Here is a 57,671-nt window from a genome sequence, read left to right as displayed (position 1 = left end):
AACTGCCTGCAATGTGCCAATAAATAGCTGCATGGTCCCAGTTCCGCAACCGTTTCTTCCAGGGATTATGGTATTTCAGCGCATGGTAGAGGGTGGAGGCGACGTAAGAGCCGAGCATGCCGAAGAGATAGAGCCAGATGCCGAGTACAGCCCAGAAGTTTCCGCTCTGATAGCCTTTTACGAGAAATATCGTGCCGACAATAATCCCCATCAGGATGCCTGCGGCGTGCGAGAGGGTATTTATTCTCTCTTCGGCTTTCGTATAGAAAAGTCCGTTTTGTTTCTTTTTCCGGGTGATGCTCATTTATAAAAGTGCGATGTTTATACCTCCTCTGCTTTTACCATTTCCCATCCGCTGAATTGCATCACGATACAGTGCAACTGCGTGCCCTGTGCCAGTTGTTGTACCCTTGGCCCTTGGGCATAACCGTGTATCTGATCTACGGCATCCAGCCACTGTTGTCCACCTTTACTTTCATAGTCTTTTGCCGGCAGATACTTCAGTTCCAGGATATAGCTGTGAGCCACTTCGGGGTAACGTTGCAGGTCGGGCATGAGGAACATGTCGCAGAAGCCGTGGTTCAGTTCCACTTCAGGGGCGGTGAGGTAGTAAGCGCTGATACTGAGGTAGGCGGTGAAGAAACCTTGGATGTTTCGTTCACCTTCGATGAGACTGCGCACGGAGGAGTGATTCTTGTAGGCGCAGGCAATAAATTCGAGTGACTGCCGCCAGTTACCATGGTATGCCATATCTTTATAGATGGTACGCAGGTTGCTCAGGTCGATGTACTTTTCGCTTTGATAACCTTCGAGCAGGTATTCGTAATATTGCTTGCGCACATTATTGTTGGGGATGCTCAGCACCAGCTGGTCTCCGTCTGTTCCGGTGATGGTGAGCATGCCGTAGTAGAAGAGCAGGCTGGGGAATATCTCCGCCTTGGCGATTTGCTCGGCGGGAAAGGAGGTGGCGAGGTTGGTGATAATCTGCCCTTCCTCGGTGATACGGCGCAGTACCCCCTTGCGGTCGCCGTCCAACTTGTCCAGTTGAATGAGTTTCTTCATCTTGTTGTAGTCGGTGCGGGTGTTGGGGTCAATCATCTGTTCGGGTGAAGTGCCATAATTCATGTAGTTGCGGAGGTAATAGAACACCATGTCGCAATTGAACATCTTCGGGTCGCGTTCCAGACTCGCTTTGGCGAAGCAGTAGTTGTCGTACCAGGGCTTCATTTCCGTAATCATGGTATCCACGTCACCGTTGTGCTCTCCGGCATCTTTATAATATTGCAGAATCGCACGTACATCTGTTTCGCTGAATCCCAGCATCATGTTGAATATGGGTTCGGTACTGATGTTCCATCCGATGTTGAATCCACTGCTCAAGTCATCCAGCGTAACGGGGCTGACACCTATCATGAAGATGCGCTCGAACATACCTTTGAACTTCTTGAAGACTTCGCGATAGAACCCGCTGGCGTGGGTGATGGCATGATAAACGCCTTCGCCTTCTTCGTTGAGCACTACGTTGGTGAAATTGTCGTATTCGTCGATGATGAGGTAGAGGCGGGCACCCGTCTCTTTGGCTTTCATGTCCAGATAGTTCAGTTTATTCCTGAAGCCGGATTGTTCCTTCATTTCCCGGACAAACCCGGGATAGTAGTATGATTCATAAATGGAAGCGAAGTTATCCACACACATGCTGCAATAATCGTTGAAGTTCTGCGCCAGTCCTTCTCCTTGTCCGCCTATGCGCGAGAAATCCATGTACAGCACCTGAAAGGCTCCTTGCAGCGGCGTAGGTCGGCTGCCTATCCACAGGTTTCCGAAGCGGGCGGCGAACTTTTCCTTTTGGGCAAGGTCGTAGTAAGCCCGCAACATGCCCAGAAAGATGCTTTTGCCGAAGCGGCGGGGGCGGATGAGGAACAGATAATTGGGCTGCCGCTCCAGCAGGGGCAGGTACATGGTTTTGTCCACATAATATTGGTTTTGTTCCACCACTTCCACGAAGCTGGATACACCGTAGGGTATTCTCTTTATCTCTTCCATATCATTCTCTGTGTGTTATCGTTTCAATATGAGGCGTTATTTTTATCACTCGACACTGCCTATACCGCGCGACATCGCAAAAGTACTTTATTCTTCCCGAAAGAACAAAGGAAGCGGGCGGAAAGTTGTTGCCCTATAACTTGCCATGGCCTGTAAAATGAAAAAAAATATAGCGGAGGTGTCTCCGCTATAAAAAGGCTGTATGCCCTAACCATACAGCCCTGTATCGATTGTTTATACAGCTCTGTATCGACTGTTTATACAGCCCTGTATTGACTGTTTATACAGCTCTGTATCGATTGCCTATACAAATTTCCGGTCATCCCAGTGGATTTTCGTCCAGTCCTCCTCCTCCGGTGTTTCCGCTGTCGCCTCCTCCTGAGGGAGCTTCGCCCAGGTAGATGGTTTGCGAAACGCTTCGTGGCGTCTTGAGCAAGGTCTTGCCGTTGGTGCTGTATTGAGTGGTGACGGTGAGCGTGTACTCTCCGTTCTCCAGTTCGGCGGGGATGATGAAGACGAGCTTTGAGGGATCGTTCACCGCCCAGAGGTCTTCGGTGACTTTGGTGACTACGCCCGAGGCGGATGTCAGCGTGATGCCCACGGCTGGGTCGGTGCCCGCTATTTTCAGTTTCGAGCCGGTCAGGGTGAAGTTGCGTCCCGCGGTGGCGGTGGCGTTGGTGGCGCGGGTGGCGGTGTCCTGCGTGCCTGCCACGAACATGGTGCTTCCCTTTTCGCCGATGATGTTGACACCGGTGGCTCGGATGGCTTCACGCATGTCAGCGCCTTGGGTGAAGGCGACGTAGACCGAGTTGCGTTCCGGGTTCCACGCCTTGTTCAGCACCACGCCGGTGAATTGGGCTACGGCGTGATACAGACCCATATTGACGTTGTAGCCGCTGAGGGCCATTTTCTTTACCACCCGTTGCTCCAGATTGATGACTGCTTCCACAACCTCTCGTTCCAGACCCGGGTTTATTGCCATGATTTCGGAGATGACGCGCTGTTTGTCAGCGGTGCCGGCGGAAACGAGGGCTAGGATGCGGTCGTTCTTGTCGTCAACGGTGACGGAGTTGTCTGCCAGCTGGGCATTCAAGGTATACTTGATGTCGTTTGTTGCCATAATTTAAATGTTTTTTTAAAGTTGATGAATAATTATTTAGTGAAAACCTCCGCGACCCAGCGGTTAAGGACTGTCTTGCGGAGGTTTTCGGGGGCTATGCTTAGTTAGAATTTGGGAGTGCCCCAAGTTGAATAATCCTTGATATCTTCGGAATTTGACATTATGCAGCCTTTGAAGCAATTTGCCGTAGTCCAATTGCCCGAACCTTTCGCATAGCTCCACAGTGCGGGGGCGGTACCTGAATTGTTATGCAGATTGACTTGGTAGAAGCAATTCCTAAAGTCCATGTCTTTATCTATGAAGCGGTTTAATTTATCCTGTTCGGCCGCGGTGGAATCGACGAATATATTTGGATTGAACATCATATAGGTACACCCATAGAAGCAACAGTTGAAGTTTGTAGCTTCTGTGTTCTTCGCGAAAAACCCTTCCGGAATTGCCTTTAATCCGGTACACCCATAGAAGCAATAGCTGAAGTTTGTAGCCGCTGTGTTATTTGCGAAAAGCCCTCCCGGAATTGCCTGTAATGCGCTACACGACTGGAAGCAATTTCTGAAGTCTGTGGCCGCTTTGTTCTTTTCGAAAAGATTTCCCGGGATTGCGGTTAATCCATTACAATTAGCGAAGCAATAGTTGAAGCTTGTAGCCTCTGCGTTGTTCGCGAAAAGCCCTTCCGGGATTGTCTGTAATGCGGTACAGTCATAGAAGCAATAGTTGAAGCTTTTAATAGCTGTGTTGTTCGCAAAAAGATCTGTCGAAATTGTGGTTAATGCGGTACAGCCATAGAAGCATCGAATAATGTTTATATTTGCGTTGTTCGCGAAAAGTCTTGCCTCGATTGTGGTTAAAGCGATACAATCGGCGAAGCATTGATCAAAATTTGTAGCCGCTGTGTTGTTCGCGAAAAGTGATTCCGGTATTGTGGTTAATGCGTTACAGCTACTGAAGCAATTGCTAAAGTTTGTGGCTGCTGTGTTGCTTGCGAAAAGCTCTTTAGGAATGCTTCCTAATAGAATGCAATTATAGAAGCAATTGCTGAAGTCTGTAGCCGCTGTGTTCTTTTCGAAAAGAGTTCCCGGGATTGCGGTTAATCCTTTACAATTAGCGAAGCAATAGGTGAAGTTTGTAGCCTCTGTGTTTTTTGCGAAAAGCTCGCTAGGAATCTCTTTTAATAGATCGCAATTAGCGAAGCAACTGTTGAAGTTTTTAGCCGCTGTGTTGCTTGCGAAAAGCCCTCCTGGAATTGTCTGTAATGCTTTACAATAAGCGAAGCAACCGCTGAAGTCTGTAGCCGCTGTGTTCTTTTCGAAAAGATTTCCCGGGATTGTGGTTAATTTTTGGCAACTGTAAAACGCTTTGCTCAAAGATGAGCAATTCATATTGAGCAATGGCGTTTCAAGGCTCACCAGTTTATTCGGGTTGTAAGAGCCGGCTCTTTGGTAAAAATTCAGCTCCGGTATTTGCTGTTTGTCCGCCGTCGCATCCGAGCCGATGGTGATGGTGTATGTGCCCGCTACGGCGTACGTGTACTCGAATTTGTCACCCGCTGCAAGCGTCGTGCCTTTGGGCACTGTGACAACGGGTGTACCGTCACCCCAACTTACCATGATAGCCGCGGGAGTATTGCCGAAGTCGGGGAAGGGAATGCTGAATCCCAAATCGCCATTTTCTACTTTCACGGTGAACTGCATTGTATCAACTGGAACCGTGGGGATGAGTGTGTACGATGCGGGATTCGTTTTCTCTTCAGTGGTAGTGGCGCTGCCGTAGCCCGCGAAGTTGTAGTGGGTGGGCTTTTCTTCCAGGATTGTCTTATACGCGGTGGCCATTGCGAGCTCGGTGATGGCAGGCAGGAATATTTTGATGTCCGGGTGCGTTCCGGTTATGATGCCGGTCCCTAAGCTTATACCGCCGGTTCCGTTGGCCGCTTTTGTGCCTTCGAATATGAGGGCTGTCATTGCCGTGCACCCTTCAAAGGCGCTGTTTCCTACGCTCTGTATATCGGCGTGCAGGAACATTTCGGTTATCGAGGTGCAATTTTTAAAGGAGCTGTTTCCTATTCTTTTTATGCTTTTGGAGATACTGGCGCGGGTGGCGGGTGCTACATCGGCGGGCATCGGGTTGTTCTGGATGACTGTGGTCAGTGCCGTGCAGCCTTCAAAGGCATTGTCGCCAATGGCTTCCGCAGCGTCGGGCAGTATGACTTTTTCTAGCTTTGCGCAGCCTGAAAAGCCTGTCACGTCGGTTATGCCGCTGATGCCGGACAGGTCGATGGCGGTGATTTTCTCAGCCTTGGTGGCTTTCAAGAAAGTGGCCAGGGCGGTGATGTCGTCGGCGTTTACCGCACCCGTCACGGCCAGTTCGGTTTGTTCTGGGGTCGGGGTTATATTGTTCAAGGCGTTTCCCAAACTTCCCGCCGTAGCGGGTGGCAGGCTGATGGTTTTGCCGAGCGTTAGCGTGGGTTCTAAGGTATAGCACAGACCGGCTTCCAACGTGACGCCGGTTCCGGTTGTCAAATCGCCGGTGTAGGTATTGCCGCTTTCCGTGTTTACGGTGACGGTGAGTTGGTCGTTGCTCAGATCGCATGGAGGTATCATCATGTAGGCTTTCAGCGGCTCTGCGGAGGCGGAGGGGGTATGGTTAGTGATGTCGAGGCTGAGGCTTGACACCGGGGCGGATTCCGTATCCGCTCCGACGGTTAACCCGTCTATTGACGAGCCGGCGAGCAATGCGTACATCCGGGAGCTCAGTTCGCTTTTGGCGGCAGCGAGGCTCACGCGGGTGATTTTCTCTGTAGAAGGCATGTTTTTGAGGCTGAAGCGTATCATTGCGGCCTCGTGGCTGAATGTGAGTTTATCATACGAGCCCGCTGTCGCTGCTCGTCCCACCATAAGGTCGAAGCCTTTGAGATGCGCCATGGGCTTGGTGCAGTCTTGTGTCTGGCCTGAGAAGGAGGTGTAGACGATTGGATCCGCAGCGTCGTTGTTGTAGTTGCAGTTATCGGCGGGATACATGGCAAAGTAGAGGCTCTTTGCATCAATGGTTCCTTCGAAGCTGATACTCGTTCCGTCCTGGCTGAGACTGCTTGGCAGGCTATTGAAATCTACCGAGTAACCCAGCTCATTTGCATTGACGCCGAATACTTTAATCCTCTCCACCGGTGCACCGTCTGTACTTCCCCCTTCCCACTTCACAGCTATGTTGTCTATACCGGCTATTCCCAGCTTGTCTTCATAGTCGGTGCGCGTCTGTGAGGCCGCGCCTTGTGTTGCCCGGATGGTCATGGTTATCTTCTCACCCGGTTTGGGTTCGTTGTACTCTTCCTTCAGTTCATTTTGGCAGGCTACTGTTGCCAGTGCCGCGGCCATCAGAACGATGCTTTGATGAAATCTTCTTGTTTTCATGCTGCTCGTTTTTTAGTTATTTTTCGATGGTGAGGATGTCGTTAATCAGGTCTTCCAGCTCGCTTGAAGATGCGTTGCGGCTGCCGCGCGAACGTCCGTAGCTGCGGGAAGACGTGCCTATAGAGCCTCCGTTGCCGAATCCTCCTAAGTTGCCGCTTCCTGCAATTACACATGATGTTCCTTCTGTCTCCATCTGTATCACCTCTATTTGGGGAGCCAGATACTTTTCCTTTACTTGGTTTTTCATACTTATACTTTTTTTTAAGTTGATAATATATTCTCTACTATATCAGCGGTTACTATTGCTTCACATTCATATCCGACGGTGTTTGTTCCTCATCCGGGGCGAGCAGGTTGCGTACTTCGGTATCCAGGTCTACGCCTACCGGCAATTGCAGTTTACACCGCAGCCGGTACCGGTTTTTCAATACGGTGGAGCGGCTGACTCCCAGCAGATGGGCTATCTCTTCGTTATTCTGCTTCAAGAGGATGAGCATACAGAGCAACTCATCGACGCGGGTAATCCGCGGGGATATGGTGCGAAGGCGGTGTATAGCATTGGGATACAGTGATGTAAAGTGGTTGCGGAAATTGACTTCCACTTCAGCAGTGGTGAGTCGCGACTGAAAGCAGGCTGTCTGTGAAGAATGTGGACTTTCCGGATCGGAGAGTGACTGCTGTTCAGCTTGCTGTTCTATCTGCTGTTTCAGCGGACAGGTCAACGGATGTTTTTGGACTTCCTCTTCTATTTTGGAAAGCCGCATTTGGGTATGTCGTATGACGTTACGTTCAATGAAAGCGTAACGAATGAGGAATGTTACACCGAATAATAAAATGAGGAGGAGTCCTCCGATAATTTCGTTTGTTAGATTCATTGGTTTGTTTTGTCTATAGTCCGGCGTAAACGATGTATTTCGTTAAAGCCACTCAAATGTAAGAAATCAGAGTCGAATAAACCTAAAAAACGGTATGGACAAAACTAAGGACAAATATAAAAACCCTTGTATATGAGAGGTATACAAGGGGATGCGTTTTCGCATAAAAAAGGAAAGGGGAGGAAAAAGCTTTATTCCGGCAGCAGTAAGGCACGTACTTCAGAGTCAAGATCACACCCTTCGGGCAGGCCTAACTTGGTGCGCAGGCGGTATCGGTTTTTCAATACACTGCTACGGGTGATGCCCAATGTGCGGGATATTTCTTCGTTGTTTTGCTTCAATACGATAAGCATACAGAACAATTCTTCGGTACGGGTGATGCGCGGACAGATGGAACGCAAGCTATGCAGTACGGTGGGATAGAGCGAAGCGAAGGCGGTGCGGAACTGTTCTTCTTCTCTGTTGGTGAGCAGGTAAGGTTGCAGGCTCTCCATTACGTGCTCTAAGTCGCAGGTTTTGTCGTGCGTGGCTTGTATGTCGACCAATTGACGGAGGAGTTCTTCGTTGCGGTTGTTCAGCTCTTGCCTGGAAGCTATGAGTTGTTGCAGGCGTTGGCTCTGTTCGTGCAATTGCTGCTGTGAGAAAAGTTTCTCCCGTTCTTTCAGGCGAAGACGCATCCATAACCAGCCGCCTATGCCGACTCCTATAGCGAGCAGGAAGAGTCCGGTGAAGATAAATGTTTGCAAGCGACTGCTCTTCAGCTCTACTTCGGCGGAGAGCAAACGGTTCTCTTTCTCTTTCTGTTCTGTCTGATAACGGATATCGGCTTCTACTACCGCTTCGCGGGTCTTCTGTTCCAGGTAGACTTGTAAAAGCGGTTCGCGCAAGCGGGTGAGGTGGGCGATGACGGCATTGTCTTCCCGATGTATGTAATGGCTCATCAGTGTGTCAAGGAAGTGGTAGCTGTCCGTAGAGTTATACTTTTTGATGGCAAGTATTGTTTTTCGGGCTTCGGCATCGCGTCCCAAGCGGAATAAAGCGATGGCACGCAGTGCTTCAACATTGTAATCGGATGCGGTGGGGGTGTTGGATCCGTAATACCTTTCTATATCTTCCAATCCTTTTGCCGATTCGTATGGCAAGATCATTATCCGGTCGATTGCTTTGTAAAAATGCGTCTGGGCCGTTTGCTTGATTTCGGAAAGAAGAAAACAAGAATCCGCCGTCGCCAGCAGTTTCAATCGCTCTTCCCGCCGGTAGCCCGGAAGTTTTTGTACAATGCTCCATTTGGTCAGATGATATGCTCCTTTGTCTTTCAGGTTGGTATTGGTGTTTTCCTGCCAGGCGAAAACTTTGTCAATGTAATATTGAGCCTGTGGATACATCCCCCATTTGTAATATAGATTGCTCAGTTCATGATAGCAACGTGCGCAAAATACACTGTCCTGCAACCTCAGACCGATTTCCAGTCCCTGATATTGTAATTGCACGGCTTCTTGAAACCGGTTTTGCCGGGAGTATATATTTCCGAGCAGACTCATGGCCCAATTGATACCCGGTATGTAGCGGTCTTTGCGTCCTTCAGAGATGGCATGTTTCAACAGGCGTTCCATATCATCTTTGCGGTGGGGAAGCGCATAATATACGCTGGCGGCAAAGGAGCAATCGCGGAAGGTGTTTTCTGCTGTCTTCCGATAGACGGGTAAAGCGTGGGCACTGTCCATTACAGCTTCTGCCCGCTCTTTTTGTCCGGCAAGTCCTCGCAGATAGCCCTCGAATATCATCATGTCGCGGCGACAGCATTCGTCGAGTAATGCAGGCGGGTTGGTGCGGAGTCGGTGGAACCATTCGGCGCCTTGGTCGGTACGGTTCGTGAAGTAGAAGATGTTGTTCACGTTGTTCATGGCACCTACGGCACGGGTACGGATGCCTTCATGCGCAAGGGTATCACCGGGCGTGGGCACCAAATCCATTATTTGCCGTGAAATGGCAATCGCTTTATCATATTGCTGCATGAATTGGTAGCAGCGGGAGCGTGTATAGAGATAATTGGCTTGGGTGGCGGGCAAGTCTTTGTAGCCGGGCATCCGCTCTGTTTCGTCTAGCATCTCCAGCACACGCGGGAAGTTTTTCTCGTTGAAATAAGAGTTGATGTAGTACTGGCGGGCAAGGAAATATTCAGGAGTTCCCGGTTGGGTGTGAGCCATGAAATTTTCAGCTTCGATGCGCAGTGAGTCGGTTTGCATGATCCGATCGTTACAGCGTACTTTCAGCGAATCGCTGAGGGCTTTTATTTCGGTGTCCTTTGGAGAAAGGCGAGAAGTACAACTGCTGAAGCAACTGGCATATAGCAATAGGAAGAAGATTAATTTCATGAGCGAGATATTTGTTGGTCTGTATTGACTGTTGTGCGAATATAAAGAATATATTAGAATTAGGTAAACATGAGGAAATATATTCTTTATTAAGAATCAAACGCCCGTTTTCGAAATCCGGAAACGGGCGTTTGCAGGAATTGGTATTATTTTTTTGTCTTTTATTCAAAACATCCGTAGCACGTCGGCAACAACTTACGGTCGCCCAGCGTGTTATCCACACGTGCCACGTTTATCCAGAACTTGTTTTCGCGTACACTTTCTATCGGATAAGCCGCCTTTTCCCTTGTATAGCTATGTTCCCAGTTACTGGCAACTACCTCATATTCGGGATGCGGGGCATTTATCAGAACGTTATCTTCCTTATCCGCTTTTCCTTCTTTCACTTCCTGTATTTCTTCCCATATGGTCAGCATCACATTTACGAAGTTATCCAGTTCGGCAAGGCTTTCGCTTTCTGTCGGCTCTATCATGAGTGTGCCGTGAACAGGGAAGGAGAGAGTAGGAGCATGATAACCATAATCCATCAGTCGTTTGGCGATATCATTTTCGCTGATACCCGTCTCTTCGTGTACCTTGCGGCATTCCAATATCATTTCATGACCAACAAAGCCAGTGGCACCACGATATACGATACCATACGTATCTTTCAGACAGGCTGCCAGATAGTTGGCGCTGAGGATAGCTATTTTTGTAGCACGTGTCAATCCTTCCGTACCCATCATGCGGATATATCCGTAAGTGATAGGCAGAATACCGGCGCTACCGAACGGAGCGGCAGACACTGTGTTGACGGGAGTACCGAACAGCGGATGTCCCGGCAGGAACGGAACCAGATGTTCCGTAACGCAAATAGGACCTACGCCCGGACCACCGCCGCCATGAGGCGAAGCGAACGTCTTATGCAGGTTCAAGTGGCAAACGTCCGCACCGATAAAGCCGGGATTCGTCAGGCCAACCTGGGCATTCATATTGGCACCGTCCATATATACCTGTGCACCGCAATCATGGATGATGCGGCAGATTTCTACGATTTCCGTCTCAAAAATACCGTGTGTAGAAGGATAGGTAATCATCAGTGCGGCAAGGTCGTCTTTGTTTTCTTCCGCCTTGGCACGAAGGTCGTTCATATCCACATTGCCCTGTGCGTCGCAAGCGCAAGTCACGGTAGTGAAACCTGCCTGGATGGCAGATGCCGGATTTGTGCCGTGGGCGGAAGCAGGAATCAACACTTTGTTGCGGTGTCCCTGACCGATGTTTTCCAGATAAGCGCGGATAACACGTAGTCCTGTATATTCACCTGCCGCACCGGAGTTCGGTTGCAGACTGACTCCTGCAAAGCCTGTGATGACTTTCAGTTCTTCGCTGAGATTGTTTATCAATTCACGATAACCCTCTGCCTGGTCCTCGGGAACAAGCGGATGCATGCACATAAATTCCGGACGGCTGAGAGGCAGCATTTCCGCCGCAGCGTTCAGTTTCATGGTGCAGGAACCGAGGGAAATCATGGAGTGGGCGAGGGAGATATCCTTACGGTCAAGGCGCTTGATATAACGCATCATCTCCGTTTCCGTATGATATTTATTGAACACTTCATGTGTCAGATAAGCACTCTGGCGTTTCAGAGTCTTATTAATAGTATTGCTTACGGGAATATCATCCACTTTGGTGTAGTCTTTTCCTGCGGCAATGGCAAAGATGGAAAGCAATACATTGGCAGCGGATACGTCAGTTGTTTCGTCAATACTCATACCTACGTCTCCATTATCAAAGTAGCGCAGATTGACTTCCTTGCTCAATGCGATGGTACGTACCTGTTGGGCAGATACACTGTCGGGCAACACAAAGCGCAGGGTGTCGAAGTATTGGTCATTCACTTGTTTGTATCCCAGTTTCTTGATACACTTTTCCAGATATGCGGCGATGCTGTGGATACGTTCTGCAATGGCGTGAATACCTTCCGGACCGTGGTACACGGCATAAAAGCCCGCCATGGTTGCCAGCAAAGCCTGTGCGGTACAGATATTTGAAGTAGCCTTTTCCCGTTTGATATGTTGCTCGCGGGTTTGCAGTGCCATACGGTAACAGAGTTTTCCGTATTTATCTTTTGACCAACCGATGATACGTCCCGGAATATTACGTTTGTATTCGTCGCGCGTAGCGAAGTACCCGGCTGACGGTCCGCCATAGAACATCGGTGTACCGAGGCGTTGGGTGGTACCGAATACAATATCAGCTCCCCATTCTCCGGGAGGGGTGAGCAGGGCAAGGCTCAGGATATCGGCGGCAACGGCTACTTTGCAGTTGGCAGCATGGGCTTTTTCTACAAAGGCACGGTAATCTTCTGCGTTTCCGCTCGCATTCGGATATTGCAGTATACAGGCAAAAATATCCGGTGTCAGCTCCAGTTCGGAATATTTACCTGTGCGTATCTGAATACCTTGCGGGATAGCACGTGTAGTCATTACGGCCAGTGTCTGTGGGAAAATGCTCTCGTCCACAAACACTACGTTTGCACCGGACTTCTGCATATCGCGCGGACGCAGGGCGTACATCATACTTACGGCTTCGGCAGCAGCCGTAGCTTCATCCAACAGAGAACAGTTGGCAAGTGGCATACCCGTCAGGTCGCATACTGCGGTCTGGAAGTTCATCAACGCTTCGAGGCGTCCTTGCGAAACTTCTGTCTGATAGGGCGTATAAGAGGTATACCATACCGGATTCTCGAATACATTCCGTTGAATAACGGCGGGGGTAATGGTGTTATACCAGCCGAGGCCGATATACGTTGTGTAAAGTTTGTTTTTGCACGCCAACCGGGTGATGTGTTGTCCGAACTCATATTCAGTCATAGGCGCGGGCAATGCCAACGGTTCTTTCAGACGAATGTTTGCAGGGATGGTTTTGTCTATCAACTCATCCAGACTGCCGACTCCTATTTTCCGGAGCATTTTCTCTTCGTCTTTTTCGCTGATGCCGATGTGGCGGCAAGCTAATAGGTCGCTTTTCATGATAGTATCTGTTTTTAAAGTTTATCTGAAGAATGGATTTTCCGCCTTTTCAATACCGATAGTGGTCGGGGCGCCATGTCCGGGATAGACAATCGTTTCATTGGGCAGTATGAACAGGCGGCTACAAATGTGCTCTTTCAGTTCGTCGAAATTACCACCGGTAAGGTCGGCACGTCCGATGCTGCCCTGGAAAAGTACGTCACCGGAGAACATGCAATGATCTGCGGCACAGTAGTAAACAAGGCTACCCGGTGAATGTCCCGGTACGTGGATAGCTTCCAACGTAGTGTTACCGAAGTTGATGATATCTCCGTCATGAAGATAGTGTCCTATCGGTGCGGGCAGTTCGTTCCAATGAAAACCGAACATGCGGCTTTGTTTCGGAGCTTCGTCAATCCAGAATTCATCGGCTTTGTTGGCTTCCACCGGCAGACCGAATTCTTTGACCATGAAAGCATTTCCAAAGATATGGTCCAGATGCAGGTGCGTATTAAGGAGGTGCTTTACGTTCAGGCCATTTTTGTGAATGAAGTTCTTCAACGCTTGTTTTTCCTCCTCATAGTAGCAACCGGGATCTATCACGGCAGCTTCAAGAGTGTCGTCCCACAAAACATAACAGTTTACAGGGAACATATTAAACTCAAACCTTTTTATTTTCATGATAGGTATATGTTAGTCATTATTTCTGTGATTAAGGCGTCACGTAAACCACTTTCTTCGTTTCAAAGAATTCTTCTTCGAAATAGTCTTTCAGATCATACATCATGGTCTTATTCTTAAAAGGCATGGCTTCATTTGCCAGCTCACCACCTTTCAGGCAGATCAGTCCGTTGGGCATAGCATTGTGTTGCTCGGAAGCGATGTTTTTGCGGATGATTTTCAGCAAGTCGGTCAACGGCATCACGGCACGGCTTACAACGAAATCGAAGAGTTGCTTTTCCTCCTCAGCACGTGCATGGCGGAAAGTCACGTTTTTCAGTCCGATGCTGTTGGCTACTTCCGTTGCTACACGTACTTTCTTCCCGATGCTGTCAACAAGATGGAACTTCACCTCGGGGAATAAGATGGCAAGGGGAATACCCGGAAAACCACCGCCCGTTCCAAGATCCATGATGCGGGTGCCGGGAGTAAAGCGAATCACTTTAGCTATACCCAATGAATGGAGTACGTGGTGTTCGTACAGGTTTTCGATGTCTTTACGTGATATGACGTTTATTTTTGCATTCCAGTCCGTATAGAGATCATAGAGGGACGCAAATTGCTGCTTCTGCGCCTCTGTGAGGTCTGGGAAGTACTTTAGAATGATTTCCATGTGAATAATTTATGAATTATTAGTTCTCGTTTCTTATTTCGTTCAATGCCATAGTATCATCACTCAGCAGATGTGACATGATCTCATAAGGCAAGGTAATTTCTACCGGGCCCATCACATAAGGAGCAATTTCATAAATGTTATAATAGAAGGTGATACCTTTGGGGCTTAGGTAGAAGTTCTCAGTCGGTTCCAGGTCTCCTGTACTTGTATAGCCCATATCCTCCACTTCCTGGCGTGTAGTAACTTTATTGTCTGCCATGAGCTGGTTCCATAATAAATCGGTGAGAGCTTCCTGATATTCTCCTACAAAAATATCATCCAGACGTATCGGGCTCAAGGTGCGCAGGTCCATATTCAGGAAAGTAGACATATAAATACCATGTGCGCCTCCGGTATATTCATTGTAGTCGATGCGATAAACCAGCAGATGTTTTTTATAATACTGCACGTGGCTTTCAATACCTTTATAATAAGAATACCAAGCTAATATTGAAGCAGAGTCCTCCTTTTCAGCTTCATCTTTGGCATACATCGGTTCCAAATCTTTCAGGTAATCCTTGATATAGGTTTCCTTGTAAAGCTTTACCGCCTCTTCAGGTTTCAGAGTCATGTATTTATCTCCGAAACAGGCTGAAAGGAAATAGGTGTTCAGACTGTCTTTCAGCTTTTCGTCGGACGACTGATTAGCGTATGCAAAGTTGATGATGATGTTGCAGCCGGGCTTCGCAGTGTCTCCGAAGAGGTGGGCTACTTCATTTACCTGTATACTGTCGAACTCCAGCGCACCCGCGCTTTTGTTCACGGTGTTACCGCAAGAAAATAAAAAGCCACTTGCCGCAAGTAGAATGACAAGTAGGCTGACATATTGCTTTTTCATTTGGACTTTCTTCGTTAAATTCAACATTTCGATATCAGTTCGTTATCGACAAATATAGAACATATTAACGAATAGAACATATAAAAAATGAAAAAAGATAGGTATGAATGCTTTTATCTGGCTATCTTTGCACCGGATATGAAGAGACTTCGTTACATATTGGCAGTTTTATTGTCTCTGGTGGTTGTTTATGCAGGGGCAGGAGTTTCTATTGTCCATTATTGTTGTGCCCGCTGCGAGACAGCGCAAGCATGTTGCACCAATGGCTGTGCCAAATGCCATAAATCTCATAAAACTTCTCATAAACCGGAAAAATCTTGCAAAGACGAAGGCTGTACGGCTACTTTTTATAAAGTGGATTTGGTGAAATATTCATGTGAAAGTCCTGTTATAACCGTACCTGTCATTCAACTTTTCTGCGAAGTATTGCCGGAATTCCAATACTCCTTGCCTACGAGGGAATTGAAAGAGGTGTCGTATGCCGTACCTCCGCATCCTGATAGTTCGAGGCAGTATCTGGCCTTATATTCTGTTCTCATTATTTAAAATCAATTGGTGTGCAGGAGAAGTGTTTTTCTTCCTGCCCGGTTCTATCCAAAGCTATATCTGAACTGTGTCTGGTCCGTATTTGTCCGTATCTAAGAGTACGGAGATGATATGGAGGCAATAGGGAGATAGTACGGACGAAATGGAAGATTCTTTGCACGTTCTCTTTTAAAAAATTGATAGCTGGATGGTCTTGCAACCTTGTTGCACGACATATATCCTATTTTTGTACCCTTAATAAATGAATTCAGATATATGAAATATATATTCTTATTAATTTCACTTTTTACTTTTAATTTTTTGCAGGCGCAAGTAACAGGTGTCGTAAAAGATGCTGCCGGAGAACCTATTCCGGGAGCGAATGTGTTTTGGATGAATACAACCAATGGAGTAACTACCAATGAAGACGGTAACTTTTCCATTCATAAACCTGCTCGTAGCCACATGCTTGTGGTTAGTTTTATTGGTTTTGAGAATGACACGATACATGTAGACAAAGGAAACCAACAACTTGATATTGTTCTCCGTGAAGGAGTGGAACTGAGTGAAGTAAATGTAGTGACCCGCAAACTGGGAACTATGAAACTGCGTACCAGTGTGATGAATGAAGATATGATCAGTAGTGCCGAACTGACACGTGCGGCTTGCTGTAATCTGGGAGAGAGCTTTGTGACGAATCCTTCCGTGGATGTCAGCTACTCGGATGCAGCTACGGGAGCCAAACAAATTAAGCTGTTAGGACTTTCCGGTACGTATGTGCAGATGATGACCGAGAATATCCCCAATTTCCGGGGAGCGGCAGCTCCTTATGGTTTAGGATACGTACCCGGGCCGTGGATGCAGAGTATACAGGTCAGCAAAGGAAGTTCGTCCGTGAAAAATGGATATGAGTCCATAACCGGACAGATCAATGTAGAATTCAAGAAGCCTCAATTGCCGGAAGCGGATTGGGTGTCGGCAAATCTCTTTGCCAGTAGTACGAACCGCTACGAAGCCAATGCGGATGCTACGGTAAAATTGTCGAAGCGGTGGAGCACTTCTTTGTTGGCACATTATGAGAATGAGACGAAATCTCATGACTCTAATGATGATGGTTTTGTGGATATACCTCGTGTGGAGCAATATAATGTCTGGAACCGATGGGCATATATGGGTGACCACTATGTATTCCAGGCAGGTATAAAGGCGTTGCATGAAACTCGAAACAGCGGTCAGATTGCACATGGAAATACTCCTTCGCATGACCTGTATGAAATAGGTATCAAAACAAATCGTTACGAAGCGTTCACGAAGAATGCTTATATCTTCGACAAAGAGAAGAATACGAATCTTGCTTTGATTTTACAGGGAACGTTGCATAATCAGGATGCCAATTACGGGCGTAAACTGTATGATGTGGATCAGAGTAATTTTTATGCTTCGCTGCTGTTTGAAACGGAGCTCAGCAAACAGCATAGCCTGTCTGCCGGATTAAGTTTCAACTATGACGGCTACGATCTGAACTATCGGCTGACGAATCAGGCAGAAGAAGGGCTGACGAAGAAATTTGTGAAGGAGTCTGTTCCGGGAGCTTATGTCCAATATACATTCAATCTGAACGATCAGTTGATGCTGATGGGGGGTATTCGGGGAGATTACAGTAGTGAATACGGCTTTTTTGTGACACCGCGTGCCCACGTCAAGTATAATCCGAATGAATATCTGCACTTCCGCGTGTCTGCCGGCAAGGGATATCGTACGAATCATGTATTGGCGGAGAATAACTATCTTCTGGCAAGTAGCCGCAAGATGAAGATTGCTTCTCATTTGGATCAGGAGGAAGCGTGGAATTACGGTGCGAGTGTTTCGACTTATATTCCCCTTTTCGGTAAGACGCTGAATGTGAATACAGAATATTACTATACGGATTTTCTGAAACAGGTAGTAGTGGATATGGACAGCAATCCGCATGAAGTGGCTTTTTACAATCTGGATGGGCGTTCTTATTCGCACGTATTCCAGGTAGAAGCCAATTATCCGTTGTTTAAAGGCTTCACTCTGACGGCAGCTTACCGTCTGACGGATGCGAAAACTACCTATAATGGTAAATTGATGGAGAAGCCGCTTACTGGTAAGTATAAAGGCTTGTTGACCGCTTCTTATCAGACTCCTCTGGGCTTGTGGCAATTTGATGCTACCTTACAGTTGAATGGTGGTGGAAGAATGCCCGATCCTTACGAACTATCCGACGGAAGTCTTTCGTGGGAACGTCGCTACGGTAGTTTCCAGCAACTCAGTGCACAGGTGACGCGCTATTTCCGTCGCTGGTCTGTTTATATCGGTGGTGAGAACCTGACGAACTTTAAGCAGAAGAATCCGATAATCGATGCGTCTAATCCGTGGGGAGAAAACTTTGATGCCACTATGGTGTGGGGGCCGATGCATGGGGCGAAAGCGTATATCGGGCTGAGATTTAATCTGGCAAGAAACTAGTAGCTCGTAACTTAAATATTATTAACCAATAAATAAGGAGGTATTTATGAAAACAAAGAGAATGATGGCTGCCCTTGTAGTAGCTTTATTGAGTGTAACGGCGGTAATGGCGAAAGACATCCGTACTGCTGTCTTTAAAGTTTCACAGATGCATTGCGAGAATTGCGAAAAGAAAGTGAAGAGCAACATTAAATTTGAGAAAGGAGTAAAAGAATTCTCTACAGACTTGAAAACCAAAACAGTTTCTATCACATACGATGCTGAAAAGACAAATGTGGACAAACTGAAAGCCGGTTTCAAGAAGTTCAACTATGAAGCCGAATTCGTGAAGGAGACGAAGCAAGAGGATAAGAAGTAGTCGAACAAACGGCCTGTAGAGATTGTTTATAACACTGGGTAGAACACAAATTTCGCGAATTATACGAATCTCCTTCGCGCTTGTAGCGAAACCTGCATTTGTGTGATTCGTGTAATTTGTGTTCTGTTGTTTTCAGAACTTCTAAAAAACAATATTTATATGGGTAATTTAAAAAAACAGACGTTTCCCGTGCTGAACATGCATTGTGCGGGATGCGCCAATAACGTAGAAAAGACAGTTCGCAAGTTGGTGGGCGTTGCAGATGCTTCGGTCAACTTTGCTTCCAATACACTGTCTGTCTCCTATGAGACGGACAAACTGACACCCGGAGAAATTCGTGCTGCCGTACTGGCTGCAGGCTATGACCTCATCATTGAGGAAGAGCATGTTGAAGAACGTCAGGAAGAAGAACAACAGAAACGCTATCGCCGCCTGAAAACGCGGGTGATAGGAGCGTGGATTTTTGCTGTTCCCCTGTTGTTGCTTTCCATGGTCTTCATGCATGTACTTTATTCTAACGAGATACAGATGGTGCTTGCTATTCCTGTACTGGTATTGTTCGGTACACCGTTCTATACCGGTGCTTGGAAACAAGCGCGTTTGGGACGCAGCAATATGGATACACTGGTGGCACTAAGTACATCCATTGCTTTCCTGTTCAGCGTCTTTAATACTTTCTTCCCCGATTTCTGGTATAACCGTGGATTGGAGCCTCATGTCTATTACGAAGCTGCTGTGGTTATCATCGCTTTTGTTTTGACAGGTAAACTCATGGAGGAACGTGCGAAGGGAAATACTTCCACTGCTATCCGCAAACTGATGGGTTTGCAACCTAAGAAAGCCCGTGTAGTACGCGACGGTAAAGAACTGGATGTACCTTTGGACCAATTGAACATCGATGATCTGGTGAGCGTCCGCCCCGGCGAGCAAATTCCTGTGGATGGTTTTCTGACTGAAGGTGACTCTTATGTAGATGAAAGCATGATAAGCGGTGAGCCTATTCCGGTAGAAAAGAAGATTGGCTCGCATGTGTTGGCCGGAACCATTAATCAGAAAGGATCATTCATTATCCGTGCCGAGAAAGTAGGTGGAGAAACTGTGCTGGCGCGTATCATCCGTATGGTGCAAGAAGCGCAAGGCAGTAAGGCTCCCGTGCAGCGTATTGTAGATAAAGTGACAGGTATCTTTGTTCCGGTCGTACTGGGTTTGTCTGTCCTGACATTCTTTATCTGGATGTTTTTTGGTGGTGTGGATATGCTTTCTCATGCTATGCTGTCGGCGGTTTCCGTATTGGTGATTGCTTGCCCTTGTGCATTGGGACTGGCTACTCCTACGGCTTTGATGGTAGGTATCGGTAAGGCTGCCGATCATCATATTCTGATAAAAGATGCTGTGGCACTGGAACAGATGCGAAAGGTAAATGTTGTGGTATTGGATAAGACCGGTACATTGACTGAAGGACATCCTACCGTTACCGGTTGGTTATGGGCACAGCCGCAGGAAGAACATTATAAGGACATTCTTCTGGCTGCCGAACTTAAATCGGAGCATCCGTTGGCTGGTGCCATTGTCACTGCCTTGCAAGAACAAGAGCATATTGTTCCTGCAGCTCTGGATGGTTTTGAAAGTATTACCGGTAAGGGTATTAAAGTGACTTATCAGGGCGCTGAGTATTGGACAGGCAGTCACAAGTTGTTGAAAGATTACCATGCCACCCTGACCGATGTTTTGGGAGAAATGCTGGCTCAATACGAGTCGGACGGTTGTAGCATCGTTTACTTTGGCCGCAAGGATGAATTGCTTGCGATTGTTGCTATCAAAGATCAGATAAAGGCGACTTCCGCTGAGGCTGTTCGCGAACTCCGTACCCAAGGTATTGAAGTTTATATGCTGACGGGAGACGGTGAACGTACCGCTTCCGCTGTTGCCGCTCGACTGGGTAATATCCAGTATATTGCCGATGCTTTGCCGGATGATAAGGAAGAGTTTGTACGCCAGCTTCAACTTCAGAGAAAGACGGTAGCTATGGTAGGTGATGGTATTAACGATTCACAGGCTTTGGCTTGTGCCGATGTCAGTATTGCCATGGGTAAAGGAACGGACATTGCCATGGATGTGGCAATGGTCACTCTTATGACTTCGGATCTGTTGCTGTTGCCAAAAGCATTCAATCTCTCCCGGCAGACGGTACGCCTGATTCATCAGAATCTGTTCTGGGCATTCATTTACAACCTGATAGGTATTCCTATTGCTGCCGGATTACTTTATCCAATCAATGGATTATTGCTGAATCCCATGTTGGCAAGTGCAGCTATGGCATTTTCCAGTGTATCGGTAGTCTTGAACAGCCTTCGTTTAAGATACTAACTATTTCTATATTCCAACGGACTCATTCCCATGTGCCTCTTAAAATACTTTCCGAAGAAAGAGGCACTGGGAAAGTTCAGTGAATAGGCTATTTCCTGAATAGTCATATCAGTGGACTTCAACCGTGCTTTGACGTCCGTAATCACCACATGCGAAATAATTTCGAGTACATTCCTTCCTGTTACTTGCTTTACGGTAGTGCTGAGATGCTGCAATGAAATTCCCAACTTGTCGGCATAGAATTGAGCTCGTCTCTCAGTCATATAATTTTCAATAACGAGTTGTACGAATTTCTGGCAGATTTCCTCTTTGCGGCTTTTGGCAAGAATGCTTTGCGGGCGATTGGCATAGAGGGCGTTTATTCCAAGCAAAATGCTATGGAGTACGCTTTGTGCCATTGCGGTGCTGGTAGCGGTAGGATGGGAGAGTGATATGCGTGTCAGCAGTGCGAAGTAATCCACAAAATAGGATGCTATTAAATCGCTGACACTTACAATCGGATTATCCCATATTTTGGAGAAAGATCCCATCGTAGCCTGCAACAGGTTAATGCCATTGACACAGTGACTGGAGAAACCTACGAAGCAAAGCCGTACCTTTTCTTTTTGCTCATTGAGCTGTAAGATAGTTCCCGGCATCAGAATGATCAGGTCATTCTTTTTTATTTCATGCTCCATCAGATTGATGGATGCTGTGATGGTCCCTTCAGTGCATAACGCAAAAATGCATGCCTTCAATCGGCATGACTGGCGATAGAGATTCAGAATATCTTCTGTAACATCTCTCCATGCCAGCATTTCGACCGGCAAATCTACTTGTGGGAAGTTATGTTTCATCTTTTTTCATTTTGCTGACGGCAAATATACGATTTTATCCCTAAAGTCTTAACTTTGTCGGCATGAAACTGAATATAACTGACTGGAATATCATTCCGTATGCCGAGGCATGGACCTGGCAAACGGAGTGGTTTGATACTCTTATTCGTGCCAAGCAGGCAGGGGAAGAGTATGAAAATCACATCATTTTGTGCGAACATCCGCATGTATACACTTTAGGCCGCAGCGGCAAAGAAGGTAATATGCTGTTGAGTGAGGAACAACTTCAGAAGATAGGAGCTACGCTCTATCATATTGATCGTGGAGGTGATATCACATATCATGGTCCGGGACAACTGGTATGTTATCCTATCCTGAATCTCGAAGAATTCTCGTTGGGGCTGAAAGAGTATGTACATTTGTTGGAAGAAGCGGTCATCCGTGTATGTGCCTCCTACGGCATTACTGCCGGGAGGTTGGAGAAAGCAACAGGTGTTTGGTTGGAGGGAGATACGCCGCATGCGCGTAAGATATGCGCTATTGGCGTGCGGAGCAGCCATTTCGTTACCATGCACGGGTTGGCGCTGAATGTGAATACCGATTTGAGATATTTCAGCTATATCAACCCCTGTGGATTCATAGATAAAGGAGTAACTTCGCTGCAACAGGAGCTGAAACGGGAGGTGCCGATGGAAGAAGTAAAACAACGCTTATGCCGTGAATTGCAGGGCTTGATGCAGAGATAAAAAACAGACCATCTATTCACTGCGAATAGATGGTCTGTTTGTATCAAATAGACGGTCTGTTTATCCCTAACAGATGGTCTGTTTCAGGAGCCTTCAATCGTCTGTTTTTTTATTTCAACCATTTGCCCAGCCATTCAAAGAATGTGCGTTGCCAGAGGATGCCATTCTGAGGTTTCAATACCCAGTGATTTTCATCCGGATATATCAGTAGCTCGGCAGGAACACCACGCATTACGGCAGCATCAAAAGCAGCCATTGCCTGGTTGGCTAGAATACGGTAGTCTTTTTCGCCATGAATACAAAGGATAGGTGTATCCCATTTGTCTACAAACTGGTGCGGAGAATTGGCGAATGTGCGTTGGGCTACCGGATTTTGTTTTTCCCAGTATGCACCACCCATATCCCAGTTGGCAAACCATTTCTCTTCTGTTTCCAGATACTGCATTTCCATGTTGAAGATACCATCATGTGCAATGAATGCTTTGAAGCGCTTGTCATGATGTCCGGCGAGCCAGTAAACGGAGAAGCCACCGAAGCTTGCGCCTACACAACCCAGACGATCCTTGTCTACAAACGATTCTTTAGCCATCTCGTCGATAGCTGTGAAATAATCCTTCATGCACTGACCACCGTAATCACCACTGATGGCTTCATTCCATTCCACTCCAAAGCCCGGAAGTCCGCGGCGGTTGGGAGCTACGATGATATAGTCGTTGGCAGCCATAATCTGGAAATTCCAGCGATAGCTCCAGAACTGGCTTACGGGGCTTTGCGGACCACCTTCACAGAACAGGAGGGTAGGGTATTTCTTGTTCGGGTCAAACTGTGGCGGGTAGATAACCCATGTCAGCATCTGTTTGCCGTCTGTAGTCTTCATCCAGCGAGCTTCAACTTTACCCATTTCCAATTGGTCGTAAATCCGCTTGTTTTCGAAGGTCAGTTGTTTTGCTTCGTCAAAAGCATCCCCGTTGCGGGTGGCAGATACGGCATAGATTTCATCACCCATACTCATTGAGTGGCGTAAAGCGATTACTTTATCTCCTGCAAGGGCGAGGGAAGCATAATCATACATACCGTCTGTCAACTGCGTAATCTTATCGTTGGCGGCAAGATCGATATTGTAAATCTGTGTTTCACCATGCCAGACGCCGATGAAATAAATACTCTTAGAGTCTCTATTCCACAAGAAACCATCTACGTTCGATTCGAATTCCTTGCTGACGAAACGTTTCTCACCTGTTTCCAGATTCATGATGAAGAGGCGGTTTAGGTCAGCTTCATAACCGTCACGTTCCATGCTCTGCCAGGCAATGTATTTACCATCGGGAGAGTACTGAGGATTTGTATCATAACCTTTGTTTTCTTCGGTGATATTGTCTGTCTTCTTGGTTGCAAGATCGTAGATATAAATATCCGAGTTGGTGGAGATGGCATAAGCCAGACCGGTCTTCTTACGGCACGTATATGCCACCTTGTCTCCGGCAGGACTCCATGCCAGTTGCTCGATGCCACCCCAAGGTCTCATCGGGCTTTCGTAAGGTTCTCCTTCCAGTATATCCTTTATATTGCTGATACCGTTTCCATCAAAATCGGCTACAAAAGGATGCGGAGCACCGGTTACCCATTCATCCCAATGTTTGTACATCAGGTCGGTAACGATGATACCCGTCGCTTTAGGGAGATCGGGATATTTATCCGCAGTACTTTGTTTAGTTTTCACCTGTGCAATGAAAAGCAACTTCTTGCCGTCGGGAGAGAAAGAATAACCTTCGATGTCACCATCATATTGAGTTAACTGTTTACGCCCGCTGCCGTCCGGATTCATTTCCCACAACTGACTGCTGCCACCTTCATTGGAAAGGAACGCCAGTTTAGTGCCACCCTTTATCCAGTTCACTTCGTTTTCCTGCCAGGGAGTGTGGGTGATTTGTTTGTTGCCTGTTCCATCTGTGTTCATCACGAAGACTTCACGGTTACTCTTGTTCTCCGGTACACTGTAGTAAGCTACTGTGTAAGCAATTTGCTTTTCATCGGGGGATACGGCTACACCACCGATACGCCCCATGGCCCAGAGAGCTTCGGGAGTCATGCGTTTGCCTTCAATCTGGATATCCGACCGCTCGATAAGCGGTACTCCGGCTTGCCCTGCGTCTTTTGTCCCGCCGCAGGCAGCCAATGTCATAGCTGCTGACATAAGCAATAAGTTTACTTGTTTCATGTATGTTGTTCGTTACGGTTATTTTGCGACAAATATACAAATTATATGCGTTTTTCTTGCCATCGTCCTCCTTTAATATACCACCAGCAAAGTAATAGTATAAAAATGGAGTATACCATTTCCGATGTCCAACACAGAGCTACATCAAGTTTCAAGTAAAGAATGATGTATGTGATGTAGGCAACATAGAAGACGAGCGTTATCAGTTCCATGACCAGAGCCGTGCGCGTGTTTCCCGTTCCTGATACTGCCTGGAAATATACATTGGCAGGTACGAGAAGCAGATATGCCGAGCACATTACCCAAAGTGAATGTACGGCTGCATCCTGTAAATCGGGTATATCCGTATAGATTCCCAGTATAAGTTTTGGGAACAGTGCAAAAAACAGTGCTAGCGGCAATGTGAACAGGTATGCAATGCGTATATGCTGCCGGATAGTGCCTGCCACGCAGTCTTTGTCTCCTGCACCGATGAGATTGCTGACCAATGAACCACAGGTTGAGGCAAATGCCATCATTACCATGAACAGAATGCCGGATATGCTCCGGACAATGTTCGTGATGGCGAGCGACCGTTCTCCCAGATGCTCCACATAGAGGAAGAACAAGAACCAGGTGGACAAGGAGAAGACGTTTTGTATCATGGTCCAGAAGGAAATGTTCAGCATTCGTTTCAGTATCTTCGGGCGGAACTTCGGAATACGGTCCAGTCCAAACTTACGGCAGTCAATGCGGTAGCGGGTGTAGAGGATAAAGAATATCAGTGAAACCAGTTCTGCAAGTGATGAACCGATGGCGGCACCTGCAATGCCGAGCGCGGGAAATCCGAATTTACCGAAAATCAGTATATAGTTGAAAACTACGTTACTCAATACCATGACTATGGAATTGAGTGTCAGTGTCTTGGTTTGCGTAGTTCCCAGGAAGAAAGCACGGAAGATGACTGCACTGAATGAGAAGAAGGCTCCGAAAACCCGCCAGTTCAGATAACTGATGGCAGCCTCATAGATGTGTTCGGAAGAAACGATTCGCTTCAGTATCATTGGTGAAAGGAAGTAGGAGAGCAGGAACATTACTGCCGCCAGTCCTATCTGAAAGTAAATTCCTTGATAGAAAAGGTCGCCTATTTCCCGGTATTGCTTTTCACCGTTGCGCCGGGCAATGAGTATCTGTGCTCCGATACTGAAACCGAAAGCTGCCATGAATATTACCATATAGAAGACACCTGCAATGGCCGATGCTCCCAGTTCTACTTCGCCTACCCGTCCTAGGAAGGCTGTGTCTGTCATACCTATCATTTGCTCCATCAGCAGACTGATGAGGATCGGATAGGCTATCATCCAAATCTGTTTGTTGGTATATTTAGTTTTCATTTGAGTTATAGTTATAGTCGTTATAAGAGAAAGAAAGCCGGACAATTACATCAATTGCCCGGCTATTATTATCAAGTGATGAAAAGCGGAGACTTACTTTTTATTCTGTCTTTCTTTCAACAACTGTTCCTGTTGTTTCTGCATTGCCTCCAGGCGGGCGGCAAAGCCGGTTTTCTTAGCTTTCTTCGGATCTTTCTTTCGGGCTTCCAATTGGGCAAGAAGTTTCTCTTCATTCGTAGTCTTACGCAGAATGAGAGTAGTCACCACACTAATCAATGTCGATATGAAGTAGTAATAGTTCAGACCTGAAGGATAACTATTCAAGATGAACAACATCATAATCGGCATGAGATACGTCATCCACTTCATCGCCGCCATCTGCGGGTTGGCTCCGGTATCCTGTTGCTGCATCATGAACTTAGAGTTCAATATATTCACAACCGTCATCAGCAAACAGAATAAACTGAGGTGGCTACCCAGGAACGGGATGTTGAACGGGAAGTTGATAAAAGCATCGTACGTTGAAAGGTCATCAGCCCACAAGAAGCTCTGCTGACGCAATTCGATAGCACTTGGCACGAACATGAACAATGCAATCAGAACCGGGAACTGTACCAGCATCGGCAAACAGCCACCCATCGGACTCACACCGTATTGGCTGTACATTCCCATGACCTCCTGCTGTTTTTTCATCGCATCTTCCTGTTTGGGGTATTTCTTATTGATCTCATCGATTTTCGGTTTCAACACACGCATCTTGGCAGAAGAAATATACGTTTTCCAGGTAGCGGGGAATACGACTGCTTTTACAATCAAGGTCATCAGTAACAATACAATACCCATGCTTAGCCCCCAACCGGACAACCAGTCGAAGATATTGATGGTAAACCATTTGTTGACCCAACGGATCAACGGCCAACCCAGATAAACCAAACGATTCAGTTCCCATTTCTCTTCACGTCCCTTATCCAGCGCAGTCAGCGTCTTGTAATGGTTCGGACCAAAATAGAAGAACATTTGCGTTGGCTGTTTACCTGTCGGGTCAAAGCTCGTGCTCATCTCGGCGGAGTAGTCTTTGATATATCCGCTGCCTTCTCTTTCCATTTTGGAGACTAACTTCGTTTTTTCAAAGTCAGCGTCTGCAATGAATACCGAGGAGAAGAATTGATTTTTGAAAGCGATCCAGTCCAGACGTTCGGGCACTTCTTTTTCGTCATCCTTATTGGCTGACAAGTAATCTGTGCCGTCTCCCAGCATCTTATAAGTCAGTTCAGACAAACGGTTCTCATATACATAACCCTTTTCGATCTGGCGGGCGCGTTGTGCCCATTCGATGTCTACATAGTTATTGCTTACTGCCAATTTATCTGCCATACCTTTAGCATCGATGCTGAAGTCTACCAGGTAGGTATTGGGATGCAATGCATACTTGAAGTCTATATAACTTGCACTGTCAGCTGATAAACGCATTGTTACGGTGCTGTCCGTACGGTTCACAGTGGTGAAGTAATAGTCCTTAGTCTGTATTGTTTCCTTTTTATTATAGAAAAGGAAATTCATGGAAACATCGTTTCCGGTGAATAGGGTTACAGGAGTTTTCTTGTCCTGTTCCATATACTCTTTCAATACAGCGGAGAATATGGAACCGCCTTTGGTGCTGAGGGTCAACTCAGCCACGTCGTTCTGAATCGTAATAAGCGAATCTGTTCCTTGGAGAGCATTGAAGAAGAGGGAAGTAGAATCTATTGTTTCCACATCTTTTTCATTGGCTAATGCTGCATCCGCTTTGGCTTTCAGTGCTTCTTCACGTTGCTGTACCAGCGCAATGGAATCATAATAACGCTGCTGTGCTTCCAATTGCTCTTTACTGGGGCGACTCAGAAAACTGAAGCCGACTAACAAAATTGCTATTAAAACAAGACCTGTAATGGTGTTTTTATCCATGAATTTATTTACAATTTATCTATTTACAATTTACTATCTGAAGATTGAAATAATCTTATTTCTTTGCTTTCTCTTTCTCCTCGAAACTTTCGACAGATGCTTTGATGAAAGCCACGAACAACGGATGAGGATTCAGTACCGTACTGCTGTACTCCGGATGGAACTGAGTTCCGACAAACCACTTCAATTTCGGTATTTCTACGATTTCCACTAAATCAGATTCCGGATTGATACCTACGCATTTCATGCCGGCAGCTTCGTACTCTGCTTTATACTGATTGTTGAATTCATAGCGATGGCGGTGGCGCTCCTGGATGTGCTCTGTCCCATAAGCCTCATATGCCTTGCTGCCTTTCTGCAAGATACACTCGTAAGCTCCCAGACGCATTGTTCCACCCATGTTTGTAATGGATTTCTGCTCTTCCATAATGTCGATGACATTATGCGGAGTCTTTTCGTTCATTTCGCGTGAATCTGCATCGGTATATCCCAGCACGTTGCGTGCGAATTCAATGGCGATACATTGCATTCCCAGGCAAATACCGAAAGTCGGAATATCATGTGTGCGTGCATATTTGATAGCCACGAACTTACCGGAAATACCACGTTCACCGAATCCCGGACCTATCAATACACCTGCCATGCCTTTCAGTGCTTCCGCTACATTTTCTTCTGTCAGCTTTTCACTGTTCACAAAGTCTACGGATACCTTGCGGTCATTGTATGTACCAGCTTGTGACAAGGCTTCGCGAATGGATTTGTAAGCATCCTGTAAGTCATATTTGCCGACTAATGCAATGTGCAGCGGTTCTGTATTTTCCGCTTTATGGCGACGTTCGAGGAAAGCACGCCACGGACCCAGTCCCGGTGTGTCTCCTACGGGCAGTCCCATTTTCTTCAATATCGTTTCATCCAGTTTCTGAGCCTGCATCAGAATAGGCACTTCGTAGATGGTAGGAGCATCGATGCTCTGTACTACTGCGTTTTCATCTACATTACAGAATAATGCTACTTTTTTACGCAGGTTGGTGCCCAATTCGTGTTCTGTACGCAATACCAATATATCCGGCTGTATACCTGCACTCTGCAATTCTTTTACGGAGTGTTGTGTCGGCTTGGTTTTCAATTCACCGGCTGCAGTGAGGTAAGGTACATAAGTAAGGTGTACGCACAAAGCGTCACGTCCCAATTCCCATTTCAACTGACGGATACTTTCCAGATACGGTAAAGATTCGATGTCACCCACCGTACCGCCGATTTCTGTAATTACAAAATCGAATTTATATTTGTTACCCAGCAACTTCACGTTTCGTTTAATTTCGTCCGTGATGTGAGGGATGACCTGGATGGTCTTACCTAAATAATCACCACGGCGCTCTTTGTCGATAACGCTTTTATAGATACGTCCGGTTGTGATGTTATTGGCTTTAGTAGTCTGGATCCCAAGAAAACGTTCGTAATGACCTAAGTCGAGGTCAGCTTCATGTCCGTCTACAGTCACATAACATTCTCCGTGTTCGTAGGGGTTTAAAGTGCCCGGGTCAATATTGATATACGGGTCAAACTTCTGAATGGTTACTTTGTAACCTCTTGCTTGTAGCAATTTACCGATGGATGAGGCGATGATGCCTTTACCTAATGATGAGGCAACGCCACCAGTGACGAAAATATACTTTGTTTCTCCCACAGCTATACTGTTTTAATATTATTGTTTTGTTTGGTCGATGTACACATTTGTGTACCTACCTGTCTACAGGTGAGACTTAAAAAGCGCAAAATTACAAAAAAAAGAGGAAGTACATAAAGTTTCGGCGAAACAATTATTAAAAAAACACGTTTTCTTTTTCTCTCCCTTTTCTATGTTTTCTAAACATTTTAAATTACTTTTGCAGTCAAAACATAGATTTTAGGGCGTTATGAAGAATAGATACTTATCTTTATGGGCAGTTGCTGCGCTTTTTTCTTCGTCGATAGTGGCGCAGAATTCAGTAAAGACTGTCTTAAAGGCCGGAGAGGAACCGGCTGCCGCACAAGTGGATACCTTGTCGGATGTGATGAAGCAATATTTTGTCTTAAAGTTGAAACCGGTGAATGATACTCTCAGGTTGGACACAGTATCCATACTGCATGAGAAGTATTTTGGAGTATTAAACTATCTGAATGATCCGTCTACTCCTGAACGTTACATTCCTGATAATCCCAATTACTACCGTCTGTTTCTTAAGCCATTTACATATTATAATTCTCCTATAAAGCGTGTTTCTACATTGAATTGGAAGTTTGAACCTTTTGATACGCTCGAATTGCCAGTGAAAGAACTTTTGCCATTTGATGAAGCCCGCTTCACTTCGAAGGAACGTGCGAATGAAACAGTGGATCGTGCTTTGCTTTATCTTTATGTTAATGATGATCTGCATAAGATCGTCGCATGGGAAGATAATATTATGCAGGTAAAGGTATTCAAGGATAATATAGAAAAAGAAGCATCTTCAAAACCTTCTGTGATGAAATTATTCACTCAGGAAAGCATGGCGGAAGTGAAAGAAGATGCGGAAGTGGTTATCCGTAAACCTAACTGGTGGGTAACAGGCGGAAATGGTTCTTTGCAGATTACTCAGAATTATATTTCGGATAACTGGTATAAAGGGGGTGAGAGTACGAATTCTGTACTGGCCAACTTGCAACTGTTTGCTAATTATAATGACCGTGAAAAGATTCAATGGGAAAGTTTGTTGGATGCCAAATTAGGATTTTCTTCAGCGCCCTCTGATGAATTTCATGATTATTTGGTCAACACGGACCAACTCCGTCTATACAGTAAGTTAGGTGTTCAGGCAGCGTCTAATTGGTACTATACGATTTCGACGGAATTCAAGACACAGTTCTGTCATGGATATAAAGCCAATAAGGAACCTTTGGTATCGGCATTCCTGGCTCCGGCAGATTGGTCTGCCAGTATCGGTATGGACTATAAGTTGAAGAAGAAAAAGTTTAATTTGTCTGTTTTTATAGCTCCGTTGACGTGGACTATGCGTTATGTGGGTAATAAGGAAGTGAATGAAGTGGATTTTGGTTTGGAGAAAGGTAAGACGGTGCGCCATAATTTTGGTTCGCAGGTACAGCCCACTTTGTTCTGGCAAATCATTCCATCCATTACGTTAGATTCTCGTCTGGACTATCTGACAAGTTATGAATGGGTGCGTATTGAATGGGAAAATACATTCAACTTTGTGTTGAACCGTTATTTGTCGACCAAACTTTATATACATGCCCGTTTTGACGATAGTAGTAAGCCAACTTCAGGTGATAGCTATTTCCAAGTAAAAGAATTATTGAGCTTCGGTATTAATTATAAGTGGTGATCATATAAAGCTGATATCATGTAATACAAGTAAGGCTGCTTCTCTAAAAGAGGCAGCCTTACTTGCTTTTAAAAGAAAAGGATTTTTCGGCTATGCTATAATATCGGATTCGCATAAAAATGAAAAGATGCAGGAAAGCGTGAAGCGGAATTATTGCATAGTATCATTTTGTTATCTTATACTTAGCAATGACGCAAAGTGATGCCTTAGTCTGTGTTATAAAACAGGTTTTCTTGCTTGTTCTGTGGAAAAAGTGAAGAAAAATAGTTAAAACGGGGAAAAGTGCGTTGGCGTACACATAAAAAAAGCGGGTGAAAGCCTTGCAGTTCACAAATAATGCGTAAATTTGCCGCAATTTGTAATGCACAGTTTGCAAAATGGCAGATATTATAAAACATCAAGGTATTGTGGAAAACATAAACAGTTCTCATATAAAGGTGAGAATTGTCCAAACGTCGGCTTGTGCGGCATGTAGTGCGAAGGGACATTGTGCCTCGGCTGATACCAAAGAAAAAATAATCGATGTAACTACCAACGATGCGTCTTCCTATCAGGTGGGTGACCGGGTAATCGTTTTTGGCGAACTCTCTATGGGAATGATGGCGGTGTTGTGGGCCTTTATAGTACCTTTCTGTATTCTGGTGATTTCTCTCTTTGTATTTATGGCTATCTGGAGTGACGAACTTCTCTCTGCACTTTGTTCGTTAGCTCTTCTTATTCCTTATTATTATATATTGTGGCTGAATAAAACACGTATGGGAAAGAAATTTTCTTTTTCAATAAGGCCAATTGACTAACTCTTGGAACATTAAAACAAATAATTAAATAAATAGCTAATTTATGAATGTAATTCTGATTGCAGTGATTTCATTGGGAGCCATAGCGCTGGTTGCGGCCGCTATACTATACATAGCTTCCAAGAAATTCGCCGTGTATGAAGATCCGCGAATTGCACAGGTAGGAGAAGTATTGCCTCAAGCAAATTGCGGTGGATGTGGTTATCCGGGTTGTAGCGGTTTTGCCGATGCCTGTGTAAAGGCAGGTTCGCTGGAGGGCAAGTTTTGTCCGGTAGGCGGACAACCTGTTATGACGCAAATTGCAGGAATCCTTGGTTTGGATGCTGTTGCTGCCGAACCGATGGTAGCAGTTGTGAGATGTAATGGAACCTGCGCCAACCGTCCTCGTACGAATATGTACGACGGTGCGAAGAGTTGTGCTATTGCAGCCTCTCTTTATGGTGGCGAAACCGGTTGTACTTTCGGGTGTCTGGGGTGTGGTGACTGTGTGGAAGCTTGTCAGTTTGATGCTATTCACATGAATCCTGAAACGGGACTTCCGGAAGTGGATGAAGCAAAATGTACGGCTTGTGGAGCTTGTGTCAAGGCTTGTCCGAAGAACATTATCGAGATTCGTCCGCAAGGCAAGAAATCACGTCGTATCTATGTGCAGTGTGTGAACAAAGACAAAGGCGGCATAGCGCGTAAAGCTTGTACAGTTGCTTGTATTGGTTGTGGCAAGTGTGTGAAGGTTTGTCCGTTCGAAGCGATTACACTTGAAAATAATCTGGCTTACATCGACCCGAACAAATGTAAATCATGTCGTAAGTGCGAAGAAGCCTGTCCGCAGAACACGATTATCGCACTCAATTTCCCGCCGCGTAAACTAAAGGCGGAAGGTGCTGCTCCGGTTGCTGCTCCTAAGGTAGCCGTTGCACCGAAAGCTACAGAAACGCCTAAGGTTGCAGAGGCTCCTAAAACTGTAGAGACCCCTAAAGCTGTTGAGACTCCTCAGGTTGAAACTCCAAAGGCAGAGGCTTAATAATAAAGAAGTAATAAACGACTAAAATACAGAATTGTATGTTGAAGACATTTTCAATCGGTGGTGTTCATCCACACGAAAATAAACTTTCAGCACATCAGCCCATTATAAAGGCGGAAATTCCTGCCAAAGCTGTGATTTTGCTGGGCCAGCACATTGGTGCGCCTGCAAAGCCGATTGTAGCTAAAGGGGATGTGGTGAAAGTCGGCACAAAGATTGCCGAACCCGGTGGTTTCGTATCCGCGGCCATCCACTCGTCTGTCAGCGGCAAGGTTGCTAAAATCGATACGGTTATCGATGCCAGTGGTTATCCGAAACCTGCCATCTTTATTGATGTGGACGGTGATGAATGGGAAGAAAGTATTGACCGCACCGAAACGTTGGTGAGGGAATGTAACCTTACATCCGAGGAAATAGTAAAAAAGATAGCCAATGCCGGTATTGTAGGTTTGGGCGGTGCATGTTTCCCTACTCAGGTGAAACTCTGTCCGCCGCCTGCATTCAAAGCAGAGTGTGTGATTATCAACGCTGTGGAGTGTGAACCCTATCTGACAGCTGACCACCAGTTGATGCTGGAACATGCCGAGGAAATTATGGTAGGTGTATCTATTCTGATGAAAGCAGTGAAGGTGAATAAGGCATTTATCGGTATTGAAAACAATAAGCCCGATGCTATTCAGTTGATGGCGAAGGTGGCATCCAGCTATGCAGGTATCGAGGTTGTAGCTTTGAAGGTGCAATATCCGCAAGGAGGTGAAAAGCAGTTGATAGATGCTATTACCAGTCGTCAGGTAGCGAGTGGTGCTTTGCCAATTTCTACAGGAGCCGTGGTACAGAATGTAGGTACTGCATTTGCGGTGTATCAGGCCGTACAGAAAAACAAGCCATTGTTTGAGCGCGTGATTACCGTTACTGGTAAGTCAGTAGCAAAACCGTCTAACTTTCTGGCACGTATTGGCACACCGATGAAGCAATTGATTGATGCTTGCGGTGGTCTGCCCGAAGATACAGGTAAGATTATCGGTGGTGGTCCGATGATGGGTAAGGCATTGGTCAACACGGAGGTTCCTACCGCTAAAGGTAGTTCCGGTATTCTGATAATGAACCAAAAGGAAGCCAAACGTGGCGAGATTCAGCCTTGCATCCGTTGTGCAAAGTGCGTGGGTGCTTGTCCGATGGGATTGGAACCTTATTTGCTGTCGGCACTTGCCGAACATGCGGAATTCGAGAGAATGGAGAAAGAAAGAATTATGGATTGTATCGAGTGCGGTTCTTGTCAGTTTACCTGTCCTGCCAACCGTCCGTTGCTGGACTACTGCCGCCTAGGTAAAGGCAAGGTAGGAGCGATCATCCGTGCACGTCAAGCTAAAAAATAACGAAGTATGGAAAATAAATTAGTAATATCACTTTCACCCCACGTCCATGGTGGTGACAGCGTGAAAAAGAATATGTATGGTGTGCTTATTGCATTGATTCCTGCATTTCTTGTATCGCTCTATTTCTTCGGACTGGGTGCACTGATTGTCACGGCTACATCGGTAGCTGCCTGTTTGTTCTTCGAATGGGCTATTGGTAAATTCCTGATGAAGAAAGAAACCACAACAATCTGTGACGGCTCTGCTGTAATCACAGGTGTGTTGCTGGCATTCAATTTACCTTCCAATCTGCCTATCTGGATTATTATTCTGGGGGCATTGTTCGCCATAGGCGTAGGTAAGATGTCTTTTGGAGGATTGGGTAACAATCCGTTCAATCCTGCATTGGCAGGACGTGTGTTCCTGTTGCTCTCTTTCCCTGTGCAAATGACGAGTTGGCCGGTAGTGGGACAGTTGACTTCTTACACCGATGCTACGACGGCTGCTACTCCGCTTAATCTGATGAAGCAGATTGTCGGTGGAAATATAGAGGCTCTGAAAGATCTGCCTTCCTCTTTCGATTTGCTGATTGGTAATAATGGTGGTTGTCTGGGTGAAGTCAGTGCGTTGGCGTTACTGTTGGGATTAGCTTATATGCTTTGGAAGAAAATTATTACCTGGCATATTCCTATTTCTATATTGGCTACAGTATTTGTGTTCTCGGGTATTATGCATCTGGTAGATCCGGAACTGTATGTATCTCCCGTGCTTCAGCTGCTTACAGGTGGTTTGATGCTGGGTGCTATTTTTATGGCTACTGACTACGTCACTTCTCCGATGAGCAAGAAGGGGATGCTGATTTATGGTGTATGTATCGGGTTACTGACAGTGATTATCCGTCTGTTCGGTGCTTATCCCGAAGGTATGTCATTCGCTATTTTGATTATGAATGCCTTTACTCCGCTGATTAATACATATTGTAAACCTAAACGCTTTGGGGAGGTAGCGAAGAAGAAATGAAAAAGTTAGAATCATCCTTGAAGAATATGTTGCTGGTACTCACGGGCGTTACTGCCATCTCTGTGGCTTTGCTGGCATATGTGAATGAATTGACGAAAGAACCTATAGCACAAGCCAATGCAAAGACATTGAGCGATGCTGTCAGTGCAGTGGTTCCTGGTTTCGATAATGATCCGATTGCAGAAAAGAAGATGCAGGCTGTGAATGGCGTAGATTATGCTGTGTATCCTGCTACGAAAGGTGGAGAGTTTATTGGTGCTGCCGTAGAAGCAAGTTCAATGGCATTCGGCGGTGAGCTGAAAGTCTTGGTCGGCTTTGATGCGGAAGGAAACATTATAGATTATTCCCTATTGTCGCATGTGGAAACTCCGGGATTGGGTTCCAAAGCTGCCGATTGGTTTAAAGAAGGAAATAAAGGAAGTATCAAAGGTATGAACCCGGGTAAGACTCCGTTGTCTGTAAGCAAAGATGGAGGCCAGGTAGATGCCATTACAGCTTCTACCATTACTTCACGAGCTTTCCTGAATGCTGTGAATGCTGCTTATGCAGCTTATGCCGGTCAGAATGAATCGGATGCCGCTACGGGTGCTACGCAAAAAGTTGTTGAACCTGCTGAAAATGCCGCCACTGAAGTTGCGGACTCTATCAGCGCTAAATAAAGAAAGGAGTAGAAGATATGAATAATTTTAAAGTTATGATGAACGGGATTATTAAAGAGAATCCTACGTTTGTACTCCTGCTTGGTATGTGTCCTACGCTGGGTACCACCTCTTCCGCTATCAATGGTATGGGTATGGGACTGGCAACGATGTTTGTGCTGATTTGTTCTAATGTTGTAATCTCGGCGATCAAGAATGTAATTCCTGATATGGTACGTATTCCGTCGTTCATTGTGGTTATTGCTTCTTTTGTGACTTTACTGCAAATGGTCATGCAAGCTTATGTTCCTGCTCTATATGCTACGCTGGGCTTGTTTATTCCGTTGATTGTGGTAAACTGTATTGTATTGGGACGCGCAGAAGCTTTTGCTGCCAAAAACACTCCGGTAGCTTCTTTCTTTGATGGTTTAGGAATGGGTCTTGGCTTTACTTTGGCCCTTACTTTGCTGGGTGCCGTACGTGAATTTCTGGGAACCGGTAAGATATTCGATTTGACTATCCTTCCTGAAGAATACGGTATGTTGATATTTGTACTTGCACCGGGAGCTTTCATCGCACTGGGGTATCTGATTGCATTGATAAACGGCTTGAAAAAGAATTAATAATGGAAAATTAGAAATTAAGGATGAGAGTAGTAACTGCTTTTAGTTTTTAATTTTTAATTCTTAATTTTGGAAAGTATGGAATATATATTGATATTTATTTCGGCAATCTTTGTCAATAACATCGTATTGTCGCAGTTTTTGGGTATCTGTCCGTTTTTAGGTGTATCCAAGAAGGTGGAAACTGCATTGGGTATGTCGGCTGCCGTGGCATTTGTGCTTACGATTGCAACTATAGTGACATTTCTTATTCAGAAATTTGTGCTTGATGCTTTTGACCTGGGGTATTTACAGACTATTACTTTTATTTTGGTGATTGCTGCACTGGTTCAGATGGTAGAGATTATTTTGAAAAAAGTATCGCCTTCTTTGTATCAGGCACTGGGTGTGTTTTTGCCTCTGATCACAACTAACTGTTGTATCCTTGGTGTTGCCATCCTTGTAATTCAGAAAGATTATGATCTGTTGACCGGTGTGGTTTATGCATTTTCTACAGCTATCGGTTTTGGTCTGGCGCTGACTCTTTTTGCGGGTTTGCGCGAACAGATGAGTTTGGTAAATATCCCGAAAGGAATGAAGGGGACTCCGATCGCTCTGATTACTGCCGGTCTTTTGGCTATGGCCTTTATGGGCTTCTCAGGTGTTGTGAAAATCTGAAAAATAGAACATTAACTATAGGTTAGGGGTAGAGGAAATTCTACCCCTTTCTTTTTTAGACTAAAAAAAACACTCTTTTTTTATTTTATCTAAATTAATTTCCGTAAATTTGCCGCCACAACGATGATAACCTAATAGAATAAATCACTGATGAAAGAAAGAATTTTGGTTACAGGTGGAACAGGATACATTGGTTCACACACTGTAGTAGAACTTCAGAACGCAGGTTTCGAAGTAGTGATAATCGATAATTTGTCAAACTCTAGCGCCGATGTAGTTGATAACATCGAAAAAGTATCGGGTATTCGTCCAGCATTCGAGAAGTTGGATTGTTTGGATTTCGCCGGTCTTGACGCTGTGTTTACTAAATATAAAGGCATTAAAGCCATTATCCACTTTGCAGCCAGTAAGGCTGTAGGAGAATCGGTTCAGAAGCCGTTGCTTTATTACCGCAACAATCTGGTTTCATTGATAAACCTACTTGAACTGATGCCGAAGCATGGGGTAGAAGGTATCGTATTCTCGTCTTCTTGTACTGTATATGGCCAACCGGATGAATTACCGGTGACGGAGAAAGCGCCGATTAAGAAAGCTGAATCTCCTTATGGCAATACAAAGCAGATCAATGAAGAGATTGTTCGTGATACTGTGGCTTCAGGTGCTCCTATCAATGCAATATTGCTGCGCTATTTCAATCCGATTGGTGCGCATCCTACAGCATTGCTTGGTGAATTGCCTAATGGTGTGCCTCAAAACTTGATACCTTATCTGACCCAGACCGCTATTGGTATCCGTGAGAAACTGAGTGTGTTCGGTGATGATTATGATACGCCCGACGGCTCTTGCATACGCGACTTCATTAATGTAGTCGATTTAGCAAAAGCACATGTGATTGCTATCCGCCGCATCTTGGAAAATAAACAAAAAGAGAAAGTGGAAGTGTTCAACATTGGAACGGGCCGCGGTCTTTCAGTATTGGAATTAATTAATGCTTTCGAAAAGGCAACCGGCGTGAAACTGAATTATCAGATTGTTGGTCGTCGTGCGGGAGATATTGAAAAGGTATGGGCCGATCCTAAATTCGCAAATGAAGAGTTGGGTTGGACAGCTGTTGAAACCATCGAAGATACGTTGCTCTCTGCTTGGAACTGGCAGTTGAAGCTTCGCGAAAGAGGTATTCAATAAGCATTAAAGAGATTTTTGTTTTTATTAACAAATAAGGAATGAACAAATGCTTCCCCGCATTTGTTTATATGTTGCAAATCAGCCTGACGCTGTTTATGTATATGTGAATATCCGTAACTAGTACTTATGCCTCCCCGGCATAGACAGGTAAGATTGCATAGTAGTTTTGTCGTGTTTTATTTTGTGTTTGTGTTGTGAATAAGCCTTGTCGGGAGACAGGGCTTATTTTTTTGTTCACTGGTGAACAAAAAAAGAGGCTTGGATTTAGCCTCTTTCATATTATATACATAAAAAAAATATTCGCCTGCTATTTTAATGTTCCTCGATAAACAAATGCGTTTTCTCCAAAAACCTCTTTTGCAGGTTTATTATCTTCCGGTTTGAATAACCCGAATACGGATGAACCGGAGCCTGTCATGGCAGCGTATACGGCCCCTTGCTTATACAGCTTTTCCTTAATCGCCTTGATGGCTGGAAATTGAGGAAATACGCTTTCTTCGAAGTCATTTACCATAAGTTCCTTCCATTCTTCTATGGGATGTTTCAACACTTCTTTCAATGGGATATCTTGCCGATGCGGTTTTATCTTTGCAAATGCTTCCCGGGTGGAAACAAATATATCCGGTTTGACTAAAACAATCTGATACTCTTTTAGGGATAAAGAGATAGGGGAGAAGACGTTCCCTATTCCTTCGGCGTATGTTGGGGTATTCCGGATGAAAAAGGCACAGTCTGCCCCCAGTTTTGCGGCATATTCTTCTAAGGTTTCATCCGTTAGTTCCAGACTGAATTTCTCATTCAATAATTTCAGCATGTAAGCTGCATCGGATGATCCACCGCCTAACCCGGCACCGGAAGGAATATGCTTGAACAGGTGAATATCCACGGGTGGCAGATTGAACTTCTCATCCAGAAGCTTATAAGCTTTCACCACTAAGTTATTTTCAACTTCTCCTTCGATTTCTAATCCTGCCTGATGCAGACGAAACTTCTCGCTACCTTCGTTTAGCACGTTGACTTCCAGCGCGTCTTCCAGGGGAACAGGATAGAATACTGTTTCCAGATTATGGTACCCGTCGGGACGTTTTTCTACAATGTTCAGTCCCAGGTTTATTTTGGCATTCGGAAATGTTATCATGATTTTTAAAGCGATTTATGTGTAGCAAATATACGAATTTGTTTAGAGTGAAAAGCAAATAGAGAGAGTATTTGTTTAGAACGGAAAGCAAATAGTGGAATTAAGTCAAAGAGGCTTACTTTGGAGGGAGAAATACCTCTTTGACTTATTCGTCCGATCGTTTTTAGTTTTGGAGTAGCTTCAGAATATATTTTCCCGGCATCACAATCCTTGCTTTCATCTGCGGCGAGTTGTTGATGTCATAGAGTATTTTCCATATCTTTCCTTTCAGCTTTCCGAAATCCGTGAGTCTGAGGATGGCATTGATTTCCTTGATGACCGTCACTTTTTGGCGTTGCAACTCTTCCATCAGTCCTTCATAATTATGCGTATTTTTGTCGAGTGCATACTCCGGTGGAACAAGAAGAATCTCCTCATTCTTTCCCGTCTCCCCTTGGGGAGATATAGAGGGGGAGTTATTTATATCATTAGTCTGATTGATAGGTAAAGCGTTGCTTGCCAGTAGATGCCGTATCCTTTCATTCCTTCTTTCTGTATCATCATCATTATTTTAAAATTACTGCTTGCATTGGCGTCATGCAATAGATATGAATCCATAATTCTTCATTCTTAATTTTTCATTCTTTATTTAAATCATCGGTTTCCACTCCAGAAAATTCTCTATCTGGAATGTTCTCCATCCCTGCTGTTCTATATCCCAGTATACCACATGGCTCTGGATGCGTTCAATGTCGTATTTTCGATGGAAACAGGTTTCATAATATACAAGTGTTGCTTTTGCCATGTAAAATTCTCCATTCTGTTTACGATAGGCTATCAGTGCACATCCGTATTGCATGTATTCTGTCAACAATAGTATTCGTCTTGTCATCCATGCGATGGTTTCATCTGATAAATCAGTTTCCTGCCTGATAAGTTTCTTCCATAGATTTTCCACTCTTTCGTTTTTCGTTACATGATTCGGTTGGTGCCCCAACGTTTGTTTCTTCATTTTAATGAATTTTGTAGTTTATAAATGATTAATAATCAATCTTCTGCGATGGCTACACCCTTTGCTCCGGATGGCTACACCCTTTTGTGGTTAGGGCTACACCATCCTGGTGAAAGGGTGTAACCCTACCACAGTCAAATTGACGGGGGCAAAGTTATGCCCTTTCTTTGGAGTAAACTATCACTGATTTATTTTTACATCATATCCGTATGGGTCTATGTGCTCGGTATCTTCCTTTTGTATCACGGCCCACATCTTTCTTAGTTCTGTCATAAAGCTGCTCATTTCCATGAAGGTATCTTCTCCTTTCTCGTGTTTTAAGGCGTCTCCCGATTCGTATAAATGCATTCCCAAATCGCTTACGGTATCAATATTTTGGCCTTTATAATAGCCCAATTTGAAGCTTCTTAGAGCTCCTACACACAGGTGAGTTTTTATGCCTGCATAATACCGTTCAGCCAATAAATCCTCATTGACTATACTGATTTTACTTACTATTCTGATACAGCTTGTACTCTGATTATCAACCTGATGAGACATTTCTTTGGGATCAGATTCATTTTGAACCTCTTTTTTTTAAATCTTTCATACTACTATAAATTTTAATTGTTTATTTAACTGATATTCACAGTTAAAAATGTCGCAAAAATAGGAAATTAAAATTAGAGGTGATGATGGAGTAGGGGAAAATACAATAAATACATTCCTTTGTTAGTAGTAAATAATTGTATACTAGATATATATACTTTATTTTGAAAAGTGTTCAAAAAACGTTCGTTTAATGGGCGCAAAGATAAAGGTGTTTTTTCGAATGACAAAATGTTTGATAAAAAAACTTCTTTAAATAGGGTAAAAATGAAGCTAACTATTTGATTATAAACGATAAATGGAGACTGAAAATATCTGTTAATATTTACCCATTTTATTCTTTTTCTTTCTTTGTCTTTTTTAAAATCTTGACGCCCATTAAACGAACGATTAAAAAATACTTTTTTGTTGTAATCTGTTCGTTTATAGCTTTTTACCTATAAGGTATTGAACTGTTGTAGAAAACTCGTTGACAAGAGGAGCACAAAGCTTGTCGTATTTTACATAAAGTGTTCGCAAGTGATTGAATTTCAAGTGTATGCAAGGAGTTCAAAGCCCCAGAGGAACGCACTTTTCTGAAATAATCATAGAATGGAAGAAGTTGAAAAAGAAAGCCCAATATGGTATGCCATGCGTGCCACTTACCGTAGAGAGCCGGATGCTATGCGTCTGCTTGAAAAGGAGAAAATGGGTTGTTTCGTTCCCATGCAATACAAGATCTGCATAAAGAAAGGTAAGAAAGTTCGCGTTCTGGTTCCTGTCATTCATAATTTACTTTTTGTTCATGCTTGTCCCTCTGAGGTGAAGCGTATCAAATCACAGGTAACCTATTTACAATACATAACCGATACCCGTAGCGGTCAGAAGATTATTATTTCCGATAGTGAGATGCAGCGTTTTATTGCCGTTGCCGGTACCTATAATGATCATCTATTATATTTCCAACCTGATGAATTAAATCTGTCTAAAGGTACCAGAGTTCGTGTTACGGGTGGTGACTTCGAGGGACAGGAAGGTATTTTCCTGAAAGTGAAAGGTGCACGTGACCGTCGTGTAGTAGTTGCGATACAAGGTGTCATAGCCGTTGCCATGGCTACTATCCATCCTGACCTTATAGAGGTAATTGACAGTTGATAAATCCAAAATCATAATTCTTTATGACTCTTTCCGAAGAAATAGTTTCTCTTCAGCGTGCAGCGCACGACCTGATGTATTTGGGCATGGACGGGAGTCCGGTCTATAGCGATGACTTGTCCCGCCGTAACGGTGAAGTTTACCGTCTGACTACGGCTTTGTATAATTCCGGTGTCAAAGGTTCCACTGTGGAAGAACAGGCTAATGTTTGTCTGGCTCTTCTGATGGGCTACAACGCTTCATTTGTGGATCATGGTGAAAAACAAATACATGTTCAGGAAGTTTTAAACCGTTGCTGGGATATCTTCGATTCACTTCCTGCTTCTTTGTTGAAGCTCCGTTTACTCACAGCCTGCTATGGTGAGGTCTTTGACGATCCTTTGGCTGATGAAGCTCGTGCCATCATTGCTTCCTGGGATTCCACATCACTAACTCCCGATCAACAGGAAGCTATCGCCGAATTTCAGAATGTGGTGGATAATCCTTATCCTTGGGAATATATTGATGAATGAGAAAATCATTATGAAGAATAATTATCCTTATATATAAACTATGCGTCGATTATTATTATTTATCTTTTGTCTTTTTACTTTATCCGGTTTTGTTCATGCCCAACGCATGTCTGATGAACAGGTTGTTGAGTATGTAAAGAATGCACAAGCAGCAGGAAAATCCCAGAAGCAAATGACTACTGAGTTGCTTCGCCGTGGTGTGACTCAGGAGCAGGTATTGCGGATTAAGTCCAGGTATGAGGCTACCAATAGTACTGCTGAAGGTACAGGCAATAAGCCCAACCAGATGCGCAAACGTGCCGTGGCACTAGATTCATCTTATGAAGCTGCCGAGTTGGAAGATCAGAAGGCTGTCATTGATGAAAAGCAGGATAGCAAAGCTCATCTGGAAATGTCTGTCAGGCAGATTTTTGGTCACAATTTATTCAGAAATACCAATTTAAGCTTTGAACCCAGCGCTAATCTTGCCACTCCGGTAAGTTATCGTTTGGGCCCCGGTGATGAAGTGATTATAGATATTTGGGGTGCTTCGGAAAATACAATCCGCCAGACGATTAGTCCTGAAGGTGATATTCAGGTTAAGGATCTGGGTCCGGTTCATTTGAATGGGATGACGGTGAAGGAAGCCAACCAATATCTGCAACGTGAATTTTCTAAGATTTATTCGGGTATCGGTGGCAATGAGCCTAACTCTCAGATTCGGTTAACGCTTGGAGACACACGTACTATCCAGGTAAACATTATGGGAGAGGTTTCCGTTCCGGGTACTTATTCTCTTTCAGCTTTTTCTACGGTTTTTCACGCATTGTACCGTGCGGGTGGTGTTAATAAAATCGGTAGTCTGCGTGGCATAAAGTTGGTGCGTAATGGAAAGACTATAGAAAACCTTGATGTCTATGAGTTTATCATGAAGGGTAAGATGAATGACGATATACGTTTGCAGGAAGGCGATGTTATCATTGTGAATCCTTATGAATCTCTGGTGGAGATCGTGGGAAAGGTGAAGCGTCCAATGTATTACGAAATGAAGCCTACGGAAACTGTCGCTAATTTGCTGGAATACGCCGGTGGTTTTACTGGAGATTCCTACAAGAAAGCCGTTCGTCTTATCCGTAAGAGCGGACGTGAGCATCAGGTTTTCAATGTAGATGAAATGGATTATTCCGTATTTCGCCTGGATGACGGTGATTTGATAACTGTTGATGCCGTACTCGACCGTTTTGAAAACAAAGTTGAGATTAGCGGTGCGGTTTACCGTTCAGGACTATATCAGTTGGATGGAGAGGTAAACACGGTAAAACAGTTGATAAAGAAAGCTGAAGGGCTTCGTGGCGATGCCTTTTTGAATCGTGTATTATTGGATCGTGAACATGAGGATCTTTCTCATGAAATTATAGCTATTGATTTGAACGGTTTACTCAATGGTACCGTTGCAGATATTCCTTTGCAAAAGGATGACCATCTTTATATTCCCAGTGTGAATGATCTGAAGGAGGAAGAGACCGTATCAATATATGGTGAGGTACTAAATCCGGGAACCTTCCTGTATTCGGACAAGATGACTATAGAAGATCTGGTTGTTCAGGCTGGCGGTTTGCGTGAGGCGGCGGCTACTACTCGGGTAAGTGTAACACGTCGTATCAAGGACCCTAAGAGTACTGCTTACAGTAGTAAATTGGCAGAAACGTTTGCTTTTGATATAAAAGACGGTTTGGTGATAGGGGATGCGGATTTCTATTTACAGCCGTTTGATATGGTTCAGGTTCGTAGGAGTCCGGCTTATAAGGTACAACGTACAGTTTCTGTTTCTGGAGAAGTGTTGTTTAGTGGAAGTTATGCGCTTTTGAAAAAGAACGAGCGTTTGAGTGATTTGATAAAACGTGCGGGTGGTATAACTCCGGATGCTTACATAAAAGGCGGTCGTCTTATTCGCAGAATGAATGATGAAGAGCGTCGCCGTGAGAGGGATGCTCTACGTATGGCACGTAATGGTGAGGGCAAAGACAGTATATCTGTTGCTAAGTTGGCTATAACAGAAACATATACGGTCGGTATAGATATGGAGAAGGCTTTGGCTAATCCGGGTAGCGACTACGATGTTGTTTTGCGCGAAGGTGATGTGATCTATATTCCTGAGTTTGTCAATACTGTTAAGATTAGCGGTTCGGTTATGTATCCGAATACGGTGGCTTGGGAGAAAGGTGCGAAGCTGAAGTATTATATCAATATGGCAGGAGGCTATGGTAATATGGCAAAGAAGAGGAAAGCGTACATCATATATTTGAATGGTACAGTGGCACGTGCAAGACGCGGTGATAGTCAATTGATACAGCCAGGTTGTGAAATTGTAGTACCTAGTAAAGCTGAGAAACAGCACATGAAATTTGCAGAAATACTGGGTATCAGTTCTACTACTGCTACGATGGCGGCTATGGTAGCGACTTTGGTAAATGCTTTTAAATAGAATATGAATTATGAGTGAGGAACTTCAAAAGAACCCTTCTTCTCAAGAAGAAGAAATAGATTTGCTAAAACTTGCATTAAAGATTTGGAGGGAACGTAAGTTTATACTGAAGACTTGTGGATATGCTGTACTGATAGGATTGGTAATTGTTTTTAGTATTCCTAGGGAGTATACGGCTGAGGCCATGATTGCACCGGAAATGTCGGATAATAAAGGTGGTGGGCTTTCGTCATTGGCCGCAATGGCGGGCCTTAATCTTAATGCTACATCTGGTGCAGATGCAATATATCCTGATTTGTATCCTGATATTGTAACTTCTACTCCTTTTATAACAGGGTTATTTAATGTTCGAGTTAAAGACTTAGATGAGGAAATTGACACTACTCTTTATTGCTATTTAAATGATTATCAACGCATGCCATGGTGGTCATTAATAACTTCTGCTCCATTTAAAGCAGCTGGTTGGGCTATTTCATTATTAACAGATGAAGATGATGATGATGGTATTCTTGATCCTTTTCATTTAACGAGAGAAGAAACTGATATTGCGAAAGAGTTAAGTGAGCGTATTAATGTTTCTGTTGATAAAAAGACAGGGGTTACTACTTTGTCTGTGACAATGCAGGATGCTCGTATTTCTGCTTGTCTTACTGATACTGTAGTACGCAGGTTACAGGATTATGTTACAGAATATCGAACCAATAAGGCTCGTCAGGATTTTCTGTTTCAAGAGAAGCTTTTTGAAAGAAAAAAGAAAGAGTATGAGAAAGCTCAGGAAAACTATGCCAAGTTTGCTGACGCCAACAAGAATATTATTTTGTTGAGTTATCGTGCTGAGCAAGAAAGGTTGGAAAATGAGATGCGTTTGGCATATCAGGTTTATACCTCCGTTGCACAGCAATTGCAAATGGCAGAGGCTAAAGTACAGGAAATTACTCCTGTATATACTATTATTGAGCCATCAACTATTCCAATAAAGCCTTCAAAACCTCGTAAGGCTCTAATGCTTATAGGGATTGTATTTCTGACAGGATTCGGTTGTGTCAGTTGGGTATTATTTGGAAGGGATTTCTTTACTGATTTGAAGAATAGAAAAGAAGATAATAAAGTGAAATTGAAAGAAGAAGAGATAGGTAGGTAAATATGCATATAACTAGGGGTGAGAGATAACGCTATTTCTTAATGTAGATCTATGCGAAGATTCCTATAATTAATATAAATCAACTTAGCGTTTCTTTCTCCCTAGTTTTTTATGTATAGTTGCATTGAATAGAATTTTATATATAATACATATTGTTTTTTTTAAGCGTTTGGAAATAAGATCTTTGATGCTGATCTCTTTCAAATTTACTCTGGTCTTATTGATTATTGTATGCAGGAATCTTTAAAAGATAAAACAGTTCGTGGTGTTGGTTGGAGTTTTATAGACAATATAGCCAGTTCAGGTATTACTTTTCTTGTCGGTCTCATCTTAGCTCGTTTGCTGACTCCTGAGGAATATGGGGTTATGGCTATGATAGCTATATTTATAGCCGTATCAAATTCAATTATTGATAGTGGCTTTTCTAACGCCCTTATACGTAAAGTATACATAAATCGTATTGACTATAATACCGTTTTTTATTTTAATATAGTAGTTAGTATTGTTTTATATATTTCTTTGTTTCTTGCATCACCGGCGATAAGTGTCTTCTTTAAAGAACCAATATTGATGGAGGTTATGCGAGTAATAGGCTTTATTCTTATTATTAATGCATTATCCATTATACCTCGTACGATATTTGTACGGAATGTTAATTTTAAAACACAAACTAAGGTTTCATTAATCTCGTCTATAAGTAGTGGATTTGTTGGTATAGGTATGGCGCTTGCCGGAATGGGGGTATGGAGCTTGGTCGGTCAACAGCTATCCCGGCAATTATTGAATGCTTTATTTTTATGGATTTTCTGTAAATGGTATCCTAACCTTGAATTTTCAATAAAAAGTTTTAATGAGCTTTTTGGCTTTGGATCCAAGCTATTGTTATCCGGGCTTATAAACACTATTTATAAGAATATTTATTATATCATTATTGGTCGCTTTTATGCTTCTTCCATATTAGGACAATATACGCGTGCAGAACAGTTTAATATAATATTCTCCAGCAATTTGACTACTGTTGTCCAACGTGTTAGCTATCCTGTATTAAGTTCAATTCAAGAGGAATCAGAACGATTACGTGAAGCTTATCGCAAGGTTATAAAAACTACTATGCTGATAAGTTTTGCATGTATGTTAGGACTTGCAGCTGTAGCAAAGCCTTTGATTCTTATTTTAATAGGTGCAAAGTGGCTTCCTGCCGTTTACTTTTTACAAATAATCTGTTTTGCCGGTATGTTGTACCCTCTTCATGCTATTAATTTGAATATTTTGCAAGTAAAAGGACGCTCTGACTTATTTTTAAAATTAGAAATAATAAAAAAAATAATAGCAGTAGGTCCAATTATGATAGGTATGTATTGTGGTATTGAATATATGCTTTGGGGAAGTGTAGTAAGCTCTTTTATTGCTTATTTTTTGAATAGCTATTATTCTGCAGGATTGATAGATTATCCCACTATAGATCAATTGAAAGATATATTGCCTACATTTCTTACATCCCTTACCGTAGCTTTCATTATGTGGTGTGTCTCTTTGTTAGATTGGTCGGTTTATCTCCTTCTCCCGATCCAGTTAGTATTGGGAATTCTATTGGCATTTTTTATTTACGAGAAAATAAAGTTACCGGAGTACCTTGAACTTAAGCAACTTGGCATCTCTCTGTTAAAACGAAAGTAAACATAATTCGGGATAGAAAATAATATATCAGTAATAATTCAAGAAAAAATCGTACAATGGTAATTCGTTCTTTATTAACCATTCAGGGTACTTTGCATTCGCTGGATGAAATACGTCTTTGGATTGAGAATCGTAATCGTTCAATTCAGGTCGCAGTTGATCCTGTTCCTTTTTCTTCCCTAGATCACTGGTCTCAGGATGAAGATGGTACTTTAAGACATAGTTCCGGTCGTTTTTTTTCGATTGAAGGGATTCGTGTAGAGACAGACTATGGCTCCCTTTCCAGTTGGACGCAGCCTATAATCAACCAACCGGAAGTAGGCTATCTGGGGATTTTGACCAAGGAATTTGATGGTGTCCTTTATTTTTTGATGCAAGCAAAGATCGAACCCGGGAATGTAAATTGTGTGCAGATTTCTCCTACCTTGCAGGCTACTAAGAGTAATTATAGTCAGATTCATAAAGGGAAACAACCCCTATACCTTGATTATTTTGTGAATGCGAGCCCTGACCAGATAATTCTTGACCAACTTCAATCCGAACAGGGAGCAAGGTTTCTTCGTAAGAGAAACCGCAATATTATAATAAAAGTGGAGGAGGATGTTGAGGAGTATGATGATTTCCGCTGGATGACACTCGGTCAGATAAAAGAGTTGATGCGTTATGATAATATGGTCAATATGGATACCCGTACCGTTCTTTCCGGTTTAAAAATCAGCGACTATTTATCTCTTGCGGATGATACGAGTCGTTTGTCGGTTTTTGGTAGGGATTTGTTTCTTTCTTCCGTAACGAATCACTGTCATACTACGATATCCGAGCATCTTTCCTGGCTGTCTTCTTTAAAGTCCCGGTATGATTTGAAGGTACATCCTTTTCCTCTCCGGAAAATGACAGATTGGCGGGTATTGCCCGGTGAAATATCCCGTGAGGATGGAAAATACTTTAAAGTGGTTGGTGTGAAAGTTACCATATCTAACCGTGAGGTCTCTTCGTGGTGCCAGCCGTTGATTCAACCGATGCAGCAAGGCATATGTGCTTTTATCATCAAAAAGATAAATGGAGTTTATCATTTTATGGTGCAGGCAAAACTTGAATGCGGTAACTTTGATGTTATGGAATTGGCTCCTACAGTGCAATGTCTGACAGGTAATATTCCTTCTTCTCGAAGTGCCCGTCCGCCTTTCCTTGACCTTGTGCTTGAGTCTTCCGGATCTCAGGTGCTTTACGATACTTTACAATCGGAAGAAGGAGGCCGCTTCTATCATGAGCAAAACCGTAACATGCTTGTTGAGGTGGATGATTCTTTTCCCCTCGAACTCCCTGAACGTTATCGCTGGATGACTTTAGGACAAATCTATCAGTTCTTGCGTTTCAATAATTATCTGAACATTCAGTCCCGCAGTTTGATAGCGGCTCTAAATTATTTATCTTAAATATCGAATGGCTAAAAAATATAAAGTGGGCGTGCTTGGATGTGCCCATATAGCAATCCGCTCCCTTCTTCCCGCCTTTTCGTCATCTGAACGTTTTGAACTGACTGGCATTGCCAGTCGTGATTTTCACAAAGCCCAACTTGCAGCTGCCCCTTATCATTGTGTTGCTTACGGTAACTATGAAGAGCTGCTGGATAATGAGGATATCGAATTGGTATATATTCCGCTTCCAACAGGCTTACACTATGAGTGGATCCATAAAACTTTGGAAAAAGGAAAGCATGTGATGAGTGAGAAATCTCTGTCGTGCACTTATGATGAGGTTCGGGAGCTTGTTGAACTTGCCTGTGATAAACATTTGCTTCTGATCGAGAACTTCCAGTTTCGTTTTCATTCCCAGCATGTTTGGGTAAAAGAACTTTTGGAAAGGCATGAATTGGGTGACCTCCGTTGTTTCCGCTGTTCTTTTGGATTCCCCCCTTTTGAGGATCGGAATAATATCCGCTATTCGAAATCTCTTGGCGGCGGGTCTTTGCTTGATGCGGGAGCTTATACCTTGAAAGCTATGCAGTTTATACTTCCTGATTGTAGTTTAAGTTTGCGTTCCGCTTCTTTATACCAACCTTCTGATATGGAGGTTGATTTGTACGGAGGGGCGTACCTTGACAGTCCCCAAGGTGTCATTGCAGAGCTTGCTTTCGGTTTTGATAATTATTATCAGTGCGGCTATGAAATTTGGGGCAGTCTTGGTAGATTGACTACCACCCGTGCGTTCACCGCTCCTGCTGGTTTTTCTCCGAAAGTAATCTTGGAAAAGCAGGGGCGTTACGAGGAGATTCTCTTACCAGCTGATGATCATTTCTCAAATATGCTGGCGCATATTGCTCACTGTTTGGATACAGGAGAGTTTTCAGGTGAATATATACAGAATTTGAATCAATCCCGGTATATCGGGCAAATAAAAGAATATTGTTATGGCAAATAAAAGTATCTATGTGACGATGCCTACTTTGGCACCGTTGGAAGAAGTAACTCAGCTTATGCAGGGTATTTGGGAGCGTGGTATTATGACGCATAACGGTCCCCTAGTACAACGTTTTGAGAAGGAAGTTGCTGATTATCTTCACTTGCGTAATATTGTTTCAGTGACCAATGGTACTATTGCCATTCATATGGCTATCCGTGCCTTGGGCCTTAAAGGTGAGGTCATTACTACCCCTTTTACTTTCATCGCTACAATCAGCTCCATTATTTGGGAGGGTTGTACGCCTGTCTTTGTTGATATTGATCCTGAGACATTGAATATGGACCCGTCTAAGATTGAGGAAAAGATCACTGAACATACTTGTGCAATTCTTCCCGTACATGTTTTCGGTAATCCCTGCGAAGTCGAGCAAATTGATGCTATAGCTAAGAAGCATAACTTGAGAGTGATTTATGATGCTGCGCATGCTGTCGGGGTGAATTATAAAGGCAGGTCAATATTTGAGTACGGTGATATTTCCACTACGAGCTTTCATGCCACAAAGATGTTGAATACGGCTGAGGGAGGTGCCTGCTTTGCCTTGGACGATGAATTGCATGAAAAGTTGAAGCGCTTGCGTTTCTTTGGTTTTGATGATCGTAAGGATGTTGTGGATGATGGTACTAATGGAAAAATGACCGAAGTTCATGCGGCTATCGGCATTGCCAATTTGCGTTATCTGCCGTCTGCCCTGGCTGATCGTCAAGAAAAGTATATGCTGTATAAAGAGATACTTTCTCAATGTCCTGAATTGAAGTTTCAGCGTATCAATGAGGCTTGTAACTATAGTTATTTTCCAGTGATATTTCCTTCGGAAGCAACGCTTCTCTCTGTTGAGAAAAAGTTGAATGCTGAAGGCATTTATCCAAGACGCTATTTCTATCCTTCGGTGAATACCTTTACACAGATACTTCCCTATGTAGAAATGCCTGTTTCCGAAGACATTTCGAAAAGAATACTTTGTCTGCCTTTGTACTATGGTTTGGCAAAGGAGGAGATTGAAAGAATTGCTACTGAAGTATTATTATAATTTCTATATTATGAGCTTTCTATTTTTGTGTCCTGCTGAACTGAATTTAATTATCAAAGGGTTGGAACCTGTATCAAGAGAAAGGCATTTGCCGATAGCATACAAGATGATTTGTTTGTAAATGTGATATTCCAAAATGATTAATGTTTTTGACTACTACGTTACAGAGATAAATATCGTAATGTAAGTATTGCTGATAAGAAAAGTTTTAATAAAATAATTTAACAAATGGTCTTGTGGATTGTTTTTATGAAAAAAACATTTGATACATGTTTGAAAGGGATATTATTCTCACTCTTTATCTCTATTAAGTTTTTATGCTATACTAATGGAGCTAATAGTGTACTCATTAATTCACAAAAAGAGAATGCACTAAGTTATGTGGAATTGTGCAATAATAAATCTTTTGCTAGTCAAGTAACCCAAAGTAATGTAACCTATATTATTCGTAGTGATTTTGATCTGAATGGTGGACAAATAAAGTTACCTAAATCTTCTACTTTTAAATTTATCGGTGGTACAATAAATAATGGTACGCTTATTGGAAATAGTTCAATTATTATTTCTGATAATGTAATGATATTTAGAGATGTTGTAATCAAAGGAACTTGGAAGGTTGCGGACATTTATGATACGTGGTTCTTTTATAAAACATCAAAAGATAATCCGGCTAATCAGATAATAAAAAATATTATATCTCTTACTGATGACACATTACATAACACAATTCATTTTATATCAGACAGAGTGTATTGGTACGAAGTTGCCTATAAAGGTAATCCGGTTTTAGGAGATATTGTGAGACCGATGTATGCAAAGCTGAATAGCGAAGAGTATGCTTTTTTGACGATATTTGAATTAAAATCAAACACTAAAATGATTTTAAATAATATTTGGAAAATGATTCCAACGAATCAAGGTGCTTATTTTGTCTTCAAAATTATACATAAGGAAAATATTGAAATTTGTGGAACTGGTGCAATATATGGTGATGCTAAAGCACATTTGTATTCAGATCCATTTGTGTCCAAAAGTACTTATTATGGAGAATTTGGTCACATTTTTAAGATATTAAGTTGTAATAATGTAATATTACGTGATATTACTGTTGGTGAGGCTTTTGGAGATGGTATTGGAATAGGTTCCAATGTTGTTGAAATTTCTGCAGGTGAAATAACTTCAAGCCCATCTGGGGGAATTGTGGATAAACCTACAAAGAATGTTTTGATTGATAATGTTAAAGTCCTTTTCAATAGAAGAAATGGCATTTCTTGTGCAGCTCATGATGTCTCTATAAAGAATGTATATTTTGAGGGGAATGGGATTGAAGAAATCAATGGTACTGCTCCAATGTGTGGAATAGATTTTGAAAGTGACTATATCAAAATTAATCCTATTTGTAGGAATGAAAATGTATCTATGTCTAATTGCATATTTAGAAATAATAGATATGATGTGTCATCAACCAATAATACACAAAAAAATTATGGGCGATATGCTACTGTTATTTCAGATTGTAATTTTACAGCTCCTTTAAGGCTAAACACTACATTTTGGCTTAAATTTATTAATTGTCATATACCATGTATAAGCAATGTAGGTAATAGCATTAACTATTATACGGAAAGTAGCCATATATGTTATGATAATTGTAGGTTTGATGAGTTAAATCCATATTTGACAAGTGCTGCTGCTATTTATGAACATGAGTTTATTAATTGTATAAGTCCTCAAGATACGGAGGGGATGGTTAAACTTTTTGTGAATCTCAATAAGGGGCAAGTATGTAAGATGTCTATTCCTAAAGGCAATTTTTCTCAAATTGAACTTGCAGCTTTTGCTAACAGTGGTGGTATTAAGCAATCTACAAATGTGACAACATATACATTAGGTAATTCTGCCACTAGTATGATTAATGATTTCCGAATTGGTTATCGGCGGGATTCGACCCTAACAACGTCCATATATGAATTTTTGCCAATATTCTCTAATGTAAAATATAATAATGAAGAGAATAGTTATGAAATTTTTTTAGCTATGGGCAATACTATTGTTGGTGGAGATTTAGATGATACTTGGAGAATTGTTATTTACTATAATTTAAAATCAGAGTATAGTGTTATTAAACATGGTAATGTTGCGGTTGGTTCTAAAAAAGGATCTATTGCAATTAGTGGAGGGGTATATCCAACGCCTTTAGAAGTAAAACTTTCAAAAGTTAATTTTGAGGATGTTGAGAAGACTATTACATTTCCATATGCTGAAATGTTTAAGGTTATAAAAGGAACAGAATTGCCGGTTTTAGATGCTTCCAATGCGGGTAAAACATTTTTTTTGCTTGATGATAAGATTCCCGTTTGGTACGACTCTTATACAAAAACATTTAGAATGTCAGATGGATATATTTATAAAAAGAAACAAGGGACAACTTCTGAAAGGCCTCGGGATGTAGAGGCTGGATTCCAATATTTTGATACTACTTTAAAACAACCTATATGGAGTGCTGGTAATAATCAATGGGTAGATGCGTTGGGGAATAATATTTAAAAGAGGTTAGTTTACTTTATGAAATTTGAAAATGCAAGAAATGTTCTCGTCTTCTTGGTCACTGAAATTAAATAAGAATAGATTATTATTCTGTTTTTTTGTAACATGCTTATTGTTAACGATGTTCCAATCGAAAAGATTGTATTTTACATGGGGGATACCAACATCGCTTTTATCTGTCATGACTGCTATATCTTGCGTTTGTATTATTTCCCATTATAGAAAAAATTATAGGTATGTTAGTACTTCGGAAATATTGTTTTTGTGTCTAGTATTTTTATTGTATTCATATGAGTTTATTAATGTTGGTGAATTATCTTTGCTTTCTTTGCTATTTCATATAAATGTTGCTTTTATTGCAGCTTTTTTGATAATGTCAAAAGTTGAATTGAAAGAAAGAATTTTAAAACTAGTAATATTATCGACTCAAATAATTGTTGCGATTTCCTTATTTGGTTGGATACTCTATTTACTTCAATTTCCTTTGCCACATTATTTTTCACAAACAGATTCTTTTTATTCTCATGAAGTATACTACCTATTTCTTGTGAACCAAACCTCGGATATTATTTCTATACCAAGATTTGCAGGAATGTTCTTGGAACCTGGGCATTTAGGTACTATGTGTTGCTTTTTACTTCATATTGGTGGATATAAATTAAGTAAGATAGGAAATGTTGTGTTGTTATTAGGTATTATCTTTTCATTATCGTTGGCTGCATACGGACTCCTATTTGGTGGATTTTGTTTGCATCTTCTGTTTGCGAATAAGAAAGGAGGTTTGTATATTTGTACGTTTTTATTATTCGTTGTCGGGATTTGGGGAATTTCAAATAATTATAACCAGGGCTATAATTATTTGAACCAGAAAATTTTTCTTCGTTTAGCCTTTGAAGATGGAGAAATGGCAGGTTCAAATCGGACCACAAATTTTTTCGAGTTACATTTTGAACGATATTTAAAATCATCAGAAACTCTTATGGGAGTGGGACGTGAAGCTTATGATACGAAAGCTGATACAAATATAGTAAATGGTTGTGCAGGCTATAAACGCTTTTTTTATATTCGCGGATGGGTTGGAACATTGCTGTTGTGTTCTTTTCTTATAACTTATATTTTAAAATATAAATCTAACTACACATTTCCTTTTTTTATAGTCTTTGTTGTGGCCAATCTTATACGCGACTACCCATTAAAAGAATTTTGGTTTTTCTTGTTTATATTGGCAATACCCGTTATGAATTCAAAAAAATATATGATATGAATATTTTACATTTATGCTATGATGGAAATTTCATAAATGATAGTGTCTCTGTGTTTGAGAAATACTATCCACAAAAGAATATTTTTTTAGTAGGAAAAGAAAAGAATAAGTGTAGAATATTGAATGCTAGTTCGGTATTTCGCTATATACCATTTTTACGGGAAAATTATTCAGAAATATATCATTTATGTAAACATAGCAATATCGATACAATAGTGTTACATGGCCTACATCGTACTAATGTAGATTTGCTAGCTTATTTGAACGCAGGGAAAATGTATAAAGTATATTGGATATTTTGGGGATATGAATTGTACATTGCATTGGCTCAAGAAGGCAGATATGAATTGTTAGACAAAAAGTTGCATTTTTACTCTGTCAAATCGTATATATATCCAGGGAAATATAATAAATTTTTGAGAAAAATATTAGGCAAAGAGATTATGTGTGATGTCCTAAGAAAAGCCATTCCTTTTATTGATTATTTCTGCTTTTGGAATTATGAAGACTATTTACTCTTTCAGAGAGAATATAATACTAATATTCAGTTTAAATACTTTGCATATCAAGCCATGAATAAAGAAGAGCAAAGTGAAAATAAGATAGAACGTTCTTCTTTTGAAAAAGAAAAAAAAATATTGATCAACCATCAGGCATCTTTATCGGCAAATCATATTTCTATAATGGAAAAGGTGGCATTGATTGATAAATTAAACGAGTACTCTAAAATTATTCCTTTATCTTATGGTTTTTCCTCAATTAGGAATTTGGTCTTGAAAGAGGGAAGAAAAATGTTTGGTGAGCAATTTATTCCTATTCTGTCCTACATGCCAAAAAATGAATATATACGATTGATCGGTAGTGTTGCTGTCGCAATAATTGGCGCTAGAAGACAAGAAGCAGCAGGTAATATAATTGCACTTTTGAAAAATGGAGTAAAGGTCTTTTTGCGTGACGATAATAATTTATTAGCTTATTATCTAAAGAAAGGATATATTATTTTTTCTTTAGATAAAGATTTAAAAACGATGGATGATTTGTTGCCATTATCAGAATTGGAACAGAAACATAATTTTCAATGTTATTGCTCAAATAGAATTTATAATGATGATTTTATGCCAATGTTGATAGAAAAATAATTATTATATTAAATATATTGTATATGCGTGATATTGCTATTTACGGTGCTGGTGGATTTGGTAAAGAGGTAGCTTGCCTTTTAAATCGTATAAATGAAGTGAATCATCAGTGGAATTTGATAGGATTCTTTGATGATATAAAAAAGAAAGGAGATATAATTTCTCATTATGGTGTAGTTCTTGGAAGTGGTGACGATATAAATTATTATCCCACTGATTTGGATATAGTGATTGCAATAGGTAGTCCAGAGGCTATAAAAGAAAAAGTTGCTTTAATTACCAATGAAAGGATAAATTTTCCCAATATAATTGATCCATCCTTTAAAGTGATTGATAAAGAAACATTTGTTATTGGACGAGGAAATATCATACAAGGGGCATGCACAGTCTCGTGTAATGTACATATTGGTGATTTTAATGTAATGAATGGTTCTGTTGTTATTGGTCATGATGTAAATATTGGTAGTTTTAATATTTTCATGCCTGCTACTCGAATTTCAGGTGCAGTCATAATTGATAACAATAATTTTTTTGGTGTGGGATCAATTGTATTGCAGCAGGTCAAAGTCAAAAATAAAATCCGTTTGGGTGCTGGAAGCGTATTAATGTTTTCACCGAAACGTCCAGGATCTTACATTGGAAACCCTGCAAAAATGTTTGATTATTAATTATTAATTATAAAATAAGTTATATGGAATTACAAGATTTTATATCAAAGTTTGCGGAACAGTTTGATGAAACAAATGTAGCTGAATTTGTAGGTTCTACTAAATTTAGAGAATTGGATGAATGGAGTTCATTAATGGCACTTTCCATTATTGCGATGGTTGATGAAGAATATGATATTACTTTGAAGGGGGATGATATGCGTCAAGCAGAGACTATTGAGGAACTGTTTAATATAGTAAAAGGAAAGTAATGGCGTTATTCAACATAACTAAAGTTCGCATTGCAGGTATCTCAGCATGTGTTCCAAAACAAGTTATACGTGTTGAGGACAGTGTAAGAAGTGCTGATTATGATTCTTCTAATTTTGCAGAAAAGACTGGCATAAGAAGTGCACATATTT

The 57,671-nt window shown here is 42.7% G+C and carries 49 protein-coding genes (2 of these 49 only partly in view); 28 read left to right on the top strand and 21 right to left on the bottom strand.

What is annotated here, in order from left to right; translation table 11 throughout:
- The 11 genes from trhA to VYM24_RS20440 all read right to left on the bottom strand — a co-directional run.
- Positions 1 to 304, bottom strand: the beginning of a protein-coding gene (gene trhA / locus VYM24_RS20490; RefSeq protein ID WP_291549513.1) for a PAQR family membrane homeostasis protein TrhA. The gene continues 356 nt to the left of window position 1, outside the view; the window shows 304 of its 660 coding nt (coding positions 1-304); it begins with the start codon at positions 302 to 304; its stop codon lies beyond the left edge, outside the window.
- Between the two features lie 17 nt (positions 305 to 321).
- Positions 322 to 2,043 carry an ATP-binding protein gene (locus VYM24_RS20485; RefSeq protein WP_073314059.1) on the bottom strand — a complete coding sequence of 574 codons (1,722 nt, stop codon included), beginning with the start codon at positions 2,041 to 2,043 and terminating at the stop codon, positions 322 to 324.
- Positions 2,044 to 2,362: 319 nt separating this feature from the next.
- The gene (locus VYM24_RS20480) at positions 2,363 to 3,163 is read right to left on the bottom strand and encodes a DUF4469 domain-containing protein (RefSeq protein ID WP_034524824.1); all 801 of its coding nucleotides are present in this window, start codon (positions 3,161 to 3,163) and stop codon (positions 2,363 to 2,365) included.
- 104 nt (positions 3,164 to 3,267) lie between these two features.
- Positions 3,268 to 6,567 carry a leucine-rich repeat protein gene (locus VYM24_RS20475; protein ID WP_330940798.1) on the bottom strand — a complete coding sequence of 1,100 codons (3,300 nt, stop codon included), beginning with the start codon at positions 6,565 to 6,567 and terminating at the stop codon, positions 3,268 to 3,270.
- A gap of 16 nt (positions 6,568 to 6,583) precedes the next feature.
- Positions 6,584 to 6,814: a hypothetical protein gene (locus VYM24_RS20470; RefSeq protein ID WP_025836161.1), complete on the bottom strand. Its 231-nt coding sequence runs from the start codon at positions 6,812 to 6,814 to the stop codon at positions 6,584 to 6,586.
- A gap of 52 nt (positions 6,815 to 6,866) precedes the next feature.
- Positions 6,867 to 7,442 carry a helix-turn-helix transcriptional regulator gene (locus VYM24_RS20465; protein ID WP_025832999.1) on the bottom strand — a complete coding sequence of 192 codons (576 nt, stop codon included), beginning with the start codon at positions 7,440 to 7,442 and terminating at the stop codon, positions 6,867 to 6,869.
- Positions 7,443 to 7,633: 191 nt separating this feature from the next.
- On the bottom strand, positions 7,634 to 9,817 hold the full coding sequence (locus VYM24_RS20460; RefSeq protein WP_330940797.1) for a tetratricopeptide repeat protein: 2,184 nt from the start codon (positions 9,815 to 9,817) through the stop codon (positions 7,634 to 7,636).
- Positions 9,818 to 9,978: 161 nt separating this feature from the next.
- Complete coding sequence (gene gcvP / locus VYM24_RS20455; RefSeq protein WP_330940796.1) at positions 9,979 to 12,828, bottom strand: aminomethyl-transferring glycine dehydrogenase; 2,850 nt, start codon at positions 12,826 to 12,828, stop codon at positions 9,979 to 9,981.
- Positions 12,829 to 12,849: 21 nt separating this feature from the next.
- On the bottom strand, positions 12,850 to 13,488 hold the full coding sequence (locus VYM24_RS20450) for an MBL fold metallo-hydrolase (protein WP_025833002.1): 639 nt from the start codon (positions 13,486 to 13,488) through the stop codon (positions 12,850 to 12,852).
- Between the two features lie 31 nt (positions 13,489 to 13,519).
- Positions 13,520 to 14,140, bottom strand: a complete 621-nt coding sequence (gene rsmG / locus VYM24_RS20445) for a 16S rRNA (guanine(527)-N(7))-methyltransferase RsmG (protein ID WP_330940795.1) — start codon at positions 14,138 to 14,140, stop codon at positions 13,520 to 13,522.
- A 19-nt stretch (positions 14,141 to 14,159) separates the two neighbouring features.
- Positions 14,160 to 15,020 (bottom strand): DUF3298 and DUF4163 domain-containing protein, encoded by an 861-nt coding sequence (locus VYM24_RS20440; RefSeq protein ID WP_291549508.1) that lies wholly within the window; start codon positions 15,018 to 15,020, stop codon positions 14,160 to 14,162.
- 138 nt (positions 15,021 to 15,158) lie between these two features.
- On the opposite strand from VYM24_RS20440, the gene VYM24_RS20435 reads away from it, so the two are divergent.
- The 4 genes from VYM24_RS20435 (at position 15,159) to VYM24_RS20420 (ending at position 20,763) form a co-directional block, all read left to right on the top strand.
- A complete protein-coding gene (locus VYM24_RS20435) occupies positions 15,159 to 15,566 on the top strand; it encodes a hypothetical protein (RefSeq protein ID WP_483073346.1) in 408 nt (135 codons plus the stop codon).
- A gap of 255 nt (positions 15,567 to 15,821) precedes the next feature.
- Positions 15,822 to 18,038: a TonB-dependent receptor gene (locus tag VYM24_RS20430; protein WP_330940793.1), complete on the top strand. Its 2,217-nt coding sequence runs from the start codon at positions 15,822 to 15,824 to the stop codon at positions 18,036 to 18,038.
- 46 nt (positions 18,039 to 18,084) lie between these two features.
- A complete protein-coding gene (locus tag VYM24_RS20425) occupies positions 18,085 to 18,396 on the top strand; it encodes a heavy-metal-associated domain-containing protein (RefSeq protein WP_007217939.1) in 312 nt (103 codons plus the stop codon).
- Positions 18,397 to 18,555: 159 nt separating this feature from the next.
- Entirely contained in the window at positions 18,556 to 20,763 is a 2,208-nt protein-coding gene (locus VYM24_RS20420; RefSeq protein ID WP_299093325.1) for a heavy metal translocating P-type ATPase, read from the top strand.
- Here the strand turns inward: VYM24_RS20420 and VYM24_RS20415 are convergent.
- Positions 20,760 to 21,599, bottom strand: a complete 840-nt coding sequence (locus VYM24_RS20415; RefSeq protein WP_291549503.1) for a helix-turn-helix domain-containing protein — start codon at positions 21,597 to 21,599, stop codon at positions 20,760 to 20,762. The two genes, VYM24_RS20420 and VYM24_RS20415, sit on opposite strands and share 4 nt — an antisense overlap.
- A gap of 62 nt (positions 21,600 to 21,661) precedes the next feature.
- Here VYM24_RS20415 and lipB point away from each other — a divergent pair, with 62 nt between their 5' ends.
- Entirely contained in the window at positions 21,662 to 22,324 is a 663-nt protein-coding gene (lipB, locus tag VYM24_RS20410) for a lipoyl(octanoyl) transferase LipB (RefSeq protein ID WP_291549502.1), read from the top strand.
- Positions 22,325 to 22,433: 109 nt separating this feature from the next.
- Here the strand turns inward: lipB and dpp5 are convergent, their stop codons facing one another.
- The 4 genes from dpp5 to VYM24_RS20390 form a co-directional block, all read right to left on the bottom strand.
- The gene (dpp5, locus tag VYM24_RS20405; RefSeq protein WP_291549501.1) at positions 22,434 to 24,542 is read right to left on the bottom strand and encodes a dipeptidyl-peptidase Dpp5; all 2,109 of its coding nucleotides are present in this window, start codon (positions 24,540 to 24,542) and stop codon (positions 22,434 to 22,436) included.
- A 41-nt stretch (positions 24,543 to 24,583) separates the two neighbouring features.
- Positions 24,584 to 25,915 (bottom strand): MATE family efflux transporter, encoded by a 1,332-nt coding sequence (locus tag VYM24_RS20400; protein WP_291549500.1) that lies wholly within the window; start codon positions 25,913 to 25,915, stop codon positions 24,584 to 24,586.
- Between the two features lie 93 nt (positions 25,916 to 26,008).
- The gene (yidC, locus tag VYM24_RS20395; RefSeq protein WP_291549499.1) at positions 26,009 to 27,859 is read right to left on the bottom strand and encodes a membrane protein insertase YidC; all 1,851 of its coding nucleotides are present in this window, start codon (positions 27,857 to 27,859) and stop codon (positions 26,009 to 26,011) included.
- A 55-nt stretch (positions 27,860 to 27,914) separates the two neighbouring features.
- Positions 27,915 to 29,546: a CTP synthase gene (locus VYM24_RS20390; RefSeq protein ID WP_007213692.1), complete on the bottom strand. Its 1,632-nt coding sequence runs from the start codon at positions 29,544 to 29,546 to the stop codon at positions 27,915 to 27,917.
- Between the two features lie 229 nt (positions 29,547 to 29,775).
- On the opposite strand from VYM24_RS20390, the gene VYM24_RS20385 reads away from it, so the two are divergent.
- The 9 genes from VYM24_RS20385 to galE all read left to right on the top strand — a co-directional run bounded on the left by VYM24_RS20385 (position 29,776) and on the right by galE (position 38,517).
- On the top strand, positions 29,776 to 31,221 hold the full coding sequence (locus VYM24_RS20385) for a DUF3078 domain-containing protein (RefSeq protein WP_330940792.1): 1,446 nt from the start codon (positions 29,776 to 29,778) through the stop codon (positions 31,219 to 31,221).
- Between the two features lie 377 nt (positions 31,222 to 31,598).
- The gene (locus VYM24_RS20380; protein ID WP_330940791.1) at positions 31,599 to 32,018 is read left to right on the top strand and encodes a SoxR reducing system RseC family protein; all 420 of its coding nucleotides are present in this window, start codon (positions 31,599 to 31,601) and stop codon (positions 32,016 to 32,018) included.
- Between the two features lie 43 nt (positions 32,019 to 32,061).
- Positions 32,062 to 33,039, top strand: a complete 978-nt coding sequence (locus tag VYM24_RS20375; protein WP_330940790.1) for a Fe-S cluster domain-containing protein — start codon at positions 32,062 to 32,064, stop codon at positions 33,037 to 33,039.
- Between the two features lie 38 nt (positions 33,040 to 33,077).
- On the top strand, positions 33,078 to 34,415 hold the full coding sequence (rsxC, locus tag VYM24_RS20370) for an electron transport complex subunit RsxC (RefSeq protein ID WP_291549494.1): 1,338 nt from the start codon (positions 33,078 to 33,080) through the stop codon (positions 34,413 to 34,415).
- A 6-nt stretch (positions 34,416 to 34,421) separates the two neighbouring features.
- On the top strand, positions 34,422 to 35,414 hold the full coding sequence (locus VYM24_RS20365; RefSeq protein ID WP_330940789.1) for an RnfABCDGE type electron transport complex subunit D: 993 nt from the start codon (positions 34,422 to 34,424) through the stop codon (positions 35,412 to 35,414).
- On the top strand, positions 35,411 to 36,073 hold the full coding sequence (locus VYM24_RS20360) for an RnfABCDGE type electron transport complex subunit G (RefSeq protein WP_330940788.1): 663 nt from the start codon (positions 35,411 to 35,413) through the stop codon (positions 36,071 to 36,073). The genes VYM24_RS20365 and VYM24_RS20360 overlap by 4 nt, the downstream gene beginning before the upstream one ends.
- Positions 36,074 to 36,090: 17 nt before the next feature.
- Positions 36,091 to 36,675 (top strand): electron transport complex subunit RsxE, encoded by a 585-nt coding sequence (rsxE, locus tag VYM24_RS20355; protein WP_007213701.1) that lies wholly within the window; start codon positions 36,091 to 36,093, stop codon positions 36,673 to 36,675.
- 78 nt (positions 36,676 to 36,753) lie between these two features.
- Positions 36,754 to 37,332: an electron transport complex subunit RsxA gene (gene rsxA, locus VYM24_RS20350; protein WP_007213702.1), complete on the top strand. Its 579-nt coding sequence runs from the start codon at positions 36,754 to 36,756 to the stop codon at positions 37,330 to 37,332.
- A gap of 150 nt (positions 37,333 to 37,482) precedes the next feature.
- Positions 37,483 to 38,517 carry a UDP-glucose 4-epimerase GalE gene (gene galE / locus VYM24_RS20345; RefSeq protein ID WP_007213703.1) on the top strand — a complete coding sequence of 345 codons (1,035 nt, stop codon included), beginning with the start codon at positions 37,483 to 37,485 and terminating at the stop codon, positions 38,515 to 38,517.
- Between the two features lie 307 nt (positions 38,518 to 38,824).
- On the opposite strand, the gene ispE is transcribed toward galE, so the two are convergent.
- From ispE to VYM24_RS20320, 5 genes are all read right to left on the bottom strand, one after another.
- The gene (gene ispE, locus VYM24_RS20340; protein WP_291549491.1) at positions 38,825 to 39,655 is read right to left on the bottom strand and encodes a 4-(cytidine 5'-diphospho)-2-C-methyl-D-erythritol kinase; all 831 of its coding nucleotides are present in this window, start codon (positions 39,653 to 39,655) and stop codon (positions 38,825 to 38,827) included.
- A gap of 163 nt (positions 39,656 to 39,818) precedes the next feature.
- Positions 39,819 to 40,004: a hypothetical protein gene (locus VYM24_RS20335; protein ID WP_330940787.1), complete on the bottom strand. Its 186-nt coding sequence runs from the start codon at positions 40,002 to 40,004 to the stop codon at positions 39,819 to 39,821.
- A 110-nt stretch (positions 40,005 to 40,114) separates the two neighbouring features.
- Entirely contained in the window at positions 40,115 to 40,252 is a 138-nt protein-coding gene (locus VYM24_RS20330; protein WP_330940786.1) for a Lin1244/Lin1753 domain-containing protein, read from the bottom strand.
- A gap of 31 nt (positions 40,253 to 40,283) precedes the next feature.
- Positions 40,284 to 40,646: an SH3 beta-barrel fold-containing protein gene (locus tag VYM24_RS20325; RefSeq protein ID WP_044267127.1), complete on the bottom strand. Its 363-nt coding sequence runs from the start codon at positions 40,644 to 40,646 to the stop codon at positions 40,284 to 40,286.
- 180 nt (positions 40,647 to 40,826) lie between these two features.
- A complete protein-coding gene (locus VYM24_RS20320) occupies positions 40,827 to 41,186 on the bottom strand; it encodes a hypothetical protein (RefSeq protein WP_044267129.1) in 360 nt (119 codons plus the stop codon).
- 639 nt (positions 41,187 to 41,825) lie between these two features.
- On the opposite strand from VYM24_RS20320, the gene VYM24_RS20315 reads away from it, so the two are divergent.
- The 14 genes from VYM24_RS20315 to VYM24_RS20250 all read left to right on the top strand — a co-directional run.
- On the top strand, positions 41,826 to 42,368 hold the full coding sequence (locus VYM24_RS20315; RefSeq protein WP_291549485.1) for a UpxY family transcription antiterminator: 543 nt from the start codon (positions 41,826 to 41,828) through the stop codon (positions 42,366 to 42,368).
- 23 nt (positions 42,369 to 42,391) lie between these two features.
- Positions 42,392 to 42,880 carry a UpxZ family transcription anti-terminator antagonist gene (locus VYM24_RS20310; protein WP_291549484.1) on the top strand — a complete coding sequence of 163 codons (489 nt, stop codon included), beginning with the start codon at positions 42,392 to 42,394 and terminating at the stop codon, positions 42,878 to 42,880.
- Positions 42,881 to 42,920: 40 nt separating this feature from the next.
- Positions 42,921 to 45,344 carry an SLBB domain-containing protein gene (locus VYM24_RS20305; protein ID WP_330940785.1) on the top strand — a complete coding sequence of 808 codons (2,424 nt, stop codon included), beginning with the start codon at positions 42,921 to 42,923 and terminating at the stop codon, positions 45,342 to 45,344.
- Between the two features lie 10 nt (positions 45,345 to 45,354).
- Positions 45,355 to 46,485: a Wzz/FepE/Etk N-terminal domain-containing protein gene (locus tag VYM24_RS20300; RefSeq protein WP_330940784.1), complete on the top strand. Its 1,131-nt coding sequence runs from the start codon at positions 45,355 to 45,357 to the stop codon at positions 46,483 to 46,485.
- 231 nt (positions 46,486 to 46,716) lie between these two features.
- On the top strand, positions 46,717 to 48,162 hold the full coding sequence (locus tag VYM24_RS20295; RefSeq protein WP_291549478.1) for a lipopolysaccharide biosynthesis protein: 1,446 nt from the start codon (positions 46,717 to 46,719) through the stop codon (positions 48,160 to 48,162).
- 56 nt (positions 48,163 to 48,218) lie between these two features.
- Positions 48,219 to 49,598 (top strand): NDP-hexose 2,3-dehydratase family protein, encoded by a 1,380-nt coding sequence (locus VYM24_RS20290; RefSeq protein WP_330940783.1) that lies wholly within the window; start codon positions 48,219 to 48,221, stop codon positions 49,596 to 49,598.
- A gap of 7 nt (positions 49,599 to 49,605) precedes the next feature.
- Positions 49,606 to 50,583 (top strand): Gfo/Idh/MocA family protein, encoded by a 978-nt coding sequence (locus tag VYM24_RS20285; protein ID WP_330940782.1) that lies wholly within the window; start codon positions 49,606 to 49,608, stop codon positions 50,581 to 50,583.
- A complete protein-coding gene (locus VYM24_RS20280; RefSeq protein WP_330940781.1) occupies positions 50,573 to 51,652 on the top strand; it encodes a DegT/DnrJ/EryC1/StrS family aminotransferase in 1,080 nt (359 codons plus the stop codon). Before VYM24_RS20285 ends, VYM24_RS20280 begins: the two co-directional genes overlap by 11 nt.
- Positions 51,653 to 51,901: 249 nt before the next feature.
- On the top strand, positions 51,902 to 54,199 hold the full coding sequence (locus tag VYM24_RS20275; protein WP_291549470.1) for a right-handed parallel beta-helix repeat-containing protein: 2,298 nt from the start codon (positions 51,902 to 51,904) through the stop codon (positions 54,197 to 54,199).
- Positions 54,200 to 54,380: 181 nt separating this feature from the next.
- Positions 54,381 to 55,463 carry a hypothetical protein gene (locus VYM24_RS20270; protein WP_291549469.1) on the top strand — a complete coding sequence of 361 codons (1,083 nt, stop codon included), beginning with the start codon at positions 54,381 to 54,383 and terminating at the stop codon, positions 55,461 to 55,463.
- Entirely contained in the window at positions 55,460 to 56,602 is a 1,143-nt protein-coding gene (locus VYM24_RS20265; RefSeq protein ID WP_291549468.1) for a hypothetical protein, read from the top strand. Before VYM24_RS20270 ends, VYM24_RS20265 begins: the two co-directional genes overlap by 4 nt.
- A gap of 23 nt (positions 56,603 to 56,625) precedes the next feature.
- Positions 56,626 to 57,270, top strand: a complete 645-nt coding sequence (locus VYM24_RS20260) for an acetyltransferase (RefSeq protein ID WP_291549465.1) — start codon at positions 56,626 to 56,628, stop codon at positions 57,268 to 57,270.
- Positions 57,271 to 57,293: 23 nt separating this feature from the next.
- Positions 57,294 to 57,521, top strand: a complete 228-nt coding sequence (locus VYM24_RS20255; RefSeq protein WP_195357095.1) for a phosphopantetheine-binding protein — start codon at positions 57,294 to 57,296, stop codon at positions 57,519 to 57,521.
- Positions 57,521 to 57,671, top strand: partial view of a ketoacyl-ACP synthase III gene (locus VYM24_RS20250; RefSeq protein WP_291549464.1) — the start only. Its footprint extends 890 nt past the window's final position; the window shows 151 of its 1,041 coding nt (coding positions 1-151); the start codon lies at positions 57,521 to 57,523; its stop codon lies beyond the right edge, outside the window. Before VYM24_RS20255 ends, VYM24_RS20250 begins: the two co-directional genes overlap by 1 nt.

Origin of the sequence: Bacteroides sp. MSB163, from assembly GCF_036416795.1 — a bacterium.
Classification (GTDB): Bacteria; Bacteroidota; Bacteroidia; order Bacteroidales; family Bacteroidaceae; genus Bacteroides; species Bacteroides maternus.
This window is presented reverse-complemented; position numbering and strand designations above follow the sequence as displayed.

Coding starts and splice junctions, on each gene's coding strand:
- VYM24_RS20275 (WP_291549470.1), top strand. CDS start 51,902: ATGAAAAAAACATTTGATACATGTTTGAAAGGGATATTATTCTCACTC.
- VYM24_RS20485 (WP_073314059.1), bottom strand. CDS start 2,043: ATGGAAGAGATAAAGAGAATACCCTACGGTGTATCCAGCTTCGTGGAA.
- VYM24_RS20335 (WP_330940787.1), bottom strand. CDS start 40,004: ATGGAAGAGTTGCAACGCCAAAAAGTGACGGTCATCAAGGAAATCAAT.
- VYM24_RS20280 (WP_330940781.1), top strand. CDS start 50,573: ATGGCAAATAAAAGTATCTATGTGACGATGCCTACTTTGGCACCGTTG.
- VYM24_RS20450 (WP_025833002.1), bottom strand. CDS start 13,488: ATGAAAATAAAAAGGTTTGAGTTTAATATGTTCCCTGTAAACTGTTAT.
- VYM24_RS20385 (WP_330940792.1), top strand. CDS start 29,776: ATGAAGAATAGATACTTATCTTTATGGGCAGTTGCTGCGCTTTTTTCT.
- rsxA (WP_007213702.1), top strand. CDS start 36,754: ATGGAATATATATTGATATTTATTTCGGCAATCTTTGTCAATAACATC.
- VYM24_RS20360 (WP_330940788.1), top strand. CDS start 35,411: ATGAAAAAGTTAGAATCATCCTTGAAGAATATGTTGCTGGTACTCACG.
- VYM24_RS20255 (WP_195357095.1), top strand. CDS start 57,294: ATGGAATTACAAGATTTTATATCAAAGTTTGCGGAACAGTTTGATGAA.
- VYM24_RS20440 (WP_291549508.1), bottom strand. CDS start 15,020: ATGAAAAAGCAATATGTCAGCCTACTTGTCATTCTACTTGCGGCAAGT.
- VYM24_RS20465 (WP_025832999.1), bottom strand. CDS start 7,442: ATGAATCTAACAAACGAAATTATCGGAGGACTCCTCCTCATTTTATTA.
- ispE (WP_291549491.1), bottom strand. CDS start 39,655: ATGATAACATTTCCGAATGCCAAAATAAACCTGGGACTGAACATTGTA.
- VYM24_RS20365 (WP_330940789.1), top strand. CDS start 34,422: ATGGAAAATAAATTAGTAATATCACTTTCACCCCACGTCCATGGTGGT.
- lipB (WP_291549502.1), top strand. CDS start 21,662: ATGAAACTGAATATAACTGACTGGAATATCATTCCGTATGCCGAGGCA.
- VYM24_RS20310 (WP_291549484.1), top strand. CDS start 42,392: ATGACTCTTTCCGAAGAAATAGTTTCTCTTCAGCGTGCAGCGCACGAC.
- VYM24_RS20470 (WP_025836161.1), bottom strand. CDS start 6,814: ATGAAAAACCAAGTAAAGGAAAAGTATCTGGCTCCCCAAATAGAGGTG.
- VYM24_RS20330 (WP_330940786.1), bottom strand. CDS start 40,252: ATGGATTCATATCTATTGCATGACGCCAATGCAAGCAGTAATTTTAAA.
- VYM24_RS20375 (WP_330940790.1), top strand. CDS start 32,062: ATGAATGTAATTCTGATTGCAGTGATTTCATTGGGAGCCATAGCGCTG.
- VYM24_RS20460 (WP_330940797.1), bottom strand. CDS start 9,817: ATGAAATTAATCTTCTTCCTATTGCTATATGCCAGTTGCTTCAGCAGT.
- dpp5 (WP_291549501.1), bottom strand. CDS start 24,542: ATGAAACAAGTAAACTTATTGCTTATGTCAGCAGCTATGACATTGGCT.
- galE (WP_007213703.1), top strand. CDS start 37,483: ATGAAAGAAAGAATTTTGGTTACAGGTGGAACAGGATACATTGGTTCA.
- yidC (WP_291549499.1), bottom strand. CDS start 27,859: ATGGATAAAAACACCATTACAGGTCTTGTTTTAATAGCAATTTTGTTA.
- VYM24_RS20260 (WP_291549465.1), top strand. CDS start 56,626: ATGCGTGATATTGCTATTTACGGTGCTGGTGGATTTGGTAAAGAGGTA.
- VYM24_RS20435 (WP_483073346.1), top strand. CDS start 15,159: ATGAAGAGACTTCGTTACATATTGGCAGTTTTATTGTCTCTGGTGGTT.
- rsxC (WP_291549494.1), top strand. CDS start 33,078: ATGTTGAAGACATTTTCAATCGGTGGTGTTCATCCACACGAAAATAAA.
- VYM24_RS20325 (WP_044267127.1), bottom strand. CDS start 40,646: ATGAAGAAACAAACGTTGGGGCACCAACCGAATCATGTAACGAAAAAC.
- VYM24_RS20295 (WP_291549478.1), top strand. CDS start 46,717: ATGCAGGAATCTTTAAAAGATAAAACAGTTCGTGGTGTTGGTTGGAGT.
- gcvP (WP_330940796.1), bottom strand. CDS start 12,828: ATGAAAAGCGACCTATTAGCTTGCCGCCACATCGGCATCAGCGAAAAA.
- VYM24_RS20320 (WP_044267129.1), bottom strand. CDS start 41,186: ATGTCTCATCAGGTTGATAATCAGAGTACAAGCTGTATCAGAATAGTA.
- VYM24_RS20270 (WP_291549469.1), top strand. CDS start 54,381: ATGACTGCTATATCTTGCGTTTGTATTATTTCCCATTATAGAAAAAAT.
- VYM24_RS20430 (WP_330940793.1), top strand. CDS start 15,822: ATGAAATATATATTCTTATTAATTTCACTTTTTACTTTTAATTTTTTG.
- VYM24_RS20300 (WP_330940784.1), top strand. CDS start 45,355: ATGAGTGAGGAACTTCAAAAGAACCCTTCTTCTCAAGAAGAAGAAATA.
- VYM24_RS20285 (WP_330940782.1), top strand. CDS start 49,606: ATGGCTAAAAAATATAAAGTGGGCGTGCTTGGATGTGCCCATATAGCA.
- VYM24_RS20480 (WP_034524824.1), bottom strand. CDS start 3,163: ATGGCAACAAACGACATCAAGTATACCTTGAATGCCCAGCTGGCAGAC.
- VYM24_RS20475 (WP_330940798.1), bottom strand. CDS start 6,567: ATGAAAACAAGAAGATTTCATCAAAGCATCGTTCTGATGGCCGCGGCA.
- VYM24_RS20380 (WP_330940791.1), top strand. CDS start 31,599: ATGGCAGATATTATAAAACATCAAGGTATTGTGGAAAACATAAACAGT.
- VYM24_RS20290 (WP_330940783.1), top strand. CDS start 48,219: ATGGTAATTCGTTCTTTATTAACCATTCAGGGTACTTTGCATTCGCTG.
- VYM24_RS20265 (WP_291549468.1), top strand. CDS start 55,460: ATGAATATTTTACATTTATGCTATGATGGAAATTTCATAAATGATAGT.
- rsmG (WP_330940795.1), bottom strand. CDS start 14,140: ATGGAAATCATTCTAAAGTACTTCCCAGACCTCACAGAGGCGCAGAAG.
- rsxE (WP_007213701.1), top strand. CDS start 36,091: ATGAATAATTTTAAAGTTATGATGAACGGGATTATTAAAGAGAATCCT.
- VYM24_RS20420 (WP_299093325.1), top strand. CDS start 18,556: ATGGGTAATTTAAAAAAACAGACGTTTCCCGTGCTGAACATGCATTGT.
- VYM24_RS20425 (WP_007217939.1), top strand. CDS start 18,085: ATGAAAACAAAGAGAATGATGGCTGCCCTTGTAGTAGCTTTATTGAGT.
- VYM24_RS20400 (WP_291549500.1), bottom strand. CDS start 25,915: ATGAAAACTAAATATACCAACAAACAGATTTGGATGATAGCCTATCCG.
- VYM24_RS20415 (WP_291549503.1), bottom strand. CDS start 21,599: ATGAAACATAACTTCCCACAAGTAGATTTGCCGGTCGAAATGCTGGCA.
- VYM24_RS20315 (WP_291549485.1), top strand. CDS start 41,826: ATGGAAGAAGTTGAAAAAGAAAGCCCAATATGGTATGCCATGCGTGCC.
- VYM24_RS20305 (WP_330940785.1), top strand. CDS start 42,921: ATGCGTCGATTATTATTATTTATCTTTTGTCTTTTTACTTTATCCGGT.